55 protein-coding genes, 4 tRNA genes, 3 rRNA genes, 2 pseudogenes, 1 riboswitch and 1 other annotated feature (2 of these 66 only partly in view) are annotated in these 57,671 nt (G+C 41.4%); of the genes and pseudogenes, 20 read left to right on the top strand and 44 right to left on the bottom strand.

From position 1 onward, the window contains the following. The 5 genes from NSQ25_RS03145 to NSQ25_RS03125 form a co-directional block, all read right to left on the bottom strand. Positions 1-633, bottom strand: partial view of a hypothetical protein gene (locus tag NSQ25_RS03145; RefSeq protein ID WP_061110534.1) — the 5' portion only. The gene continues 159 nt to the left of window position 1, outside the view; the window shows 633 of its 792 coding nt (coding positions 1-633); the start codon lies at positions 631-633; its stop codon lies off the left edge, out of view. 204 nt (positions 634-837) lie between these two features. After that, positions 838-1,020 (bottom strand): YezD family protein, encoded by a 183-nt coding sequence (locus tag NSQ25_RS03140; protein WP_101676666.1) that lies wholly within the window; start codon positions 1,018-1,020, stop codon positions 838-840. A gap of 11 nt (positions 1,021-1,031) precedes the next feature. Further along, a complete protein-coding gene (locus tag NSQ25_RS03135; RefSeq protein WP_166644707.1) occupies positions 1,032-1,193 on the bottom strand; it encodes a hypothetical protein in 162 nt (53 codons plus the stop codon). 208 nt (positions 1,194-1,401) lie between these two features. Then, positions 1,402-2,727, bottom strand: a complete 1,326-nt coding sequence (locus tag NSQ25_RS03130; RefSeq protein ID WP_034282847.1) for an NCS2 family permease — start codon at positions 2,725-2,727, stop codon at positions 1,402-1,404. 144 nt (positions 2,728-2,871) lie between these two features. After that, a riboswitch (purine riboswitch) is annotated at positions 2,872-2,973 on the bottom strand. 115 nt (positions 2,974-3,088) lie between these two features. After that, positions 3,089-3,985: a LysR family transcriptional regulator gene (locus tag NSQ25_RS03125; RefSeq protein ID WP_326135361.1), complete on the bottom strand. Its 897-nt coding sequence runs from the start codon at positions 3,983-3,985 to the stop codon at positions 3,089-3,091. Positions 3,986-4,085: 100 nt separating this feature from the next. On the opposite strand from NSQ25_RS03125, the gene NSQ25_RS03120 reads away from it, so the two are divergent. After that, the gene (locus tag NSQ25_RS03120; RefSeq protein ID WP_326136760.1) at positions 4,086-5,273 is read left to right on the top strand and encodes an MFS transporter; all 1,188 of its coding nucleotides are present in this window, start codon (positions 4,086-4,088) and stop codon (positions 5,271-5,273) included. Positions 5,274-5,291: 18 nt separating this feature from the next. Here the strand turns inward: NSQ25_RS03120 and NSQ25_RS03115 are convergent, their stop codons facing one another. Then, on the bottom strand, positions 5,292-6,719 hold the full coding sequence (locus NSQ25_RS03115) for a DUF4179 domain-containing protein (protein WP_326136761.1): 1,428 nt from the start codon (positions 6,717-6,719) through the stop codon (positions 5,292-5,294). After that, positions 6,688-7,233: a sigma-70 family RNA polymerase sigma factor gene (locus NSQ25_RS03110; RefSeq protein WP_144496740.1), complete on the bottom strand. Its 546-nt coding sequence runs from the start codon at positions 7,231-7,233 to the stop codon at positions 6,688-6,690. The genes NSQ25_RS03115 and NSQ25_RS03110 overlap by 32 nt, the downstream gene beginning before the upstream one ends. A 179-nt stretch (positions 7,234-7,412) precedes the next feature. Between NSQ25_RS03110 and NSQ25_RS03105 the strand changes: the two genes are divergently transcribed. Next, the gene (locus NSQ25_RS03105) at positions 7,413-7,598 is read left to right on the top strand and encodes a hypothetical protein (RefSeq protein WP_046314157.1); all 186 of its coding nucleotides are present in this window, start codon (positions 7,413-7,415) and stop codon (positions 7,596-7,598) included. Positions 7,599-7,602: 4 nt separating this feature from the next. After that, positions 7,603-8,169, top strand: coding sequence for a GNAT family N-acetyltransferase (locus NSQ25_RS03100; protein WP_326136762.1), 567 nt, complete (start codon positions 7,603-7,605; stop codon positions 8,167-8,169). Between the two features lie 491 nt (positions 8,170-8,660). Here the strand turns inward: NSQ25_RS03100 and NSQ25_RS03095 are convergent, their stop codons facing one another. Together NSQ25_RS03095 and NSQ25_RS03090 are read right to left on the bottom strand one after the other, a co-directional pair. Continuing rightward, on the bottom strand, positions 8,661-9,905 hold the full coding sequence (locus NSQ25_RS03095) for a hypothetical protein (RefSeq protein ID WP_326136764.1): 1,245 nt from the start codon (positions 9,903-9,905) through the stop codon (positions 8,661-8,663). Positions 9,906-10,853: 948 nt separating this feature from the next. Next, positions 10,854-11,276: pseudogene (locus tag NSQ25_RS03090) on the bottom strand (GMP synthase (glutamine-hydrolyzing)); the annotation flags it as partial. 102 nt (positions 11,277-11,378) lie between these two features. Between NSQ25_RS03090 and NSQ25_RS03085 the strand changes: the two are divergent. The 4 genes from NSQ25_RS03085 (at position 11,379) to NSQ25_RS03070 (ending at position 16,134) form a co-directional block, all read left to right on the top strand. Next, on the top strand, positions 11,379-12,266 hold the full coding sequence (locus tag NSQ25_RS03085; protein ID WP_326136765.1) for an AraC family transcriptional regulator: 888 nt from the start codon (positions 11,379-11,381) through the stop codon (positions 12,264-12,266). 219 nt (positions 12,267-12,485) lie between these two features. Beyond that, positions 12,486-12,749 (top strand) — a binding site (T-box leader). 57 nt (positions 12,750-12,806) lie between these two features. Next, positions 12,807-14,468, top strand: a complete 1,662-nt coding sequence (locus NSQ25_RS03080; protein ID WP_326136767.1) for a 2-isopropylmalate synthase — start codon at positions 12,807-12,809, stop codon at positions 14,466-14,468. Next, complete coding sequence (locus NSQ25_RS03075; RefSeq protein WP_326136768.1) at positions 14,469-15,524, top strand: AraC family transcriptional regulator; 1,056 nt, start codon at positions 14,469-14,471, stop codon at positions 15,522-15,524. A gap of 100 nt (positions 15,525-15,624) precedes the next feature. Next, positions 15,625-16,134: a YbaK/EbsC family protein gene (locus NSQ25_RS03070; RefSeq protein WP_065215072.1), complete on the top strand. Its 510-nt coding sequence runs from the start codon at positions 15,625-15,627 to the stop codon at positions 16,132-16,134. 55 nt (positions 16,135-16,189) lie between these two features. On the opposite strand, the gene guaA is transcribed toward NSQ25_RS03070, so the two are convergent. From guaA to NSQ25_RS03045, 5 genes are all read right to left on the bottom strand, one after another. Next, on the bottom strand, positions 16,190-17,731 hold the full coding sequence (gene guaA, locus NSQ25_RS03065; protein WP_024424487.1) for a glutamine-hydrolyzing GMP synthase: 1,542 nt from the start codon (positions 17,729-17,731) through the stop codon (positions 16,190-16,192). Between the two features lie 188 nt (positions 17,732-17,919). After that, positions 17,920-20,124 (bottom strand): transglutaminase domain-containing protein, encoded by a 2,205-nt coding sequence (locus NSQ25_RS03060; protein WP_326136769.1) that lies wholly within the window; start codon positions 20,122-20,124, stop codon positions 17,920-17,922. A 9-nt stretch (positions 20,125-20,133) separates the two neighbouring features. Beyond that, complete coding sequence (locus tag NSQ25_RS03055) at positions 20,134-21,219, bottom strand: DUF58 domain-containing protein (protein WP_326136770.1); 1,086 nt, start codon at positions 21,217-21,219, stop codon at positions 20,134-20,136. Between the two features lie 101 nt (positions 21,220-21,320). Then, complete coding sequence (locus NSQ25_RS03050) at positions 21,321-22,283, bottom strand: MoxR family ATPase (RefSeq protein ID WP_061110547.1); 963 nt, start codon at positions 22,281-22,283, stop codon at positions 21,321-21,323. Positions 22,284-22,385: 102 nt separating this feature from the next. Next, entirely contained in the window at positions 22,386-23,285 is a 900-nt protein-coding gene (locus tag NSQ25_RS03045; protein WP_034282879.1) for a cation diffusion facilitator family transporter, read from the bottom strand. Between the two features lie 482 nt (positions 23,286-23,767). On the opposite strand from NSQ25_RS03045, the gene gabP reads away from it, so the two are divergent. The 3 genes from gabP (at position 23,768) to NSQ25_RS03030 (ending at position 27,431) form a co-directional block, all read left to right on the top strand. Continuing rightward, positions 23,768-25,156: a GABA permease gene (gabP, locus tag NSQ25_RS03040; protein WP_024424482.1), complete on the top strand. Its 1,389-nt coding sequence runs from the start codon at positions 23,768-23,770 to the stop codon at positions 25,154-25,156. A 97-nt stretch (positions 25,157-25,253) separates the two neighbouring features. Then, positions 25,254-26,786: a multicopper oxidase domain-containing protein gene (locus NSQ25_RS03035; protein ID WP_034282881.1), complete on the top strand. Its 1,533-nt coding sequence runs from the start codon at positions 25,254-25,256 to the stop codon at positions 26,784-26,786. A gap of 273 nt (positions 26,787-27,059) precedes the next feature. Then, positions 27,060-27,431 carry a carboxymuconolactone decarboxylase family protein gene (locus NSQ25_RS03030; protein WP_034282883.1) on the top strand — a complete coding sequence of 124 codons (372 nt, stop codon included), beginning with the start codon at positions 27,060-27,062 and terminating at the stop codon, positions 27,429-27,431. Positions 27,432-27,645: 214 nt separating this feature from the next. Here the strand turns inward: NSQ25_RS03030 and NSQ25_RS03025 are convergent, their stop codons facing one another. Next, positions 27,646-28,695 (bottom strand): hypothetical protein, encoded by a 1,050-nt coding sequence (locus NSQ25_RS03025; RefSeq protein WP_326136771.1) that lies wholly within the window; start codon positions 28,693-28,695, stop codon positions 27,646-27,648. Positions 28,696-28,768: 73 nt separating this feature from the next. After that, positions 28,769-29,137, bottom strand: coding sequence for an RlpA-like double-psi beta-barrel domain-containing protein (locus NSQ25_RS03020; RefSeq protein WP_024424478.1), 369 nt, complete (start codon positions 29,135-29,137; stop codon positions 28,769-28,771). Positions 29,138-29,346: 209 nt separating this feature from the next. Here NSQ25_RS03020 and NSQ25_RS03015 point away from each other — a divergent pair, with 209 nt between their 5' ends. Both NSQ25_RS03015 and NSQ25_RS03010 read left to right on the top strand, forming a co-directional pair. Then, a complete protein-coding gene (locus NSQ25_RS03015) occupies positions 29,347-30,021 on the top strand; it encodes a hypothetical protein (protein ID WP_024424477.1) in 675 nt (224 codons plus the stop codon). Between the two features lie 124 nt (positions 30,022-30,145). Further along, positions 30,146-30,613: a hypothetical protein gene (locus tag NSQ25_RS03010; protein WP_252050198.1), complete on the top strand. Its 468-nt coding sequence runs from the start codon at positions 30,146-30,148 to the stop codon at positions 30,611-30,613. Between the two features lie 46 nt (positions 30,614-30,659). On the opposite strand, the gene NSQ25_RS03005 is transcribed toward NSQ25_RS03010, so the two are convergent. The 7 genes from NSQ25_RS03005 to groES form a co-directional block, all read right to left on the bottom strand. Next, entirely contained in the window at positions 30,660-31,097 is a 438-nt protein-coding gene (locus NSQ25_RS03005) for a hypothetical protein (RefSeq protein ID WP_280806500.1), read from the bottom strand. A 178-nt stretch (positions 31,098-31,275) separates the two neighbouring features. Beyond that, positions 31,276-31,878 (bottom strand): FMN-binding negative transcriptional regulator, encoded by a 603-nt coding sequence (locus NSQ25_RS03000; protein WP_326136772.1) that lies wholly within the window; start codon positions 31,876-31,878, stop codon positions 31,276-31,278. 20 nt (positions 31,879-31,898) lie between these two features. Further along, positions 31,899-32,417 (bottom strand): GNAT family N-acetyltransferase, encoded by a 519-nt coding sequence (locus tag NSQ25_RS02995; protein WP_111927678.1) that lies wholly within the window; start codon positions 32,415-32,417, stop codon positions 31,899-31,901. 20 nt (positions 32,418-32,437) lie between these two features. Next, entirely contained in the window at positions 32,438-32,890 is a 453-nt protein-coding gene (locus NSQ25_RS02990; RefSeq protein WP_041116013.1) for a MarR family transcriptional regulator, read from the bottom strand. A gap of 108 nt (positions 32,891-32,998) precedes the next feature. Further along, entirely contained in the window at positions 32,999-33,130 is a 132-nt protein-coding gene (locus NSQ25_RS02985; RefSeq protein WP_267542898.1) for a hypothetical protein, read from the bottom strand. 138 nt (positions 33,131-33,268) lie between these two features. Continuing rightward, a complete protein-coding gene (gene groL / locus NSQ25_RS02980) occupies positions 33,269-34,903 on the bottom strand; it encodes a chaperonin GroEL (RefSeq protein WP_024424467.1) in 1,635 nt (544 codons plus the stop codon). Positions 34,904-34,956: 53 nt separating this feature from the next. Beyond that, entirely contained in the window at positions 34,957-35,241 is a 285-nt protein-coding gene (groES, locus tag NSQ25_RS02975; protein WP_024426730.1) for a co-chaperone GroES, read from the bottom strand. A gap of 229 nt (positions 35,242-35,470) precedes the next feature. On the opposite strand from groES, the gene NSQ25_RS02970 reads away from it, so the two are divergent. From NSQ25_RS02970 to NSQ25_RS02960, 3 genes are read left to right on the top strand one after another with little or no spacing between them, the layout of a single operon-like run. Next, entirely contained in the window at positions 35,471-36,205 is a 735-nt protein-coding gene (locus NSQ25_RS02970; protein WP_024424466.1) for a CPBP family intramembrane glutamic endopeptidase, read from the top strand. Next, a complete protein-coding gene (locus NSQ25_RS02965; RefSeq protein WP_003213897.1) occupies positions 36,202-36,396 on the top strand; it encodes a YdiK family protein in 195 nt (64 codons plus the stop codon). Before NSQ25_RS02970 ends, NSQ25_RS02965 begins: the two co-directional genes overlap by 4 nt. Positions 36,397-36,452: 56 nt before the next feature. Then, positions 36,453-37,079 carry an NUDIX domain-containing protein gene (locus NSQ25_RS02960; RefSeq protein ID WP_326136774.1) on the top strand — a complete coding sequence of 209 codons (627 nt, stop codon included), beginning with the start codon at positions 36,453-36,455 and terminating at the stop codon, positions 37,077-37,079. Between the two features lie 39 nt (positions 37,080-37,118). Here NSQ25_RS02960 and tatC read toward each other — a convergent pair whose 3' ends face one another. The 4 genes from tatC to moaC are packed head-to-tail and all read right to left on the bottom strand — an operon-like array spanning position 37,119 to position 39,251. Then, the gene (gene tatC / locus NSQ25_RS02955) at positions 37,119-37,877 is read right to left on the bottom strand and encodes a twin-arginine translocase subunit TatC (protein WP_098676753.1); all 759 of its coding nucleotides are present in this window, start codon (positions 37,875-37,877) and stop codon (positions 37,119-37,121) included. Between the two features lie 6 nt (positions 37,878-37,883). After that, entirely contained in the window at positions 37,884-38,063 is a 180-nt protein-coding gene (locus NSQ25_RS02950; RefSeq protein ID WP_008355689.1) for a twin-arginine translocase TatA/TatE family subunit, read from the bottom strand. Between the two features lie 27 nt (positions 38,064-38,090). Then, positions 38,091-38,744 carry a redox-sensing transcriptional repressor Rex gene (locus tag NSQ25_RS02945; RefSeq protein WP_008355687.1) on the bottom strand — a complete coding sequence of 218 codons (654 nt, stop codon included), beginning with the start codon at positions 38,742-38,744 and terminating at the stop codon, positions 38,091-38,093. 15 nt (positions 38,745-38,759) lie between these two features. Then, positions 38,760-39,251, bottom strand: coding sequence for a cyclic pyranopterin monophosphate synthase MoaC (gene moaC / locus NSQ25_RS02940; RefSeq protein WP_041115989.1), 492 nt, complete (start codon positions 39,249-39,251; stop codon positions 38,760-38,762). Between the two features lie 138 nt (positions 39,252-39,389). Between moaC and NSQ25_RS02935 the strand changes: the two genes are divergently transcribed. Then, positions 39,390-41,312 carry an ABC-F family ATP-binding cassette domain-containing protein gene (locus NSQ25_RS02935; protein WP_061110551.1) on the top strand — a complete coding sequence of 641 codons (1,923 nt, stop codon included), beginning with the start codon at positions 39,390-39,392 and terminating at the stop codon, positions 41,310-41,312. A gap of 269 nt (positions 41,313-41,581) precedes the next feature. Here the strand turns inward: NSQ25_RS02935 and tsaD are convergent, their stop codons facing one another. The 12 genes from tsaD to NSQ25_RS02875 all read right to left on the bottom strand — a co-directional run bounded on the left by tsaD (position 41,582) and on the right by NSQ25_RS02875 (position 50,772). Next, a complete protein-coding gene (tsaD, locus tag NSQ25_RS02930; RefSeq protein ID WP_061110552.1) occupies positions 41,582-42,610 on the bottom strand; it encodes a tRNA (adenosine(37)-N6)-threonylcarbamoyltransferase complex transferase subunit TsaD in 1,029 nt (342 codons plus the stop codon). Continuing rightward, the gene (rimI, locus tag NSQ25_RS02925; RefSeq protein WP_024426736.1) at positions 42,603-43,031 is read right to left on the bottom strand and encodes a ribosomal protein S18-alanine N-acetyltransferase; all 429 of its coding nucleotides are present in this window, start codon (positions 43,029-43,031) and stop codon (positions 42,603-42,605) included. Before rimI ends, tsaD begins: the two co-directional genes overlap by 8 nt. A 25-nt stretch (positions 43,032-43,056) precedes the next feature. Continuing rightward, the gene (gene tsaB / locus NSQ25_RS02920; RefSeq protein WP_024426737.1) at positions 43,057-43,746 is read right to left on the bottom strand and encodes a tRNA (adenosine(37)-N6)-threonylcarbamoyltransferase complex dimerization subunit type 1 TsaB; all 690 of its coding nucleotides are present in this window, start codon (positions 43,744-43,746) and stop codon (positions 43,057-43,059) included. Continuing rightward, entirely contained in the window at positions 43,727-44,203 is a 477-nt protein-coding gene (tsaE, locus tag NSQ25_RS02915) for a tRNA (adenosine(37)-N6)-threonylcarbamoyltransferase complex ATPase subunit type 1 TsaE (RefSeq protein ID WP_034283027.1), read from the bottom strand. Before tsaE ends, tsaB begins: the two co-directional genes overlap by 20 nt. 13 nt (positions 44,204-44,216) lie before the next feature. After that, on the bottom strand, positions 44,217-45,191 hold the full coding sequence (thiL, locus tag NSQ25_RS02910) for a thiamine-phosphate kinase (protein ID WP_252050132.1): 975 nt from the start codon (positions 45,189-45,191) through the stop codon (positions 44,217-44,219). Between the two features lie 273 nt (positions 45,192-45,464). After that, positions 45,465-45,541: transfer RNA gene (locus NSQ25_RS02905), tRNA-Asp, on the bottom strand. 4 nt (positions 45,542-45,545) lie between these two features. Beyond that, positions 45,546-45,622 (bottom strand) — tRNA-Met (locus tag NSQ25_RS02900). An 18-nt stretch (positions 45,623-45,640) separates the two neighbouring features. Beyond that, positions 45,641-45,756 (bottom strand): 5S ribosomal RNA (rrf, locus tag NSQ25_RS02895). Positions 45,757-45,817: 61 nt separating this feature from the next. Further along, a 23S ribosomal RNA gene (locus NSQ25_RS02890) occupies positions 45,818-48,748 on the bottom strand. 182 nt (positions 48,749-48,930) lie between these two features. After that, positions 48,931-50,479 (bottom strand): 16S ribosomal RNA (locus NSQ25_RS02885). The 16S, 23S and 5S rRNA genes sit together here with 4 tRNA genes alongside, the layout of an rRNA operon. 131 nt (positions 50,480-50,610) lie before the next feature. Then, a tRNA-Gly gene (locus NSQ25_RS02880) sits at positions 50,611-50,684 on the bottom strand. A gap of 11 nt (positions 50,685-50,695) precedes the next feature. Further along, positions 50,696-50,772 (bottom strand) — tRNA-Arg (locus tag NSQ25_RS02875). A 369-nt stretch (positions 50,773-51,141) separates the two neighbouring features. Between NSQ25_RS02875 and gltP the strand changes: the two genes are divergently transcribed. Then, on the top strand, positions 51,142-52,392 hold the full coding sequence (gene gltP, locus NSQ25_RS02870; RefSeq protein ID WP_024425437.1) for a glutamate-aspartate/proton symporter GltP: 1,251 nt from the start codon (positions 51,142-51,144) through the stop codon (positions 52,390-52,392). A 35-nt stretch (positions 52,393-52,427) separates the two neighbouring features. Here gltP and NSQ25_RS02865 read toward each other — a convergent pair whose 3' ends face one another. Beyond that, positions 52,428-53,447, bottom strand: coding sequence for a S66 peptidase family protein (locus NSQ25_RS02865; RefSeq protein WP_326136014.1), 1,020 nt, complete (start codon positions 53,445-53,447; stop codon positions 52,428-52,430). Between the two features lie 62 nt (positions 53,448-53,509). After that, positions 53,510-54,384 (bottom strand): annotated as a pseudogene (locus NSQ25_RS02860) (DMT family transporter). A gap of 297 nt (positions 54,385-54,681) precedes the next feature. On the opposite strand from NSQ25_RS02860, the gene NSQ25_RS02855 reads away from it, so the two are divergent. Both NSQ25_RS02855 and NSQ25_RS02850 read left to right on the top strand, forming a co-directional pair. Continuing rightward, positions 54,682-55,407 (top strand): AzlC family ABC transporter permease, encoded by a 726-nt coding sequence (locus tag NSQ25_RS02855; protein ID WP_041116816.1) that lies wholly within the window; start codon positions 54,682-54,684, stop codon positions 55,405-55,407. Continuing rightward, positions 55,404-55,730, top strand: coding sequence for an AzlD domain-containing protein (locus NSQ25_RS02850; RefSeq protein ID WP_034284067.1), 327 nt, complete (start codon positions 55,404-55,406; stop codon positions 55,728-55,730). Before NSQ25_RS02855 ends, NSQ25_RS02850 begins: the two co-directional genes overlap by 4 nt. 36 nt (positions 55,731-55,766) lie before the next feature. Here the strand turns inward: NSQ25_RS02850 and NSQ25_RS02845 are convergent, their stop codons facing one another. Both NSQ25_RS02845 and NSQ25_RS02840 read right to left on the bottom strand, forming a co-directional pair. Next, on the bottom strand, positions 55,767-56,429 hold the full coding sequence (locus NSQ25_RS02845) for an O-methyltransferase (protein WP_326136016.1): 663 nt from the start codon (positions 56,427-56,429) through the stop codon (positions 55,767-55,769). A 148-nt stretch (positions 56,430-56,577) separates the two neighbouring features. After that, positions 56,578-56,763: a CsbD family protein gene (locus tag NSQ25_RS02840; RefSeq protein WP_034284069.1), complete on the bottom strand. Its 186-nt coding sequence runs from the start codon at positions 56,761-56,763 to the stop codon at positions 56,578-56,580. Positions 56,764-56,889: 126 nt separating this feature from the next. On the opposite strand from NSQ25_RS02840, the gene NSQ25_RS02835 reads away from it, so the two are divergent. After that, positions 56,890-57,441 carry a GNAT family N-acetyltransferase gene (locus NSQ25_RS02835; RefSeq protein WP_326136017.1) on the top strand — a complete coding sequence of 184 codons (552 nt, stop codon included), beginning with the start codon at positions 56,890-56,892 and terminating at the stop codon, positions 57,439-57,441. Positions 57,442-57,445: 4 nt separating this feature from the next. Here the strand turns inward: NSQ25_RS02835 and NSQ25_RS02830 are convergent, their stop codons facing one another. Next, positions 57,446-57,671, bottom strand: the 3' portion of a protein-coding gene (locus NSQ25_RS02830) for a LysE family transporter (protein ID WP_326136018.1). It continues 362 nt past the right edge of the window; 226 of the gene's 588 nt are visible here — the last part of the coding sequence; its start codon lies off the right edge, out of view; the stop codon is at positions 57,446-57,448.

The raw sequence follows: 57,671 nt of genomic DNA, 5'->3' as shown, positions 1-57,671 counted from the left end.
CACGACCGCAATCAACTGAAGACCGACAAACATCATCACGGATAATATGACGGTCACATATGGAATATTCAGCATGGCAAATACAAGCCAAAGGATGGATAAAACCAAAACCGGCACAAGCGCAGCACCAAACTTCATGATCACTTCTTTCAGTGATATGTTTCCTTTTAGCATGTACTTTCCGAGCAGCCAGACGGTAAGCATCATTAATGTCAACAAAATAAGTGTAAAGACCGCTACCTTCAAAAAGGCGTCGCCAAAAGAATAATGAATGCCAAAGCCTAATAAACGGGTCTTTGACGCCTTTAATTGAACATAGTTGCCTAAAGCAAAAAACACGCTGAATAACACAATCGAGATCCAGGCGTACTTCATACGCAATGTTTCCGCTTGATTGATGGCCCGGCTCGGTGATTTTAACATCGCCAGTCCATATGAGCCGTAACGCTTAAACGCGCCTCCTGCACCTTGCAGTATACGCTGGATAGCTGAACGCCCATCATCCGCTGACTTTGAGGTTCTTCCACGTTTTGCAGCGCTTCGGCTGAGGCGGGATTGCCTTGTTTCTTGATCTATTGATGACTCTTCATTTTTCTTTTCAGATGTCCCCTGATCTTGATCTTTCTCTAACATCTCATATCAACTCCTATCCAATCCTTACAGGCTCAAGTAAATGATCTGTTCGGATGACTCCTCTTAAAATAGCGGAGTCTCTCTATTCAGTCAAGATTCCTCGACGTTCATACGAATAGACGGATAAAAGGCAGCAGAGGTTTTAAATAAGACAAAACAAAAAAGCTGACGGCCTCCATCAGCTTTTTACCATGTTGAAATCCGTCAAGAACGATAGTGACTCCGATTTCCTTGCTGGACCCGGAGATTCTCCTGATGAGCGGGGAACCGAGTCTTTTTGGTCGTATCGACCTGTGTAATATGTCCATTATGAATGGTGATGACCACTGATCCATAGTCAATCCCTTTTAAAGCAGATAAAATGTAATTCAGCTTTTGTTCATCCATCGCTCATCCCCCTATTTTTGTTTTCGCTCTTTTAAATAGAGAACCTCATTTTCCAGCTCATGAATCGTATAATGCATGAGCGCTTCCTGTTTTTCTTCATGCCCCCATAAAAGGAGCTTTTGAATCAGCACCTGCTTTTTTCGTTCAATCACCTGTCTAAGCCAGCGTGACAAAAGACATCTCCTCCCCTTTTAAATGTCTGCAAGAAAAAAAGGCACCCTGAAACCCTCTATTAAAAAAGGAAATCAAAGCGCCTTTGGTGATCCAATCAGCGAATTATGTCTTTTTATCATAAACACATAATTCCTATAAGTCAACTATGTTTTGATTTTTTTAACAAAAAAACAGCAGCTTCTATGAGCTGCTGTTTCGGATGTTCAATTAATGATTTAAGAAAGCAAAATATAGAATAAAGATGACAAACAACCCGTACATAATTGGATGCACTTCTTTCGCTTTCCCTTTAAAGATCATGGTGATTGGGTAGAAAATAAAGCCAACCGCAATCCCTGTTGCAATACTGTATGTCAGTGGCATCATAATCATCGTTAAGAACGCTGGTACCGCAATTTCAAAACGATCCCATGCAATCTTCGCCAGCGGAGCGACCATCAGTGCACCGACAATGATCAAAGCAGGTGCTGTCACATTCGATGTAACGATGGATAAAAGCGGTGAGAAGAACATTGCAAGCAAGAAGAAAATACCTGTGACGACCGCTGCAAAACCAGAACGCGCACCAGCAGCTACACCTGAGCTTGATTCAACATAAGATGTTGTTGTAGATGTACCAAGAACAGAACCTACAACAATAGAAGAAGAATCCGCCAGCAGTGCTCTTCCTGCACGAGGCAGCTCATTATTTTTCATTAAACCAGCCTGCGTTGCCACAGCCACAAGTGTACCAGCTGTATCAAAGAACCCAACGAATAGGAACGTTAAAATCACGACAAGCATTTGAATCGAGAAAATTTCTGGCAAGTGAATCAAGGCTTGACCAAAGGTTGGGGACAAGCTTGGAATACTTCCCACAATTTGAGATGGTACTGGCACAAGACCAAAGATCATCCCAGCAATAGCTGTCACAAGCATTCCAATGAAGACACCTGCATTCACTCGAAGAACCATTAAAATAACCGTCACAACGATACCAAACACCGTTAACAGGACAGGACCACTATGAATGTTCCCAATCGAAACGAGCGTATTATCATTATTGGCGATAATGCCAGAGCCTTGCAGACCGACAAACGTAATGAACAAACCAATACCTGCACCAACTGCCAGCTTCAGCTCAGCCGGAATGGCATTGATGATTTTTTCACGGAAACCTGTTAAAGAAAGAGCAACGAAAATCAATCCTGAAACAAACACACCTGAAAGTGCTGCTTCCCATTTGATGCCCATACCAAGCACAACCGAAAAGGCGAAGAACGCATTCAGACCCATACCGGGTGCTATCGCAATCGGATACCTGGCGATCAATCCCATCAGAATACACCCTGCAGCAGAAGCTAACGCCGTCGCTGTAAAGACTGCTCCCTGATCAATACGTAATTTATCTGGAAAATCCGGTACCGACACTAATGCAAGTGTGATCGGATTGACAAACAGAATATAAGCCATCGACAAAAATGTGGTTAAACCACCGATGATTTCTCTGCGGTAATTCGTACCTAACTCATCAAACTGAAAAAACTGTTTCAAGCCAACTGACTCCCTTCATGTCCTTTTGCTTTAGTCTGTCCCATTCACAAGTCAAATAAAAAACGCCCCAACAGTTTTGGGACGCTTGACTACATATGTGAATTCAGACTGTGACATAAAACAAGAACAATGCATGATTTATATCAAACGAGTGTGAATTGACGTAGTCAAGCCATTTACGGTAGCTTGGTAGAAACTTGCGGGCCATATCCCCGCGATTATACGACTTCTATCTATTTGATTTCTGTGTCTATTGTACCAACTTCATTTTTAAAACACAATACGAAAAGCGAACATTTTTCAAAGAAATGTCCGCTTCATTCGTCTTATTACACGAATTTGGAAAATCACATCTAGTTCTTTATACACCCTTCCCCAAATCCTTCTCTTTTGCAAAAACCGCTTCGGCTACATGGAAAAACTCTTTCACTGCCGGTGAAGCTTGAGAGAGAGACGGACAAGCGAGCGCAACCTCACGATGATGAGAGACATTCAACTGACGTATGTGTACAAGCTGCTGCGTTTTTAAAAATAACTCCGGACCTATCGTGACACCAAGTCCTTCTCCGACCATACGGGCAATGGTCGTACAATCATGTACTTCAAATAAAACAGAAGGCTTCATTTGCGCCTCCGAAAAAATATCCTCTACATGTGATTGATACATGCCAGTCGGCATAATAAATGGTTCATCTGCCAAATCTGTTATATCTACAATGGGCTGCTGTTCATATCGATGATTTGGGTGATAGGCGACCACCATCTCATCTTTGATAAGTGGCAGTAAATCAAAAGCTTCATCCGCATGGCCTTTTACAACAAATCCAACATCAATGATGCCAGAATCCAGCCACTCCAATATTTCTTCATACGTTCCCTCATAGAATTTAAATTCGATTTTTGGATGTTTTTTCTGATAGCTCACAAGCAGTTTAGGCAATAAACAAGCAGAGGCACTGGCAAATGTGCCGATACGAATCAAGCCTGTTTCAATATTTTTCGTTAATGCAATTTCTTGCTGGATCTTCTCGACTCTATTTAACACTTCTCTAATATGCGGGAGAAGGGTCTGACCAATGTCCGTCAGCATAATGCCCTTTTTTCGGTCGCGAATGAATAAAGACACACCCCACTCTGACTCTACATTCGCCACTGCATGACTGACAGCTGACTGTGTCATATTTAATGCTTCAGCTGCTGCTGTAAAACTGCCAAGCTCCACAACTTTTGCAATAATATCAAAACGAACAAAGCTCATGAGTATTTACTCATCTCCTTCATGAAAAACATCAATTTTACTTATGTTAGCACGGAATTTAAACTAAAGACAACGCATCAACATGAAGGAAGGGTTCAAAATGAAAAACACATCTCATCAGCTATTGATTATTCTTTTAGCTGTCGGTTCATTTGTCACAGGCACGTCAGAATTCGTCGTGTCCGGCATTCTAGATATCATTGCTGTTGATTTACACATCTCCATTCCTGCTGCCGGACAGCTCATCACTGTCTATTCTCTTTTTTATGCAGTAGGCGCTCTCTTTTTAGTCATGGCAACGTCGAAGCTGAACCGAAAAAAGGTTTTGTTATCAGCTATTTTTGTGTTTATTTTAGGCAATATGCTCGCCTTTTTCAGCCATCATTTTGTGCTGCTCCTGCTCTCTCGCGTCATCATGGCCATGAGCGGCGGCTTATATATTGTCGTTGCCACGAATTATGCAGCGCAGATCGCCCCGCCAGAAAAAAAGGGAAGTGCAATGGCGACCGTCATCACTGGCTTCACCGTTTCACTCGTACTTGGTGTGCCTATTGGAACATTTCTATCAGGTCATGTGGATTGGCACTATATTTTTCTCATCATTGCACTAGGTACTGCTTGTCTCTTCTTGCTTCTTTATCAATTGCTGCCACGCATAGAGGGACATTCACATCTGCCATTGAAGCAGCAATTACACATTCTTCAAGACCGCAGAGTGATCAGCGGCTTAGCCACGACGGCCTTTTGGATTTTAGGCTACACGATGGTCTTTGCTTATATCTCTCCTTTATTGCGACAGACCGCCGGCTTTTCACTTGAAATGACAAGCATGGCCTTGCTCGTCTTAAGAATTTCTGCTTTTATTGGCTCACGCTTTGGCGGCTTCGCCGTTGATCAATGGGGACCAAACCGAACCATCTCGATCAGCATTATGATCCAGATGTTCGCTCTCTTTGCCTTATTCTTTACGCAATTCTCTACAATTAGCGTCTTGATCACACTCGCCATTTGGGGCATCGCCACATGGACAACAACACCAGCGAAGCAATACTATCTGATCTCCCTTAAACCCCAAGCATCAGAAACCGTGCTGAGCTTTAATACAGCGATTATGAACATCGGCATGATGCTTGGTTCGTCAATGGGCGGCGTGATTATACAGTATACAAATGTAACAAATTTAAGCTGGATTGGTGGATTAGCTAGTTTTGTGGCGTTGATATTGATCAGGTATTCGTTCAACCGTCATCGAATGGTGGAACAACAGACAAAAAGCGAACATGTATAACCATGTTCGCTTTCTTATTTATTGACTAGCTTTTGAAGTTTCTTTTTTGACTGGAATGGTTACCATGATATATTTCTGTGGTACCAAACGGTTCAGATCTGACAAATCAAGGTTAAGCCCATAATCCTTAAGTGATATTGTGTCTAACTTCTTATCAAATTCAAAAGTGGATTGCAAAGAGGCTGTCTTTACATTGGTCACCTTTGCATCGTTCCTCTCTAAGTAATATCCGTTTTCATCATTTGCTTCAGAATCTGACCATGATTTTAACTTTTTAATGTCACCTAATCCTATCCATTCACCTACATTCTCCATAATATCTTCATCTAATTCTTTCTGGTCTACTCCAGTAAATTGATAATTAACTGTTACAGAATGACCCTTTTGCTCTATTTTATTAATTTTGATTCCAATTCCATGATGCTTTGTTTTGTACTGAACAGGCAGCTTTGTCTGAAGAGGAATGATTTTGCTTTCTTCTCGTTCGAAGTCCACAATTGTGTAAAATGTTAATTCAGTCGCCTTTGGATCGATCGGTTGATTCAAAATGGTCAAATGATCTTTTCTAGTTTTTTCAGGAGTCAGTTGTTTTTCTCCTAAATCTGTTCCAAGTTCGAATTGGTAATCATTACCTAAATCATCTTTCATTCTATCTATAATGACTCTATCATCTTTGGCAAAACCATTGTAATCAATGGCATATTGAATAACAGACCCTTTCAATCCTTTTTCTACTTTTACATTCCTTATTTGATAACGTCCTTTTAAAATAGATACGTCTTTTTGTCCAGCTAATATAGTAGTTTTTTGCTTCACTACAGGTAATTCAAATCGCCAATTCCCTACTATATCTCCAATTTTCGAAATGACGAGTGGCGCTTTTTGACCTTGCTTAATTGTCTGTCCATTTGTATAGACTGTCACCTGTCCAGCATAACGACCATCTTTCAATTTTTTTAATTCATGATTGTAGTCACTCGATTGGGTGGTTTCATTTACTGGATCTAGGTTGACTACAAATGGTACTGAATTTTCTTTTGTATTCAAATGATCGACAGTAAACGTATAAACGAGTCGCCCTGCATCATAGTAAACACTGTTTACTTTTACAGTAATTCCTCTTGATTCAGCCCCCTCATTAACATGCTTCACCATATCACTCTGAAAAAGAGCCATTCCTACTTTATCGTGAAACATCATATAAAATTGCCCAATAATCGGGACACGTGCCATCGCTGTATTAAGAGAAGGAAAAAGGAAACCTGATGAAAAGTAAAGGACGATGAGCACGAGGACAGAGTATATTGGCGTTCTCCAGTTCCATTTGAACCAATGTTTTTTCTGTTCCGCTTTTACATCTCCTATTGCTTGACGAATCGCAGAGGTCACTTCCACCGTTGGTACATCAATCTCATCATAAAGCTTTTTCATTTCTTTTCGTTCCATCAACACTCTCCTCCTTCTCCAATGTTTGCTTTAATAACTTTCTTGCTCGATACAAATGAGTTTTAACCGTTCCTTCAGGCACACCCATCTGCTCAGAAATCATCGAAATTGAATAATCTTGAAAATAAAACAACTGAATGACCACCTGGTATTGCTCATCTAACACATCAAGTGCATTTTTTAAATCGAGCTTGTCTTCCAAAAAATCATGACGCTCCACGCTTTCGTGCTGCTGTTCAAACGGAACAACATCTTGCTGTTTTTTCTTCATCGCAAAAATTGTATGAATCAAAATTCTCGTCAGCCAGCTAGAAAAATAAGCCGGTTCTTTCAAACCAGATAGATGCTTAAACGCTTTAAATACCGTCTCTTGAACAGCATCTAACGAATCCTCTTTATTTCTTGTGTAGAGAAAAGCCGTTTTATATAAACGCTCCTGATACATCAGCATTAATTTCTCAAATGCCGGGACATTCCCTTTTTGTGCTTTTTTAATTAGACGCACTTGCTTCATCTCATCCACACCTCCTACACCTGTTAGAGCAAGCTTTCTCTCAAACGGTTTCAACAAATGGAAATTTCTTTTACTTAGCATATGTCGGATAAAAATAGAGAAAGTGAAGAACGAGCCGCAAAGATTTTGTCGAACATTTGATATAATGGAAGAAATATGTACAAAAAGGAGTAAGTCTATTGTTTCTATTTGAAGAACCCGCGTGTGCTAGCTGTCAGAAAAAGATAGAAGGAAACGAAGAAGTGTACGTCAAGCTGATCTATCCAAAGAGAAAAGGAATGACAGAGGTGAAGGCTTGGCTGAGGAATGAAGGGGTTTTTTATTGTAAGGCATGTACAGAACAAAAGACATCTCATGGAGGATAACCAAATGAACAAAATCAACTTTCCACAAACATTTCCAACAATACATACCGAAAGACTGATCTTAAAACAAGCGACGATCGAAGACGCTGAGGATATGCACATCTATTTATCCAATGAAACTGTGTGCCGCTACATGGGAATCGATGCTCATGAAACGATTGAAGACACAAAAGGAGAAATCAAGTGGTATCACGACATCTTCAAAGAACAAACAGGCATCCGCTGGGGCATTTCTCTAAAAGACAACCCAGCCATCATCGGCAGCTGCGGATTTCTCAATTTAGAAAAACAGCACCTCCGCACCGAAATTGGCTATGAATTACACCACGATCATTGGAGAAAAGGCATCATGAGCGAAGCGATTGCTGCGGTGTTACGATATGGATTTCAGGTGATGAACCTGAACCGGATTGAAGCAATCATTGATCCAGCAAATATGTCCTCTGTTCAATTATTGGAGAAGATTAATTTTGTGCGAGAGGGTTTATTGAGGGAGTATGATCTTGGTCAGAATGGGTTTGATGATGTGTTTATATATTCGATTTTGAAGAGGGATTATGAATTAAAATAGAATTCATTAAGTCTTGCACATTCATTTGATCATACTATATAAAGTCGTAACGAACCCATGGAAAACAAATACTTTTTTCATTCAAAATCATAACCCGAATATGCTCCTTCACATTTGTGAGCTAAACCCATATATTGAAAACTTGTCTAGCAAATTGAACATTCAGCACCCTTTCTCCCTCTGAAAGATTCGGAGAAGAAAGGTGTGCTAAACTGCTATTACAACGAAATTTTATATATAAAAAGTTTTTCTATAGATCGAAAAAAAAGGAACAAATGTCTCAGCATGTAACCTATATAAGTAAATACGAGAAATAAAACATATATCAAAAAATACACGTTCATTTCAAATTAACAAATTATAAAATAGTCTTTGTCATCAGTTCAATTAGTGTGATTCAACAGCTTGGAAAAATCTCTAGAGTACAAGAAGAAGGAAGGGCTTAATTCAGAGATTTCGCGAACTTGTAACTTTAAATGATGTATTTTGAACTACTTCCTTAATTCACTAAATACTTTTTTATATGAGGAGAAAATAGAGTATACAATTAAATTTCTTTTCAACCAAGCTATAAACCGGGTTTTTATTGAAAGATCCGGAATATCTAATTTAACCTCGTTATCCTTTATTATTTTTGAAGTTATATCGTTATTTAATAAAAGGTTCTCATAATCTTCTCCGCCAAAATACGAGCATTCAACTAAGTACTGATACTCCATTGGATATTCTTCTTTAATTAATTTTCTATAAATAGTTTTTGCTTTTAGTTTATTTTTCACTATTTTTCTATTAATTAATAATCCACCTATAATATAAGATATTGTAAAAGCAGTTATCCCTAAACTTATCATTGAAGTTAACTGACTCGAAAATTCTTTCAACAAAAAGTGATTAATCACATCTACTAAATCAGGATTATCTAAAATAATGTTTTTTAATGTATCCGAGACATCATTCTCATTTTTTACAGTTTCAATAGTTAATAAATATTTCTCAGATTTGATATAACTAGAAAAATAGAACAATAAAATTGGACTTAAAAGTGCAGCTAAAATTGTTGTAAATGAACTGATTAGTACTGTCTTTCCATTTAATTTTCTTAAAACATGAACTGGAAAAGCATATGTTAACGTAGAATACAATATCATTGTATTAAGTAAGTAAATCGAAAATCCAACGAAATCAGGTAAAAAATTAATTATTGGATGTAGAAAGAAAAAGTAGATGATAGAACTAATTATTGGTATCAAAACATAAGTAGCTGTTGTATATTTATGAACTAAACCAGCTATTATACCCCCATAACCAATAAGAAGGACAAAACTGATGCTGATAATAATAATTAAATTCACAATTTCTGATTTACCTAAAAAATGTTCAAAAAGACTTCTAATTGCAAAGATGTTAACTAATAAAATAAAAAGTGTCCCCACCGCTACATCACGGAATAAATTAAAGATATTCCGCCTTTTCTCTAAATCAATATCTTTATTATCATCTGTAATATAATAATATTTTAATTGTTTTAGCTTTTTCAGTTCAACAAAGAGAGTATTAATGTTACTAGTAATGGTTTTTCTATTAACCCAAATTAGCCACAAACTAATTAATACTACATAAATACTTGCAAACAAATACAATTTTTTAGACAATAGAAAAAGTAGTATACACATATAAATAACAAGAAATAATACATTGATTGAATTTTCAGCTCTATTTTCCCTTTCCTCTCTCATATAAATTCCTCCTACTAATATTAATTAAAATATAAAACTAAAGTTACTTCTACATTTATTTTGTCGGCTACTCTTTTTTAATTTTAAGAAAGAATTTCATTATTGGTTAAAGGATAAAGTAAATACGCAGGCCGCATACTTGTAGTATCATGCCCCAGGTTAATATGCTTTACTTCATTCCACGATACGAGTTGAGATCTTTTCAAACATGCCCCAAAGGATTCTCGCCTATTGAATTCCTCATACCGAATCTTAAGGCAATGTTATTTTAAAAGCATCTTTAATAATATCAATACAGGCGTGACCATCGCCTAAAAGAATAGATGAAACAGATAAGATCTAGCTCCTATACCAAATTTAGATTCACCATTAAATAGTTTTTGAACAGTAGTTATAAGGATAGCTTTAGCATTAATAAATTCATCTGGTAATCCTGAAGAATTCATGGTTACATATTTCAAAGCTAGCAGTCTGCTCACAAGCTTGATTTACTAATTGGTGGTCGTGGCATAAATATAATGCTATCCTTTATCTTCATTAAGTATAGACTTTAGCATTAAAATGCCCATAATGGTTTTACCTTGACCAGTATGTAATTTCATTACAACGTCTTTTTTATTTTTAAAACCTTTATACCATTTGTCTAAAGTTGAATTTGTACAGGTCTTAACGGGCCCTTTTCATAAGACCGATCTAACGTATCAATATTTCGATTGAATTAACTTTTCTTTCTACAGCTTTTGTCAAAATCTTTTTTTAAAATTAACCATATTTTTTACACCTCGAATTATTTTTGATACGTATTATACTTAATAGATTATAGATAATCATATAATATACCCTATATGAAATATATTCCACCATATAAATAATCTTTCAAATTTTATAGATTACCTTAAAGGTATCACTAGTGATATCTAAACAAAAAAGCTTGGAGTAAACTTAATATTAATAGAATTTCCACTCAATCGTAGCAGACGGCTTACTCGTAATATCATACACCACACGGTTAACATGCTTCACTTCATTCACACGAGTTGAGATCTTTTAAAAAACATCCCAAGGGATTCTTTCCCAGTCACTCGTTATCCCATTAATCGAAGTATCAGCACGGATACCGATTGTGTAGTCGTATGTTCTTGCGTCACCCATAACACCTACGCTGCGGATGTCTGGGAGAACCGTGAAGTATTGCCAGATGTCGCGCTCAAGGCCGAAGTTGTCAATTTCTTCGCGTAGAATCGCATCAGATTCACGGACGATTTCTAGTTTTTCTTCTGAAATTTCACCTAGTACACGGATACCTAGTCCTGGATCTGAGTTTGGATGTCTCTAGACGATGTCGTCATGAATACCAATCTCTAAACCTAGGTTAGGAAATTCTCCCTCTGATATTACAACACAGCACAAAAAGTCAAGTTTCCTAAAGATCATTTCCGCTATACTAAACTCGTAAGGCAAGGAGGTGCTCGGTTGTCCTATCAAGAACATGAGAAAACGATTCAAGAAACATTAAATTATATTGAACAGCATCTGAAAGATGATTTACCGCTTCAAACTCTAGCGAAACACGCTGGTTATTCTAGGTTTCACTTTCACCGTATATTCAAAAAAGTGATTAAGAAGTCAGTTGTTGATTATATACGGGAACGTCGAATGACCCAAGCGGCGAAGGATTTAATTCATACGGACCAAAGGGTGATTGACATTGCATTGCAGTATCGTTTTGGTTCACAGGAATCCTTCACTAGAGCCTTTAAGAAGATATATGATATGTCACCCGCACGTTATCGGAGATTACTAAGGAATGTCATTGATAAGGAGGAAACGAATATGGCTGCAAATAAGAACACACCTACTGGCTGGATTATGACGGGAGAAACACCATCTGATTATGAAACAGGTTTGGATGACAGAATTGTACACAGTGGTACTACCTCAGCTTACCTGAAATCAAAGGATGAAAAAGCACGAGGATTCGCGACCTTAATGCAGCAAATTAAGTCTGATCGTTACCGTGGAGAACGTCTTCAATTTTCCGCTTTTGTCAAAAGCGAAGATGTGAAAGGTTCAGCTGGTTTATGGATGAGGATTGACCATTCTTCAGGTGAAGTTCTTGCGTTTGACAACATGATGAACCGTCCCATTACAGGAACAAACGGCTGGAATCATTTTAGTGTAGTATTGGATGTTCCAGTCAAAAGTGAAGTCATTGCGTTTGGCATATTACTACAAGGCTCAGGTCACATTTGGATGGACGAACTCAGTTTTAAAATTGTAGATGAAAGTGTGCCAGTGACAGAACAACATACTGTGGATCATTTAGAGGATGAACCAGTGAATTTAAATTTTGAAGGCTAGCAGACTGAATTTAAGAGGAGGTTCATTGCCATGAAAAAAATTGGTGCGATTTTATTGTTCGCTATGAATTCACTCACCTTTATTTGTGGCCTTGGAATTTTATTTGGTGAAGAGGATTAAAGATAAGCACCCATAGAACAAAAAAAATCAATTAAAAAAGATATCCCTATCACTATCTCTTTTTTATAGACTTGGTATAATAGAAAAAATCAGAAAAATGAGAATGCGATGATAAGGAATAGTACTTGCCGAAATGTTTTCAGAAAGTTGCTGGCTGATGAGAAGCAATAACAAAAAGGCAGGGAACTCACCTTAGAGTAGCCTTAGTGAAATGAAAAGTATTGATGTAGTTAAGGTCGGCACCCCACCGTTATATGGGAAGGATACAGATCAAACAATCTGTATCCGAATAAGGGCATGATAATGTTTGTTTATCATGAAACAGGGGTGGTACCGCGTAAGAAGAAGTCTTTCGTCTCCAAGGTAAATATTGGGGATGAAAGGCTTTTTTTATATTCTATTTTCTAGGAGGATTCGATAATGTTTAATCACAAAAAATACGAAAAGAAATACTTTTTGCCACCGAACCTTACTTATGATTGGGTGAAGAAAGAAACATTAGAAAGTGCTCCGATATGGTGCAGTGTGGACTTGCGGGATGGTAATCAAGCATTACCTATTCCTATGAACTTAGAAGAAAAATTGGAAATGTTTCAGTTATTAGTAGAGATAGGTTTTAAAGAAATTGAGATCGCATTTCCAGCTGCTTCTGATACGGAGTTTAGGCTATTACGGACACTGATTGATCATCATATGATTCCAGACGATGTCACGATTATGGTGATCACACAAGCGAGAGAGCATATTATCCGCCGAACCTTCGAAGCCCTTAAGGGAGTACCGAAAGCGATTGTTCATTTATATAATTCGACTTCAGAAGCGCAGCGCAGACAAGTATTTAAGAAAACAAAAGATGAAATTAAACAAATTGCCATTGATGGAGCTATTTTAGTAAAAGAACTTGCCGAAAAAACAAATAGTGATATTTATTTTCAATATAGTCCAGAAAGCTTTCCAGGAACAGAAGTTGATTATGCGTTAGATATTTGTAATAGTGTTTTAGATATTTGGAAACCGACACCAACTCATAAAGCGATCATCAATATTCCGACAACAGTTGAATATTCAATGCCTCATATCTTTGCAAGTCAGATTGAGTATATACACAAAAATCTGTCTTACCGAGACAGTGTGACATTATCTGTTCATCCTCATAATGACCGCGGCTCTGGGGTGAGTGATGCAGAATTTGGTGTTCTAGCTGGCGCAGAAAGAGTCGAAGGTACATTATTTGGTATCGGTGAACGTACAGGGAACGTAGACTTGATTACCTTGGCGATGAATATGTATTCACAAGGTTATGATCCAAAATTGAATTTCAATAACCTAGAAGCGATTCGTAAAAAATATGAAAAACTAACAAAAATCACTGTTCATGAGCGGCAGCCCTATTCTGGGGAGATGGTTTTCACCGCATTCTCTGGTTCACATCAAGATGCGATATCTAAAGGTATGAAATATAGAAAAGAAAATAAAGTTGATAAATGGGACGTTCCGTATATCCCAGTAGATCCAGTTGACTTGGGGAGGAATTATCAAACGGATGTGATTCGAATCAACAGCCAGTCTGGAAAAGGCGGCATAGGCTATATACTAGAAACAAATTATGGCATTCAACTTCCTTATCAAATGAATGAAGCCATGGGATATGCAGCGAAGAAAGTATCTGATCAGATAAGTAGGGAATTGTCTGTCGAAGAAATATATCATGTTTTTAAAGAACAGTATGTTGATTTTCACCCTCATTTCCAGCTGCTTGATTATCAATTTCATAAAGGAGAGAAGCAGGAAGTTACCTTAACCTTGCTGAGAGATCATCAACAAATTGAAATACAAGGAACTGGCACTGGAAGTTTAGATGCAATCAGTAATGCGTTAAAAGCATATTTTCATCTCGAATATGTTTTGGAAGTCTATGAACAGAATTCTTTAGGCAAGGATTCCCAAGCACAAGCCTGTGCACAGATTGGAATTTCATATCAAGGAAAAATGCATTGGGGTGCTGGAATTGATAAAGATATTATAGAAGCAACAGTGAAGGCCCTGGTGGTTGCAGTAAATAAACTAGAGGTTTGGATGTAGATGGAAAAAGATAAACTTGAAAAACATGAAGTGATGCAATATTTAAGAGAATATAACGAGCAAGAAATCTTTTATCAACAATACCAACAGAAAAAGCATGACAATCAATCATTGCAATTATTTTTGAAGGATTATGATAAATACAATTTAATGCATAAGCAAATATATATAGAAGAGTTTTTACAAAAAGGGCAAAACGAATTTGAAAAGGAAGATACCATGTGGTTAGGTCAGGAGAAAGATATCGAAGTGAGAAAGTATAGCCGTTTTATGCCTCAATTGCCGGCTATCCATGATTTCTTTGAAATGATCTATGTTCTGGAAAATGAGATGTATGTAGAAGTGGAAGACAAAAAAATGACTTTAAAATCAGGAGATATTGCCTTTATTCCACCTGACACCCTACACAAGCCAATTGTAATGGAGAATACAATCGCCATGCAAATCATGATCCGTAAGAGTACTTTTCAAAAAGTGTTTTTTAAAATGTTAAAAGGAAATAATGTCATTTCAGAATTCTTTTTGAATGCATTGTATATAAAAGAAAATAAAAATATTCTTATTTTCCATAGTCACTTGGATAAACATTTGCTAGACTGCTCTCTTCAACTATTTACAGAAAATTATAATCGGTTTCCTAGTTACCAGTTGATTATGAATAATTTGTTTGAGATATTATTATGTCTCTTATTAAGATTCAAACCAAGTCATATGAACGTAAATCAGGTCAAACAATATCGTGATATACGTATTATTCAAATGCTCCAATATATTCAGCAATGTTGTGAGCATATCACCATCCAGGAGATGGCAGAGGAATTTAACCTTTCACAGTCTTACCTGTCAAAATATATAGCTCGTAAGCTTGGCAAATCATTTCGTGAGATTCGACAAGAAATAAGATTGGAAAAAGCCTGCGAAATGCTCACTGGCAGCAATTCACAAGTAGATCATATTGCGGCAGCCGTAGGTTATCAAAATGTAGAGCATTTCATTCGTTTATTTAAGAGAAAGTATCACCTAACACCACATCAATATCGTTTAAATAATAGATAATGACTCTATTGTATTAATACTTGGAGAGATTGTACTTTAAAAGTACAATTTTAAAAACGAGAAAAATTCAAATCAATACAAATAAAAAGGAGAAATCATCATGTCCATCAAACAAGTAAAAGATTATTTTAAACAATATGATATGGATACTCGAATTCAAGAATTTTCAGTATCTAGTGCAACCGTAGACTTGGCTGCTTCTGCATTGGGCTGCGAACCTGAAAGAATCGCAAAAACACTATCCTTTCTAGTAAATGGACAAGCTATTTTAATTGTGACCTCTGGCGATGCAAAAGTTGATAACAAAAAATTCAAGGAATATTTTAAAACAAAAGCTAAAATGCTTTCTCCTCATGAGGTCGTTGACTTGGTCGGTCATGAAATTGGTGGAGTATGTCCTTTTGCTATAAAGAATGGCGTTTCTGTTTATTTAGATATTTCACTCAAACGTTTTGAGACAGTCTATCCAGCCTGCGGGAGCAGTAACAGTGCGATTGAACTCACAATAAAACAATTAGAAAAACACTCCGGTTATTCACAATGGATTGATGTGTGTAAGGGATGGAATGATTCATTAACACATGAAGACGGAAGGGAAAAGTGCAGTTAATAATAAAAAAGAGCTAGAAACCCTTGATACACAAAGGTTTTTAGCTCTTTTACATTTACTCCCACTCAATCGTAGCAGGCGGCTTACTCGTAATATCATACACCACGCGGTTAATATGCTTCACTTCATTCACGATACGAGTTGAGATCTTTTCAAGCACGTCCCAAGGGATTCTTGCCCAGTCACTCGTCATACCGTCAATAGATGTCACAGCACGGATACCGATTGTGTAGTCGTATGTTCTTGCGTCACCCATAACACCTACGCTGCGGATGTCTGGGAGAACCGTGAAGTATTGCCAGATGTCGCGCTCAAGGCCGAAGTTGGCAATTTCTTCGCGTAGAATTGCATCCGATTCACGGACGATTTCTAGTTTTTCTTCAGAAATTTCACCTAGTACACGGATACCTAGTCCTGGACCTGGAAATGGCTGTCTCCAGACGATGTCATCAGGAATGCCAAGCTCTGAACCTAAGGCACGGACTTCATCCTTGAATAGCGTATTGAGTGGCTCAATCAATTCGAACTGCATGTCTTCTGGAAGACCACCTACGTTGTGGTGAGATTTGATTGTTTGTGCCGTTGCTGTTCCGCTCTCAATGATGTCTGTGTAAAGAGTTCCTTGTGCTAAGTAGTCGATTCCTTTTAGCTTGTCCGCTTCGTCATCGAATACATAGATGAATTCGTTACCGATGATTTTACGTTTTTGCTCAGGATCAGACACACCTTTTAGCTTGTTTAAGAAACGATCTTTTGCATCTACTTTAATCACGTTCATGTTGAAACCTTCGCTAAATGTTTTCATAACCCCTTCTGCTTCGCCTTTGCGAAGAAGACCATGGTCAACGAAAATACATGTCAGCTGATCGCCGATGGCTTTGTGGATCAATACTGCCACAACAGATGAATCCACCCCGCCGCTTAGTGCGCACAATACTTGCTTGTCGCCTACTGTTTCACGGATTTTCTGCATTTCGATTTCAATAAAGTTCTCCATTGACCATTTGCCATCACAATCACACACGCCGAAGACAAAGTTTTTCAATAGGTCATTTCCGTACTCAGAGTGACGAACCTCTGGGTGGAATTGAACGCCATAGAAATTCTTCTCAGCTAAGCTCATGGCTGAGTTTGGACAATGTGCACTTGTTGCATCGACTGTAAAGCCTTCTGGTACTTCAACAACGAGGTCACCATGGCTCATCCAAACGACTTGATCAGTTGGAAGGTCTTTGAATAAAGCAGGTGTTCCGTTAATATGGATATCTGCTTTTCCATATTCACGCTGGCTGGCCGCTTCTACTTTCCCGCCTAAATAGTGAGTCATGAGCTGCATGCCGTAGCAAATGCCTAGAACCGGAATGTCTAGATCAAAGATCTTTTCATCACAGCGGAAAGATCCTTCATCATAAACACTGTTTGGTCCACCAGAAAGGATGATTCCTTTAGGTGCCATTTCTTTAATTTCTTCAGCAGTTAAAGTGTGCGGATGAAGCTCACTGTACACACCAAATTCACGAATACGGCGTGTGATCAGCTGATTGTACTGACTGCCGAAATCGAGAACCAAAATCATTTCATTTACTAAATTTGTCATGGTGTCACCTCTATGTCCAATATAGTTTTTTATAAACGCACAGAAAAAATGAGAGGAGAAAACCTGCTCTCAGTGTGAAGATCACGCTTTTGAAGCGCCCAGACTCACATCCGAACGCTTCAATTTCATGTATTTTAGAAGGTTTTAATATTCACCTATTCTAACAACAGGAAGGTACGCGGTCAAGACTATCTCCTGTTTATTAAATTTTCCCATAACTTTGCCGATTGCTGCCAAAGCGCCGACGCATCCTCTCGCCGGTAGAGCGCACGTTCATAAAGCTGTGTCAGCTCTGACATATGATGATCTCCATCCTTCTCATCAATCAACGAAGCGAATTCTCTTAGCGTCATACCTGGCTTTTTCTCGATTCCTCTGCGCCCTAGCTGCTTTAATAGAGCTGCATACGCATAGAAGAATGCTTCATCCTCTGGCAGACGTTTCACCTTTCTTACAATAAAGAATGGCAGCCATCTTGTTCTAAATCGATAAAGCATCCAGCTGATGAATCCAAGCAGGACAATAGCTCCTGCCGCATAACCTATAACCCAACCAACATGCACCATATTTGGCTTTGCCTGCGCTGTTTGTTCCTTTGGTTGTGCCGGCTGCTCTGTCTCCTGCTGCTTCGGCTGGTCTTGCTGCTGATCTTCACTTGCATCAGAACTAGACTGATCTTTTTCTTCCTTTTGATCATCCGTTTGATCGCTTGAAACAGCTTCATTCGTAAATGTCTCTGGGTTTGTAAAGCCTTTTGTCGGCTCAAAGGTGACCCAGCCTCTGTTTGGAAAATAAACCTCTACCCATGAATGCGCATTGTTATTGGTCACTTCATATACATTGTTTCCATCCATCTGTGTTTCATATAATTGGCCAGACGTATACCCTTTCACCCATCTCGCCGGAATCCCGATCGATCGAAGCATCACAATCATAGAGGTTGAAAAATTATCACAATAGCCGATCATCGTATCAAATAAAAATTGGTCTACATAATCTTCATTACGACCAGGCACTGCGACATTTTGCGTTTCATATGAAAACTTCGCAGATCCTAAATAATCCTCGATTGCTTTGGCTTTATCATACATATTGTCCTTCGTTTCCGTTAAGCTGTTTGCCAAAGTTTTCACACGTTCTGGAAGTGAGGATGGAAGCTGCAAGTATTCACGGCCAACCTGCTGATTCACCTGCTTCTTTGTCGGTACTTTGATTCTCTGTAAATCCTCCAGGATAAATGTAGGGGATAAAAAGCTGACTTGATAGTTCCCTAAATTTTTAGGTGGGTTTTGCATAGACGGGACAATTTTCTCCGTTTTGCCCATGATTTGCAGCGGAATATTTTCCATTGGCGTCAGCGTAATCGTACCAATCGGATAGACGGCATGATTAAATCGATAGTTCGATTCCATATCGACTCTCGTTTCATGTACCTCTGTTTTCACTCGCTCAGTAAACCACCGATTCGGCACAGTGTCGTCCTTTAACCGAGTAGACTTCGTATCATTTGAAGCATCCTCCCAGCCCTTTCCTGTGTAAATACTTTTTGTTTCTACACGAAAGTAAGACGGCTCCTTTCCGCTCCATTTAAAGACAGGTGTGCGGTCCTCACTAAATGGTCCGCCAAGCGCCGAATCATCTGCACTATATCCCACTTTATTCTGCCCGGCTGTCCCATCTTGATTCGTAACCGCCTTAAAAAACGGGACAGGATCAGGCCATTTCGGATCAGACTTTGGCAAAGAAGCGCCGAGTGACGCTGATAGAAGGACAAGCACCAGCATGGGCAAAAACCACTTTAGACGTGCTTTCTGTGACACCCGAACGCCCTCAGCCGAACGCAGTCGATCAAAATACAGCAATCCAAGCAAACAAAAGCCAAATACCATAATACGAACGATCGCAAAGGTCGCATCATATGGCGTAAACGTATCAAGAATCGTGACATATACAATCGTCATTAGTAAAAAGAAAAAGATACGCTGCTGATAGACCACCCAATAATGAAGCAAATAGACAAGCAGCCACAGCAAAATATAAAACAACAATGTGCGGAAAGACGGATACATGTCACTCCACATGCCCATGCTCATTAACGTGATATTATCCTTGATATCAGCAAACAAAGCAGCCGGATAACCTGGCGCTGATTGATAAAAGATCAAATATAAGGCGAGCAAAATCAGTCCAGCACAAATAGGAAACGTCACATACCACTTCAGACGAAAGAACGTAAACAAACACGTAAGCCCGATAAAAATGATGAAATAAGACGTATGGCTCGTCTCTGTAAAATCTTGAAGTGGACGAAGCCACTCCCATAGCAGCAGAAAAGCTACAGCATAATAGATGAACAATTCAAAACGGCTTTGCCGCAGATGCGTATGCAGCATAAATGTTTGTCACCTCACAGTTCTATCGTGCAGCCGGTCTTCAAATAAAAGGGTGATGCGTATTCCAGAGGCCTTGAGCCGGTCTACAAGCTGTTTTTCATTTGTCGTCAAATGGTCAACGGCTTTCTTCACTAAAAGCACGGTGATGTTCTTTCTGTTTCGATTTCCAAAAAGACTTGCCGCAAGCTCCTCCTGCAGCTGACCCGTGACGACATATTTTCCTGAGTGCTGGTACTCACTCGCTGCTAACGGTTTATATTCTAGTGCGCGGGAAGACTGCTGCTGCACCCTTGTTAAATAATAAATCATGTCCTGTAAATGAAGTTCTCCTTGATCGACTCGAAAGGCAGCCTGATCTCCTAGAGGGACAAGACCTGACGGCACGCCTTTTTTCACAGCCATTTGAAGAACAGATGCTGTAATAGAGACGACTGTTTCAAAAACAGCTTGATCAGTAAAATCAGCAAACACGACAAGGTCCTTTGCTTGATTCTGTTCAAATTCCTTCGTCATCAGCTGGCCTCTTCTGGCCGTTGTCTTCCAGTCCACCCAAGCAAAACGGTCTCCTTGCTGATATTCCCGTACGCCTGTTGTTACATGGGCCGGTTCATTTAACCACGAGTGAACCGCTTTGCCTCCATTTTCACTCACTGATTCAGCAGGCTCCACCGGGATATCCAGCACTTTGGGGTAGACAAGCAGCTTTTTCTCTAACGGAATGATGATTTCTTTCTCAACAAACCCAAACATATCACCCGTTTTAATTCGAACTGCTGTCAAATGATGCTCTCCCCGTATGACATCATTCAATTGATAGGAAAATCGCCAAGTTTTCCGAAACCAAGGGAAAAGCATTTGCTTCATTTCAATCTGTTCCTTTAAGTGAAAGGTGTCTGGCGGAGCATCCTCTATCATGACGTAAACGTACGGAAATGGATGTGTCCGCTTGATTTCAAGGTCAACGGACAGCACATCTCCCGCCTTCAAGCGGGTTTGCTGTATTGTCCTCTTGGCTGTCGCGCGAAGCGGAACAAGTGCAAACAGCAATGCATACAAAGCATATGGTAAAAATGCATAAAAAAGGAACCAACTCACAAACCCTCCCTGAAACATGGCATAACAAAAGGCTGCCGCAGTGAGAATGATGAGCATCATTACCCTTAACCATAATGAAATTGCTACACGATGACGTGACTTCATTGAGTCATCGACTTTTGAACTGGCACGCCAATTTGCTCAAGCATTTGTCGCAGCAGTGTCTCCGCCTTCTTCCCTTCATATGTCGCTTCTGATGTCAAAATCATACGATGCGGTAATGTATAAGGCGCCAAATACTGTACATCATCAGGAATCACATAATCGCGCTGATTCAAAAGCGCATACGCCTGTGCCGCTTTCATCAAGGCGATCGATCCCCTTGGACTCACACCTAGATAAATAGATGGATGTTTACGCGTCGCTTGAGCAATTTCAACAATATATTCTTTAATGGATGCATCCACATGAATGGTCTGAACAGCCTGCTGCAACGCATGGATATGATCCTTTGTCATGACAGCTTGGAGCGTATCAATCGGGGATTCTTTCTCCTGCAAGTTGAGCACCTCCAGCTCCTCAAGCATGGTCGGATATCCCATCTGCAGCTTGAATAAAAACCGGTCCATTTGCGCTTCTGGCAGCGGATAAGTCCCTTCATATTCCACTGGATTTTGCGTCGCCATGACGAAAAAAGGATCCGCAAGTAGCATCGTTTCTCCGTCCACTGTGACACTGCCTTCCTCCATCGCTTCAAGCAATGCTGATTGTGTTTTAGGAGAGGTCCGGTTGATCTCATCAGCCAAAATAATCTGCCCCATGATCGGCCCTTGCCTAAATTCAAATTCATTTGTCTTTTTATTGTAAATCGACACGCCTGTTACGTCTGAAGGCAAAAGGTCAGGAGTGAATTGGATTCTCTTAAACTCACAGCCAATGGATTTTGCCAAAGCACGAACCATCATCGTCTTCCCTACACCAGGCACATCCTCTAGCAGCACATGCCCCTTCGCCAAAATCGCAACAAGGCTTAATATCGCAATATCTTTTTTCCCAACCATGACTTTATTGATGTTATCTACGATTTTTTGTAAATCTGAATGCATCGGTTCATCAAATGCCATCCTGATCCTCCTATCACGTTTCTGTCAAATTTCATATAGTCTAACTTTACCATACAACGCGCATTTGCATATAACATCAGCACATATAAAAAAGAAGCCTTCTCACGATGGAAAAGACTTCTTCTCTTCTTTCGGCTCACTTGCTGGCTCCATATGAACATGAGAGTGTAAAATATCATGCTCCTGCTTCATTCTACGTTCAATTTCATCTGCAATATCATGGCTTTCTGCTATGTTCAAGTTAGGCTCGACCTCAACCACTACATCCACATGGACTGTACTTCCAAGATAACGCGCTTTTATATCCTTTAAATCGCCTACTCCTGGTGTTGCTTCAATGGTCTCTTTATATTTAGACATATCTTTTATATGAAAACCGTCTGTTAACGAATGAGAGGCATCTCTGAAAATCTCCCACGCAGTTTTACAAATAATTAAGCCAATGACAAACGCTGCAAGCGTATCAATCCATGCCAGCTGAAATTGAGAAGCCATAATTCCTACAAATGTTCCAATACTTACATACGCATCTGATTTATTATCAGCAGCTGCCGCATGAAGAGCCTGGCTATTGATCCGTTTGGACAGATTGCGATTATAGATATACACACCGTACATCACAACAGCACTTCCTGCTGCTGTCCAAGCCGCGATCATATCCGGCGTTTGATGCTCAGATGAGAAGAGCGACTTGCCTGCACTCAGCAAAACCTGAAGCCCAACAAGCATCATGATAAAGGAAGCCACAAGAGACGCAATATTTTCCGCTCTAAAATGACCATACGGATGATCTTCATCAGGCGGCTTTTGAGAAATACGCAGCCCGATCAACACAGCAAGGGATGCAATAATATCCGTCGTGTTATTCAATCCATCTGCTGAAAGAGCCTCTGAATGAAACACATACCCAATAATGAGTTTGACCGCAGATAAGATCACATAGGCAATGATGCTGACCCAAGCACCTGTTTCACCTTGTCTTAATTCGTTATAGCGCTCCATGCTGAACCGCGCCTCCTCACACATCACTTTTCTATTATTTATCTTACAAAGCAAAGCCCGTGTGGGTCTACAGCAACATGATTCGCTTATGTCAGCAAAATAGGATAAATAGAAATGTGTTGTCCTAAGCAAACTTATTTTTACAAGGTCAAATGACCTCAAGACCTACTCCTATCAACCTTTTTCCATTTCTCTTCGAAATAGACATATCGTCAAATCACTCTTCTTGGATAAATTATCAGAATAATTTTATTTTAGGACACAACTTCCCTCCTTCCTTTTTTATGCTATTTTAAAAATAAACAGAGGGAAAAGAGGGAACATAATCTCTCAAATCCTTTCTACTTTTTAACATCATGTTAAGAGGTTTGAAATGTCAGTTTGATAACCTGTCCAATGCTGAATGACAATTCAGTATGATAAAATTTAAAATATTCTAAAAACAAATTCTCTATTCATGAGAAATGTTTGGAGGTAAAGAAATGTCCAACATGACAAACGGTCTTCAAAAAAACCTTAAAACAAGACATATTTCGATGATCTCCATTGCTGGGGTCATTGGGGCAGGGCTATTTGTTGGTAGCGGCGCTGTCATTCATTCTGCAGGGCCTGGATCCATTCTTTCCTATTCTTTTGCCGGACTTCTGGTGATCTTTATTATGAGAATGCTTGGAGAAATGGCATGTGCCTATCCGACAAGCGGTTCTTTCTCACAATATGCGAGCGATGCCATCGGTCCATGGGCCGGGTTTACAATCGGCTGGCTTTACTGGTTCTTCTGGGTGATCGTCATCGCCATCGAAGCCATTGCCGGTGCTGCCATTATTCAATATTGGTATGGAGATGCACCTGTTTGGCTCACAAGTCTTATCCTCACAATCCTCTTAACATTAACAAATATCTTTTCTGTTAAATCTTTTGGCGAATTTGAATATTGGTTTTCATTAATTAAAGTCGTCAGCATCATTCTCTTTCTACTCATTGGTTTTGCATTTATCTTTGGTTTTGGCGGTCATCATACTTCAGGTCTTGCCAATCTAACAGGCAACGGCGGTTTTCTTCCAAATGGATTCAGCTCTGTGTTACTCGGAATTGTCGTCGTCATCTTTTCCTTCATGGGAACGGAAATTGTGGCCATAGCGGCCGGTGAATCAGCAGACCCAGTCAAATCTGTGACGACAGCCACCCGCTCTGTTGTATGGCGTATTATCGTATTCTATGTCGGATCAATTGCTGTCGTTGTCACCTTGCTTCCTTGGAATTCCGCAAGTATTTTAACAAGCCCGTTCGTTGCGGTATTAGAATACATTGGTGTTCCATCAGCCGCTCAAGTCATGAACGTCATTGTCTTAACAGCTGTTTTATCTTGTTTAAACTCCGGGTTGTACACAACGTCCAGAATGCTTTATTCATTAGCAGAAAGAGGCGAAGCGCCGAAACGTTTTATGAAAATCAGCAAACGTGGTGTTCCTGTAGCGGCTACAGTCGCAGGTACCTTCTTTTCCTACATTGCCGTCATGATGAACTACTTTTATCCTGAAACCATCTTTTTGTTCTTAGTCAACGCATCTGGTGCCATTGCCCTTCTTGTTTACTTGGTCATTGCCGTTTCACAATTAAGAATGCGACGCAAAATCGAAAAAGAAAATCCAGAACAGCTCAAAATCAAAATGTGGCTGTTCCCATACCTCACGTACTTTACCATTTTGGTCATTTGCGCCATCTTGGCATCGATGCTGTTTATCGAATCCATGCGGCCGCAGCTCATTTTGACGAGTATCATTACCTTTGGTGTACTAGCTGCTTATTTTATCTTTAAACCGAATAAAAAAGTGCCTGCAAATGCGGCGCTTGAAAATAAACACCCGTAATTCTCCCGCTGAAAAGCGGGTTTTTTTATTTTATTCACCTATTTGGATGTCCGCACTTATACTGTATCAAATTGAATTTAAGTGAGGATTAGTCAACATGAACCTAGAAAAATTTGTTGACGAGCTTCCAATTCCAGAAGTCGCGAAGCCCGTCAAAAAGAACCCAAGACAAACGTATTATGAAATTGCTATGGAGGAGGTATTCTTAAAAGTTCATAGAGACCTGCCACCCACCAAGCTATGGACCTATAATGGCAGCTTGCCTGGTCCAACCATTAAAGCCAATCGAAATGAAAAGGTCAAAGTGAAATGGATGAACAAATTGCCATTGAAACATTTTCTGCCTGTCGATCACACCATCCACTCCGGTCATCACGATGAACCAGAGGTGAAAACAGTCGTTCATCTGCATGGCGGCGTCACACCAGCAAGCAGTGACGGCTACCCAGAGGCCTGGTTTTCACGGGACTTTGAAGCAACCGGTCCTTTTTTTGAAAGAGAGACTTACGTCTATCCAAATCATCAGCAAGCCTGCACATTGTGGTATCACGATCATGCAATGGCACTGACACGACTAAATGTGTACGCCGGTTTAGCTGGGTTTTATTTGATCTCAGATGCATTTGAAAAGTCTTTAGAGCTGCCGAAAGATGACTATGACATTCCTTTGATGATTATGGACCGTACGTTTCAGGAGGATGGCTCACTGTTTTATCCTAGCAGACCAAACGACACGCCAGAGGACAGTGACATTCCAGACCCATCCATCGTGCCCTTTTTTTGTGGAGAAACGATCTTAGTCAATGGAAAAGTATGGCCATATTTAGAAGTAGAGCCGCGAAAATACCGTTTTCGTATTTTAAATGCGTCCAATACTAGAACTTACGAGCTGCATCTAGATAACGACGCTACAATCTTGCAAATCGGTTCCGATGGGGGCTTTTTGCCAAGACCCGTTCGCCATCAATCCTTTAGCATCGCGCCTGCTGAACGTTTCGATGTCATCATCGACTTTTCAGCTTACGAAAACAAAACGATCACTCTCAAAAATACAGCCGGCTGCGGACAGGATGTGAATCCTGAAACAGATGCGAACATTATGCAATTCAAAGTCACACGTCCACTAAAAGGGAGAGTACCTAAAACATTACGTCCGATTTTCAAACCGCTGCCACCGCTTCGGCCAAGTCGAGCTGATAGAGAGCGTACACTCACACTTACCGGCACGCAGGATAAATACGGCCGCCCTATCCTATTGCTCGATAACCAATTTTGGAATGACCCTGTCACAGAAAATCCTCGTCTTGGCAGTCTAGAGGTTTGGTCTATCGTCAATCCAACCAGAGGGACACACCCTATTCATTTGCATCTTGTTCAATTTAGGGTTTTAGACAGAAGGCCATTTGATACAGAAGTCTATCAATCGACAGGAGAAATCGTGTATACAGGACCAAACGAAGCGCCTCCTTTACATGAACAAGGCTACAAGGACACCATTCAGGCGCATGCAGGTGAAGTCATTCGGATCGTTGCTCGATTTGTTCCATACAGCGGCCGATATGTGTGGCATTGTCATATTTTAGAACATGAAGATTATGACATGATGAGGCCGATGGATATCATTCAGTAAAAATGAAACCACTCTTCCACTGAATGCGTAGAACTTATGAAACTGCTGATTACAAAGGGGCTAACGGACATCCATTCATTAGCCCTTTTATGATCCATTTCAAAATGGAAAAATAAATCGCAAGAATCATTCCTTTGAAGAGCGTTCCATACTTAAAAAGTTGACGCAGCAAACCGATAATACTACTATATACCCATTACATCTATCAAAAGGCACATAAGCCATAATGAACGAACAAATGGAAAATTGCGATAAAAAACGGAGGAGTTCAATTTGAATGAAGAAAAAGAGACTTGCCAGGTCAAACAAGAAACAGCGGCAGGTAACAGAGAGAAGCTTTCAATTCATGAGAACGAGAGCATTCGCTCAAACATTGAACAACTAACCATTGAACTCAGTGAACAAAAAGAATTCAATCACTTCATATTAGATGAAAAACAAAAGGCCATCAGCACATTATCTTCCCTCATCACAAAAGGCGATTGTGAAGAAGACTTAAAGACTCATTTTGAACAAGCATTACATATTGGACTTTCTGTCATAGAGATTATGGAGATTATTAAACACTGTACAAAGGTTGCTGGATTCCCTCACTCCATTAATGCCCTGTTTATCTTTCAGAACTTATTAGATGAAAACAAATAAAACAGAGAAAACGAGATGTCATCAGTCCTCTCGTTTTTTTATGTTCACTCATACTACTCTTTTTCTTTTCTTCTGTCACATAAGTAAAATATGAAAATAGCCCTCGTATCCCTGCTTAATAACTGATTTTCCTTCTATAAATCCACCATTTCTCCAGCATTTCAAGTGACAAAATAAAAAAACGTCCAGTTATATAAATAACTGAACGTTTCCTTTATCGATTGACAGTGAAATTGTTAACGATTCCGCCATCCTTCTCCCAAGCGGCTTCCACTGTTTTCTTCTTCATATTGTATTCAAAAATCGTTCTTACCTTCGCCTTTCGTCCGGTGTCATCCTTTAATTCTTTTGCGTTTTTTGCAACACCTAAGAAATAAACAGACGACCCGTCCGTAGAAAATTGCGGCTGTGCAGCACTTAAAATATGAACATCCTGGCTGTTTTTAACGAGTGTCGTCGTTTTTCCTGTTTCTACATCAAGCATCTTAATCGAGGATATTTCTTTTTCTTTACGAACCTTTACTTCTGTATAAATCAATTTCTTATGATCTGGAGAAAATGAAATATCATTGATCGTTTGTGAGATACGTGCAATGCGTTTCCCCTTCTCACCTGTTTGAAGGGTGATCTTCATGGTCGTTGGTTCAGGATCTATTCCCTTTTCATTCGCTTCATCGGTTTTTTGATAATCTTCTTTTAAAGAATAATGCTGAATCGCCAAATCATTTGAAGTCGGATCATATGCAAAAGAACTCACCGTATCATCCTTGCTTTTTTCTGGATACAGCCCCTTCATTTTGTGTGTGTTCAAATCAAAAGACGCGACAAAAAATTGCTCTCCAGAATCCTTGTTATACCTTAGAAATAACTTCTTTCCGTCACCAGACAGCCTCATACTGTCGATGGAATCATCACTCGTAAACAGTGTTTTTTCTTCTTCAGATTTCACATTTAATTCCCGAATACTCACCTTTTGCGTGTCTTCATCCGTATACGTGTAATATAAAACTTGTTTCGTAGAATCATAAGCAATCGAAGGATATGCTGTCAGTTTCTCCGTATGAAGCGCCCGATCATGCAAGTAATAAGTATTGTTTAAATTTTGATCTGTAAATGAAACGAGCAATTCGTCTTTTGCATCTTGATTTGTTTTGACTTTCCCTGCATGTTTCGCCTCTTGCCCAGGCTTCATCATGAAGAAAAGAACTGCCGCAATCACTGCGACGCCAATAACTGTGATGATCCACCATGTTGATTTTTTCATTGCCTTTCAGACCCTCTCTACAAGAAAAGAAGCCAGAAAATGAACTTTTCCCGCTTCTTTGCATGCCTATGTATTAATAAGTGTAATGCCCTTTTACGACACCTTTACTTGTTTTATACCCAAGTGCTTTGAATGCTTTTGGACTTACGTCTAATACAGCATTTGGCATTCTGCCTACATCATATTTATATACTGTAATCACTTTATGTGGTTTCGCTTTTGTTGTCACTCTTAGTTTTGTACCTTTTTTCGGTACGTCAAAGCCCATTTTAGTTGCTGCATCCCAATGACCGAGTTTTTTTCCATCTGCGCCTTTTTTGCCGACACCATTGTACCAAGTAATATTGCCGCTTACTTTTTTTGCACTTGCTCCATGTGAGAAACTGAATGCTAAAAATAAACTAGCTACTGTTACGATTGTCGTGATAAGCTTTTTATTCATTAAGGAATCCTCCGTTTTTGGTTTCTGCACTCATTATACATGAAGATGAACCCAGTTATTTTACAGACACATTACAATTCAAATACAAGTTGACCACTTTATGACCGATAAAGTTCATAAATACTACCATAAACAGCCAGAACATTGTAAGCAGCCCCCCTCTTTCATTTTATATAATAAAAGAGAATCAAATTTAAGGAGGAATTTTCATGAAAAAGTGTTTCACCGTTTTGATTGTAAGTTTGGCCTTCGTTTTGATGTTTTCAAGTCTTCCTGCCTCAGCGGCTAGTCCTCGTCACGGCGCCATTGTGACGCAAACAGATGAAGCCAAATGGTCAGGTATCTCTGCTGATATTGTCCTGCCGAAAACAGCCACCATTAAAAATGGCTATGCGGACTGGTATCTCGGTCTCGGCTCTGCTGTTGTAGAGAGCGGTATTTCAAAAACGTCTTCTGGCTATAAGGTTTTTCTGGGCAGCGGCTCACAAGGCGGCAGTAAATACTGGAACAGCGAATACGATACAAGTATTAAAGATGGCGCACGGGTCAACTTAAAGCTCATCAACAATGGTGATGGGACGGTGTCACTATATGTCAATGGGAAATTGCGCTATAAGCAGCCTGTTTACAACCCTAGCCGTCTGAAAAACCTTGATGTTGTCAAAATGGTACATGGCGTACAGGATAATGGAACAAACAGCTATTCACAAGCAAGCTTTTCGAATGTACAGCTTCGTGCAAATACATCAGGAAGTGTCTATAAAAATTGGGACGGGTCAATCAAATCGTCACTTTTACGTAAAAATTTAGAATCCGGTGCCGCAGCTCCTAAATTCACCGTCATTTCTTCTATCCCATTAAGTACAAGCCTTTCAGCACAATAAGAAAAAAGCACCCTCCATTGGGTGCTTTTTATTGTTCACAGCTTATCAACACTTCTCTTTTAATCAAAACAAGGATTCGTGGTAACATAAACATACAACATTCGACGAAAAAAGGAGAACGAACGTGAAAAAAAGTCTACTTGTTTTCATGAGTCTAGTTGCAAGTCTCTCCATTCTAGCAGCTTGCTCAAATACGACAAAAGAACAAAAACCAGAATCTAAAGCTCTTCCAACGATTAATGAACGCATTCAAAAGGAAACGAAAGAAGTGATGGAGCAGTCTAAGCTCATCAAAGACACTGACATCACCGTTGATCAAAAGAAAAAAATCATTTCTTTAAACGTAACGGCTTCCTCTGATACCAATAGTGATTACGCTGAAGTCATCGGTTTAAACTTTGCAAAAACGCTGGCCATTGGAGCATCAACTGAAAAAGAAAACAATCTGCATAAACCGGAAAATGACAGCCTCGGCGCCCTCTATTCCTTTTATGACCTAAACATCACCGTGAAACAAGAAAACGGCAAGGTGCTGGCAAAGGGAAAGAAAACAACCAATGAAACAAGAATCACCTGGGAAAGAGCCCAATAACTGCTTGATGGATTTTCTTATAAATAAAAGCTTGTAGAGAATCACTCTACAAGCTTTTTTTAATGTTCATCTCGGTTAAATCGTCTCTCATAACATTGACCAGTGCGTGAATATCTGAGTGAGCCCTTGATGCTAATCGTTCCAGTAAATCCTCTAAACACTCATACAAATGATGATCTCTCATTATATACTCCTCATATAACGGAATGACAAAGAAATAGAGCAAATCAGCGAATTCAAGTGCAGCGTCATCTTCATCCTCATCGTCTAACGCCTCTCTGACACTTTGAATCAACCAATTCAAATCTTCTTTCTTTTCAATCGGAACATACATCAGTTGATGAATATAATCCGTATCCTTTGCTTGTAAAATCCGCTCCGCTGTTTCTTTTGATAGCGCACCAATCTCTGTAGAAGAAATATTCACAACCGCTAATTCGTCCTCTGATCTTACTTGATTCATTTGCAGCAAGTTTTGGTCCATCTCGACTCACTCCCCATTCTCAGATACCTTTATTATAAGGAATTGATCTGATCTTTAATGGAAATAGTGGATTTTTTTATGTAATTTTAAAGAAAATGTGACATTATAAGCCAAGATATCTCATATCTCTGAAAACAAAAAAACACTCTTGATCATAAGAGTGCTTTTCTCATACTTCCTATAATCTTTCTTTCATCGCCTCAGCCATTTCCACTTCACCCTCTGCTTCGAGCTGTTCAATGATGCGGATATAATCCCTTTCGTGGCGATTTTGGCTTAATTTGAAAGCAGCCTGAACTTCATCAATGATGATCTTAAAGCCTACAATGCCTTTCATTTGCTTCTCTAACAGTTCCTCAGACAACGTATCCCATAACACCGGCTGTTCTCTGCGAGTTTCGTATGTCTCCAGCATTGTGGTTAATTCCTTAACCAGTTCCGATTTTTCAAGCAGTTCCGCCTTTCCATAAACATGAACAGCCTGGTAATTCCATGTTGGTACTGCTTCTTTTTCATACCATGAAGAGGATATGTAGGCATGCGGCCCTTGAAAGATGACGAGCGTCTTCTCGCTCTCTTCAAACGTTTTCCACTGAGGATTCCCAATCGCCATATGCCCTGAGATCACATACGAATCGTCAACTTGATGAAAACTCACCGGAATATGTGTCGCAATGGGCTTTCTATTCGATGTCGTCACAACTGTTGCAAATGAATGAGATTGAATAAATGATTTGATTTTCTCCATATCTTTCACTCGAAAAAATGATGGGATATGCATGTACCCTTCCTCCTTTTTGATCAGCTCAAAGTTTTGGTCATAATGAAATCCATTTGCTCTTCGTCCCCCATGAGAAAGGCGTGCACCCCTGTTTGAACAAACCCATGCTTTTGATAGAAAGCGATGGCCGCTCTATTGTGCTCCCACACCCCAAGCCAAACATCCCGTTTATGATGATTTTTCGCAATTTCAATGGCTTGATCGATTAAATATTTGCCTAATCCTTGCTTTTGAAAGGACTGCTTGATATAAATTCTTTCAATCTCTAACGCGTCACTCCCCATCTCTTCTGATTGGGCATCATTCATATTGATCTTCAAATAACCAGCTACTTCCCCATTCACTTGAACAAAATAAAACTGTGAAGAAGGGTGCTGTAATTCCTTTAACAGCTGGTTTAGGTGAAAAGCTGTCTTCACGTAAGCTTCGATATGTTCCACTTTGTTTTGATCCAAAAAGGTTTCTTTAAACGTATTGATCCCTATTTTCTGTAGCTCCTTTACATGTTGTACATTGCACCGAATGAAATTGACGGTCATAAAGTCGCCCTCCTTATTAATTAGTAGCTTCTCTTTATCCCTTTTTTCACATCTTCCCAGTCTTTTTCTATATTCTTTCGCACCCTTAGAAGATACTCATAAATCTGTTCCGCTTCTTCCTCAGAAAACCCACTGAGCGCCACTTGATTCGAATAATCATGTTCTCGTTTGATCATTGGGTAGACCGTTTCCCCTTTTTCAGTTGGAAACAGCTTTTTGATTTTTTTATTCACACGATCCTCTTTTTTCTCAATAAACCCATGCAGTTCTAGCTTTTTGATAGCCCGAGCCGCCGTAGTTCGATCCACCTTAATCATTTCCGCCAGCTTTTCCTGAATGATACCAGGCTCCTCACAAATACGCACAAGATACAAATACTGCCCCTTCGTTAAATCGTACTCTTTAAATTCAATATTACTTATGGAATCAAGCGCGCGAGCAATCACGCCGATCTCCCGCAAAATCTCTTTCATGTACCTCGACTCCTTTTGTTGCATTTACAACAAACAACTAAAATTAGTATAACCAATTAATGTTGTATTTGCAATAAAAAACCCACCCTCCAATTGGAAGTGGGTTTTTTATTTATCACGCTTCTTTGATCCAAACACTCCAAACACAACGGCCAGTGCAACAATAATCGCTACCCATGTAGTGAAGCCCATATGATCACCGCTTTCCTTTTTAAAATACCGTATCGGGTAAAAACCCATGAAATCACTTGCTCTTATTTTAACGGTTGAAAAGCAGTAAAGGTTTCAATTCAGCAGCCCTGATACTTTTTATTGCATGTGATCAAATTCATGAAGACATAACAAAAACCCCTATATTTCAAGGGGTTTTCGAGGGTGTTACATCATTCCGCCCATTCCACCCATGCCGCCCATATCTGGCATTCCGCCGCCTGAGCCGCCTTCTTCTGGTTTGTCAGCAACGACTGCTTCAGTTGTTAGAAGCATTGCTGCTACAGAAGCTGCGTTTTGAAGTGCAGAGCGAGTTACTTTTGTTGGGTCAACGATTCCTTTTTCGATCATGTTTACCCATTCGTTTGTTGCTGCGTTGAAGCCTACGCCAATTTCTTCGTTTTTCAAGCGCTCAACGATAACGGATCCTTCAAGACCTGCGTTGTGAGCGATTTGACGAATTGGCTCTTCAAGAGAACGTAGAACGATGTTTACACCTGTTTGAACGTCACCATCGGCTTCGATTGAAGCGACTTTGTTGTATACATTCACAAGTGCTGTACCACCACCGGATACGATACCTTCTTCAACTGCTGCGCGAGTTGAGTTCAGTGCATCCTCGATGCGTAGTTTACGCTCTTTTAGTTCTGTTTCAGTTGCAGCACCAACTTTGATGACAGCGACGCCGCCAGCTAGTTTTGCAAGACGTTCTTGTAATTTTTCTTTATCGAATTCAGAAGTTGTTTCTTCTACTTGTGCACGGATTTGGTTCACACGTGCTGCGATTTGAGCAGAATCTCCTGAACCTTCAACGATTGTTGTGTTTTCTTTTGTCACAACAACTTTAGACGCGCGGCCAAGCTGACCGATTTCAGTTGATTTCAGGTCAAGTCCTAGATCTTCTGTGATTAATTCTCCGCCAGTTAGAACAGAGATGTCTTCAAGCATTGCTTTACGACGATCACCGAATCCAGGTGCTTTTACTGCTACTGCGTTGAATGTACCACGAAGTTTGTTCACAACAAGAGTTGCAAGTGCTTCGCCTTCTACATCTTCAGCAATAAGCAATAATGGTTTTCCTTGTTGTACAACTTGCTCAAGTACAGGAAGGATTTCTTGAATGTTTGTGATCTTTTTATCTGTGATTAAGATGTAAGGATTTTCAAGAACTGCTTCCATCTTATCAGAATCAGTCACCATGTATGGTGAAGCATATCCGCGGTCAAATTGCATACCTTCAACCACTTCTAGCTCAGTTGTGAATCCTTTAGATTCTTCAATTGTGATAACTCCGTCGTTACCTACGCGTTCCATTGCTTCTGCGATTAGGCTTCCAACTTCTTCATCTGCTGCAGAAATAGCCGCAACTTGAGCAATTGATTCTTTGCCTTCGATTGGTTTAGAAATCTCGTGCAAGCCTTCAAGTGCTACTTTCACTGCTTCTTCGATCCCTTTACGCACGCCAACAGGGTTTGCACCAGCTGTTACGTTTTTCAGACCTTCACGGATCATCGCTTGAGCTAGAACTGTTGCAGTCGTAGTACCGTCACCAGCTACGTCGTTTGTTTTGCTTGCAACTTCAGCCACAAGTTTTGCACCCATGTTTTCAAATGCATCTTCTAATTCGATTTCTTTTGCAATCGTTACACCATCATTTGTGATAAGTGGAGAACCGAATTTTTTCTCAAGAACCACGTTACGTCCTTTAGGTCCTAAAGTTACTTTTACAGCATCTGCAAGTGCATCTACACCGCGTAACATCGCGCGACGTGCTTCTTCACTGAACTTAATATCTTTTGCCATAATAACGAAACCTCCTCAGTCTTTTTAAAAATTTATCTCAATTTTTTATGTGATTAGCCAATAACAGCTAAAATGTCGCTCTCACGAAGGATTAAATATTCTTTGCCTTCATATTTCACTTCAGTGCCTGCATATTTTGAGAAGATAATGCGGTCGCCTGTGCTTACTTCTAACGCAACGCGCTCACCACTTTCAAGTACACGCCCTGAACCTGCTGCAACAATTTTACCTTCTTGCGGTTTTTCTTTTGCAGAATCCGGTAAAACAATACCGCTAGCGGTTTTTTCCTCAGATTCAACGAGTTCAATGATTACGCGATCGCCTAATGGCTTTAACATAAGAAACAACCTCCTCAATTTTTATATGTAGTCTTTTTTAGCACTCATCACCAGCGAGTGCTAACACATTTATTATAATAAAGAATGTCTTCTGCAATTTCAAGTAAAAACCTTTAAAAATTTTTACGCTTTCACGATCTTTTTTGATCTCAGATTCTTTCCTTTTCATCGAAAAAGGAGACTTGTGTTACAATAAATCTAGTTCTTTTAGTAAAGGGGTTTTCGTTACTTGAAAAAACAATATTGGTACATCATCTTAACGTATATATTGGTGCAGGTTTCTGCGTTTCCTTATGTGCTCATTATGAAGTGGCTGGGATTCATTCAATCACCGATGACTCAAACAGAGCTTTCAAAATTATCAGGAACGTGGACAATCATCAGTTTTTGTATCGGATTGATCATTATTCTGCTCATCCTTCGAACCGTCCCAAAAGCTTCACTGCGAAATGAAGCGCCAGTTTCAATCGGTTCTGCTATCGCATGGATCATTGGCGGTTTCTTTCTTTCCCTCTTTGCACAATCAATTGCGGGGGCGATTGAACAATATGCATTCGGCATTGGCCGTGAGTCAGAAAATACGCAAACCATTTTATCCATTATGGATGCCGTTCCTTGGCTTGTGATCGTCATCGCCCTGATTGGTCCAATCTTAGAGGAAATCATTTTCCGTAAAATCATCTTTGGTGTGATTTATGAAAAAACGAATTTTTTCATTGGAGCACTTGCCAGTTCAGTGGTTTTTGCTGCTGTACACTATGATTTTCCCCATATCTTGCTCTATACCGCAATGGGCTTTACCTTTGCCTTTTTATATGCGAAAACAAAACGAATCATTGTTCCAATCGGCGCTCACATGCTGATGAATTCACTTGTCGTTCTTGTGCAGATTGAGCCAGTGAAAAAAATGATTGAAGAACAATCTCAAACCATGCAAATGATTATTGGAGGCTTTTTCTCATGAGAAACCCAGTCGTATGGGGCATCATTTATTTTGCCGTAGGTGTCGCTTTCACCTATATGGCCATTCAAAACCCAGGTGACATGTGGTCATTTTACAGCATTTTGCTGATGGTGTTTGCGGCCTATAATATCAATATCGCGCTTAAAATGTTTGCCTTCTCTGTCAAACTCAAAAAACAGCAGCAAAAATAAATGAAAAACCATTTTCCGCGTTTGGAAAATGGTTTTTTTATGGAGGACGTATCTTCATGGAACATGAAAAACTTCGTATATTCAATGATCAGCATGAAACGATTGGAGCTGCCGCTCGTTCAGATGTCCACGCCCAAGGCCTTTGGCATGAAACATTTCATTTCTGGCTTCTCAAAAAGGAGCATGGCACCGTGTATCTCTATTTTCAGCTAAGAAGTCCCGCAAAAAAGGACTTTCCATCTCTTTTTGATATCACAGCAGCGGGTCACCTTCTTGCAGATGAACAGCCTTCTGATGGCTTGAGAGAGGTAGAAGAAGAGCTTGGTCTTTCTATCCCTTTTGAGGACCTCACCTTTGCAGGTGTCATACAGGATGAAATCCATATGCCTTCGTTCATTGACCGTGAGTTCTGCCATGTGTCCATTTATATGAATCAAGAAGAGCACATGGACGTTCATCTACAAAAAGAAGAAGTCGCTGGTCTGTACAGAGCAAAGCTGCTTGATGCACAGCAGCTTTTAACAGGAACATGCGAAAGAATTCGAATCGAGGGCTTTAAAGTTGATGCAAACGGAAAACGATATGAGGAAAGCATCGAAGTAGGGGTTCATAATTTTGTCCCGCATGAGCCCGCCTACTATGAGCACCTCTTTCACGCGATCAATCAATTTCTTTCACAATAGAAAAAGCATCGTGATCCCTCATTGGATCACGATGCTTTTTTATGAAACATAATGTTTTTCTTTCTCCTCTGTTTGCTGCATTTTGCGGTAGGTCACTCTTGAAATGATAATGCTCACTTCGTATAAAACGAGCATTGGCAAGGTGACCATGAGGTGAGAAACAAGCTCTGGCGGTGTAATGAGTGCGGCAATGACAAGGAGGACAAAATAGGCATACTTCCGTATTTTTGATAAAAACATCGGTGTGATGATGCCAAGTCTTGTGAGAAACATCAACACGACGGGCATCTGAAACAAAAAGCCAAATGGAAGTGTTAACTGCATCAGAAATGTAAAATACTCATGAATCCCAATGACTTGCTCTACATTTAAATCATTCGACATTCGCATCATAAAGTCGACGACAAACGGAAACAAAATAAAATAAGAGAAAGCCACACCGCTCAAAAATAAAAGCAGTGCAATCGGAATGTAAGCAAGTGTCACCTTTCTTTCTTTTTCATATAAGCCAGGACTCACAAACGCCCACAGCTGATATAAAATAACGGGACACGTCAAAACCAAAGCAATGACAAATGCGAACTGCATAAACACGTACAGTGGATCTGTAAGCTTAAATGCGTTCAGCGTGAGTGTTGCCGCTTCATCGGTATTTTGTAAATACACAATGACCGGCTTAGCGAGAAAAAAACCAGCCACCATAAAGGCGACAAAAAACATCGCAATGATCACTAAGCGTTTTCGCAGTTCCACAATATGCTCCATAAGCGGCATATCTTTGACATTCATGAAGCTCATCCTATTCTACTGATCTTCTTTTTTCTTTTTTTCTTCCTGATCATCAGCTAAGCCTTTTGTGGCATTTTTGAATTCACGTAATGTATCTCCTGCTGCTCTTCCTAATTCAGGAAGCTTTTTCGGCCCAAAAATAATGAGCGCTACAATCGCAATCAGAATCAAACTCCCAGGACCGATCGGACCCATTTGCTCCACCCCCTTTACCCCTTTTCGTCAGTCCTCCTGCGTAACAGAGTAATGCTTTAAGAAATACACAAGAGACTGAAGTTCAACCGCCAAATCTATATGATGAATTCGAATGTGTTCCGGCACATTCAATCGAGCCGGCGTAAAGTTAAGGATTCCTTTGATGCCAAGGGCAATCAAACGATCTGTAATGGATTGAGCTGCTACGGCAGGTACTGTCAAAATCGCCACAGGTATATCTCCTACCTCTTGAACATGCTCTTCAAGCTTATCCAAATCATAGACAGGCACGCCGCCTATCTCACTTCCTATTTTACTCTCATTGACGTCAAAAGCCATTGAAATTTTTGTATTATTATTTTTTATGAAATTATAGTGTAAAAAAGCAGTCCCTAAATTCCCGACACCGATGAGCATGACATTGGTCATTTCATCTTGGTCAAGGGTCTTTCTGAAGAAGGTCAAGAGATAATCGACATTATAGCCATACCCTTTCTTCCCAAGTGCACCAAAGTACGAAAAATCTCGGCGAATGGTGGCAGAATCCACTTTGACTGCATCACTAAGCTCTGCCGATGACACCCTTTGTTTTCCTGATGCATGCAGATTTTTTAAAAAACGGTAATATAGCGGCAAACGTTTGGCTGTCGCTTGTGGAATTTTTGACTGATCTATATTCATATAAGGTCCTCCAACTTAAATATCAGATGCTCTGTGAAAATCACCATTTTTCCCGCCTGTCTTTTCAATTAGATAGGTAGGACCGATGATCATGCCTTTATCAATCGCTTTACACATGTCGTAAACGGTCAGTGCACATACTGAAGCAGAAGTGAGCGCTTCCATCTCCACACCCGTACTTCCTTTTGTTTTTACCTGTACTTGTATGTTCAGGATGTGCGCATTTCCGTCTTCCTCCCAATTAAAGGAGATATCCACGCCTTTTAGTGCAAGCGGATGACACATTGGAATGATGGTAGATGTTTGCTTTGCTGCCATGATACCAGCAACCTGTGCAACCGACAGCACATCCCCTTTTCCAATTTCACGCTGCTCTATTTTATGAAACACTTCTTTTATCATACGAACACTTGAAACAGCAACGGCGGTTCTCACTGTAGACGATTTGTCACTAATGTCGACCATCTTTGCTCTTCCCTGTTCGTTAAAGTGGCTAAATTGACTCATCTTTCAACGCTCCCTCACTCAAATGATACACTATTTTTTCCTATCTGTCTTTCATTTGAATATGGCGATTGTATGTAACATTTGCCGGTTTACTGCTGATAAGCTACACTTAACATATTATAGCAGAGGTGAAGTTACATGATGATTCTACAAGTGAATCAGCTGTCCAAATCGTTTGGCGCTGATACCGTTTTAACGAATATAAAATTGGAAGTCAAAGCAAGGGATCGCATTGCCATTGTAGGTCGTAACGGCGCAGGCAAATCCACGCTTTTGAAAATCATTGCCGGTCAAATGTCTTACGAGCAAGGTGAGATCATCAAACCAAAAGACCTATCGATCGGCTATTTAGCACAGCATACCGATGTGACGTCTACACGTACGTTAAAAGACGAATTATTATCGGTTTTTGATCATTTAAAAGAGATGGAACAAGAGATGAGAACCATTGAGGAGAAAATGGCTTCCTCCACAGGTTCTGAGCTGGATGCCCTTATGAAAACCTATGACAGGCTTCAGCAGGAATTTAAAGATCAAGGCGGCTATCAATATGAAGCAGATGTCCGCTCCATTCTTCATGGACTCGGCTTTAGTCATTTTGAAGATGAGACAACCGTCCAATCCTTAAGCGGCGGCCAGAAAACCCGTCTAGCGCTTGGAAAGCTCTTATTAATGAAACCAGAACTCTTAATTTTGGATGAGCCGACCAACCATTTAGATATTGATACCTTATCATGGCTGGAGCAGTATTTGCAAAATTATACAGGTGCCATTCTCATCGTGTCCCATGACCGCTATTTCTTAGACAAAGTCGTAAACCACGTCTATGAAGTCTCAAGAACTTCGATGAAAAAGTTTGCAGGAAACTATAGTAAGTATCTTGAGCTGAAAGCAGAGCAGCTAGAGCGTGATATGAAACTCTACGAAAAGCAGCAAGAAGAGATCTCAAAGCTTCAGGATTTCGTGGATCGCAACCTGGCAAGAGCCTCGACCACAAAGCGCGCTCAAAGCAGACGCAAGCAGCTCGAACGGATGGATCGTTTAGATAAGCCTTTAGGAGACGAAAAATCCGCAAACTTTCATTTTGATATTACGAGACAAAGCGGCAATGATGTGCTGAAGGTGCATGATCTCGATATTCGTTATGATGAAAAAACACCGCTCCTATCCTCTCTTTCTTTTCAGATTAAACGAGAGGATAGTGTGGCACTCATTGGTCCTAACGGGATCGGGAAATCAACCCTTTTAAAAACGTTAACAAACACATTAACACCAGTAAAAGGCGAGATCACTTTTGGATCTCATGTCACGATCGGCTACTATGACCAAGAGCAAGCCAAACTGACATCCTCGAAAAAAGTGCTCAATGAGCTTTGGGATGATTATCCTCATATGAATGAAAAAGAAATTCGGACATGTTTAGGAAACTTCCTATTTTCCGGTGATGACGTTTTAAAGCCTGTCCATGCATTAAGCGGTGGAGAAAAAGCACGCCTTGCACTAGCAAAGCTGATGCTCCAAAAAGCCAACTTTCTTATTCTCGATGAGCCTACAAACCATCTGGACTTAGATAGTAAGGAAATTTTAGAGAATGCACTAATTGATTATCCAGGAACCATCTTATTTGTCTCGCATGATCGTTATTTTATCAATCGTCTCGCCACGAAAGTATTTGAGCTTTCGCCTACAGAAACAAGAGAATATCTCGGTGATTATGATTACTATCTTGAAAAGAAAAATGAACAACTAGAGCTGGAGGCACTTCAAGAAAATGAACCGCTTAAAATACAAGCTGCACAGCAAGCAGAAAAGGCAAAGCTTTCTTATGCGGAAGAAAAAGAGCTGAAAAAGAAAGAAAGACAAAAGCAGCGCAGAATCGAAGAAATTGAAGAACGCATTGCTGTCATTGAAGAAAAGCTCAGTGAAAATGAAAAACTTCTATGTGATCCTGAAATTTTTCAAGATCACGAGAAGGTCCAAGACATTCAAACAGAAAATGATACGCTCAATCAAGAGCTGGAATCACTTTTTGTGGAGTGGGAAGAGCTGTCAGAAGCTTAAAGAGTGCCCTAAGGGTACTCTTTTTTCTTTCAATGAAAATTTATTATCCACAACGATACCCACAATAACTTCTTGATTATTCTTAAACACTTTGGACTTATCCACTTTATCCACAGAGTTTTAATCACATATCCACAAAAAAGATCATTTTTATACACACTCTCTTCATTTTAAAACAAAATTTTCTAACAATTGTGGATATATAACGTTTGCATGTGAATAAATCGCTTTCATAGAAAATAAAAAACCCCTGTAATCCACAGGAGTTTTCATTCATATGAGACTAGTGATAACCCTGGCTGGCCATTCATCGTCATATCGCCTCTGATTCCTTTTTCAAATGCAACGGTTCCAGCAGCAGCGATCATGGCTGCATTGTCTGTACAAAGAGATAATGGCGGAATAATGACCTTCACGTCTGGCAGCTTCGTAAATGCTGAGGTTAAAGCTTCTCTTAGTCCTTTATTAGCAGCGACTCCTCCAGCTAGAACAACTTGCTTCACACCATAGGCTTCTGCTGCTTTCAATGTTTTCCCAACAAGCACCTCAATGACGCTTGCTTGAAAACTTGCGGCCAAATTCTCTGGGGCAATCGTTTCACCCTTTTGTGACGCATTGTGTAAGGTGTTGATCACAGCTGATTTTAAACCACTGAAGCTAAAGTGATAGGACCCTTCTTCAAGCCATGCACGAGGAAGCTTAATTGTCGGCTCCCCTTCATGCGCTAACCGATCAATGTGAGGTCCTCCTGGATACGGGAGACCCATCGTCCGGGCCACTTTATCGTACGCTTCTCCAGCTGCATCATCTAATGTTTCTCCGATGACCTCAAAAGATCCGTGCTTCTTCATTAAAACAAGCTCAGTATGTCCGCCAGAGACAACAAGAGCTAAACACGGAAACTCCAATTCATCAACAAGCTGGTTTGCATAAATATGCCCTGCAATATGATGAACACCTACAAGAGGAATTTGATGGGCAAAGCTCAGTGCCTTTGCTGCATTGACACCAATCAGCAGAGCACCGACGAGGCCAGGTCCTTCTGTGACAGCAATCGCATCTAAATCCTTAAAGCTCATACCCGCCTGTGCCATTACTTCTTCTAATACGATAGTGATCTGCTCCACATGATGCCTTGAAGCAATTTCGGGTACAACACCGCCAAATCGTTTATGACTGTCTATTTGCGAGGCCACCACATTCGCCACGATTTCCTTTCCATTTTTGACAATGGACGCAGCTGTTTCATCGCAGCTTGTTTCTATACCTAATATAAATCGATCTGTTTGTTCACTCATTTATATTCACCCACATGACTAATGCATCTTCTCCATTATCCGTATAATAATTCTTTCGAATAGAAGCTGGTCTGAAACCGAGTTTTTCATAGAGGGATTGTGCTGGTGTATTCGAAACCCGTACCTCTAAAGAAAGATGATCTGTCTTTTTTTCTTTGCAAAATTCCATGACATATCGAAGCAATGCTTCCCCGTAGCCTTTTCCTCTATGCTCAGGGAGAATCGCAATGTTCGTAATTTGTGCATCGTCCATGACAATCCAGACCCCGCAATACCCAACAGGCTTCTTATCTTCTTCAATGAGGAAATAATGACTGTATTGGTTATGGAGAATCTCATACACAAACGATTCCTTTTTCCAGGGTGCTGTAAACGAATGCACTTCAATCGTATACACCTCTGGAATGTCTGCTACTGTCATTTGTCGAATCTCTGCTAGGTTAAGATTATTTTTGTCCTTCAAGCCATTTCACTTCCGCTTCTGCCAAACGAATATAGTTAGGAACAAGCTGATGGACATCTTCAGCAGGACGATCTGCGCCTAAAAATGCAAGCACTGCAGGTCTTGGGTTATGAAATGTCCCCTCTGCCAGCACAGCCGTTTCTCCTAAAATGGAGCGAATGCTCTCTTCATGAAGGTGTACATCTTGTCCAAGAAATAGAACAGGCTTTCCTGTCTGCTTCAGTTCATGAAGCCAATCCGTGAGCAGGATATTTTGATCTGGTTCTACCTCTTTGATCTTACCCTTTTCAAACATATATAGTCCGGTATAAACTTGGCCTCTTCTCGCATCAAATAGAGGTGAGATATATCCATCAAAATATTGGCCATTTGCCGCAAGTGTTTCTAAACTCGAAACAGCTGATATCGGGATAGACAGCGTCCACGCAAGTGTTTTTGCGATGGTAACACCGATTCTGACGCCAGTGTAAGAACCAGGTCCTTTTGCTACAACGATTTTGCTTAGTTCGCTTGGTGATACACCACATTCTTTCATCAATGCTTCAACAGTAGGCATCGCTCGGACGGAATGGTTCTTTTTTAAATACGTAATGCTCTCGCCAATCACAGTGAAATCTCTTACAAGAGCAATTCCTAGTGTATGGTTTGATGTATCAATGGCCAGTATGGTCAAATTCTTTCATCTCCTTACAAAGGGTCTCATAACGCTCCCCTTTTGCATCAAACGTGAGATGCCGTTCTTCTTCACGTTCTGTTCTCAGCATTTCTATTTTTAAATAGGAAGAAGGCAATTGAGGCTCAATAAGATGTGCCCATTCAACCAAGCATATACCTTCACCCTCAAAATATTCTTCGAGTCCGATCTCTTCATCTGCATCTTCCATGCGATACACGTCCATATGATAAAGTGGCAGTCTGCCATCGGTATATTCTTTAATAATTGTAAAGGTGGGGCTGTTGACGATACGGGTAATTCCTAAGCCTTCCGCAAAACCTTTTGAAAAAGTGGTTTTGCCTGCACCTAAATCTCCTTCTAATGTCAATACATCGCCTGGCATCACAAGTTTGGCCAAAGCAGCGGCAATTCGTTTCGTCTCATCCGCACCTTTTGTCGTCCATGTTAATTTCACCGGTGATGTCACCTCATTTCTTAAAATGATTATATCCTTTTTTCATTAACATTGTTTGTTGATCATTGTCTTTTAACATAACACTGGCTGCTTGATCATCTTTGACTTGTCCAATACGTGTGATCTGAATGCCTTCTTTTTGACATTGCGATTCAAAGCTTTCCCAATCAGATTCTGGTATCGTACCAGTCAAAACAAAATCTTCTCCCCCAAACAAAACCCATTCAAGCCAGTCTTTGCGGAGCACCTGTAGATCTGGATGAATTGGAAGCTTATCAGCTTCTATCTCGATCATCACACAGCTCGCTTCGGCTATTTCATTCAACTCACTCGCTAGTCCATCACTCACATCATTCAAGGTCACACGCGGGAAACTTGAACAAATGTGTCCAGCAGCAATATGAGGCTGAGGCATTTTATGACGCTTAAGAAAAAAATCAGTATCGACCGCCTTAGAAGAGGCTGCTTTGTTTAAGATTGATAACCCAGCAGCTGATGAACCGAGTTCACCTGTGACAAAGACAACGTCTCCAGTCTGCGCACTGTGACGATAACAAGCTTTTCCCTTTGAAACCTCACCAATCACCGTCACGGTAATGACAAAGTCACTGCGGGTGGCCACTGTATCTCCACCAATCAAATCCATATGATAAGAGTCAGCCAACGCTTTCATTCCCTCGTAAAGTTCCGTGACGATTGTCTCATCACCATGAGGCGGGATCGCAATTGAAACAAGATAATACTTTGGGGTCCCTCCCATTGCAGCGATATCACTGACATTGACTGCCACTGCCTTAAAGCCAACTTCAAATGGTGTGGAAAAGTCAAAACGAAAATGAACATGCTCCACCATTGTATCAACACAAACGACCTCTTCACAATGTGAATGAGGTTGATAAACACTTGCATCATCACCGATGCCCATGATCAAAGAGCGCTGATATGTATCTTTTGGTGTGATTCGGCGAATAAGATCAAATTCATCCATAAAAAGACAGCCCCTTCTTGCAATCAATTGGTTAAGTAGACATGAGGTCAAACACAGTTAGTATTAGTGTAGCGAATATAAGTCTCAGTTCCAACTAAAAATGATATAAAGAAAGCCTGGTGTGAAAAAACCAGGCTGAGTTGAGGGAATCTATCTATTCTTTCTTATAGTGTAGCCAAACACAAATCATTTCATTGCAACTTGGGCACTTGTAGAAAGAAAAAGACATAAAAAAAAACGAAACTATACGTTTTCGTTTACAAGTCATAAAAATGGCGGTCCGGACGGGACTCGAACCCGCGACCTCCTGCGTGACAGGCAGGCATTCTAACCAACTGAACTACCGGACCATTTTGGTTGCGGGGGCAGGATTTGAACCTGCGACCTTCGGGTTATGAGCCCGACGAGCTACCGAACTGCTCCACCCCGCGATGATATAAAGATAACAAGCTTGGCGGCGTCCTACTCTCACAGGGGGAAACCCCCAACTACCATCGGCGCTGAAGAGCTTAACTTCCGTGTTCGGTATGGGAACGGGTGTGACCTCTTCGCTATCGCCACCAAACCTGATGGAGAGAATGTTCTCTCAAAACTAGATAACAATGTTCATGCTTCACATTAGAATATAGGTTAAGTCCTCGATCTATTAGTATCTGTCAGCTCCACGTGTCACCACGCTTCCACCTCAGACCTATCAACCTGATCATCTTTCAGGGATCTTACTTCCTTGCGGAATGGGAAATCTCATCTTGAGGGGGGCTTCATGCTTAGATGCTTTCAGCACTTATCCCGTCCGCACATAGCTACCCAGCGATGCCCTTGGCAGAACAACTGGTACACCAGCGGTGCGTCCATCCCGGTCCTCTCGTACTAAGGACAGCTCCTCTCAAATTTCCTGCGCCCGCGACGGATAGGGACCGAACTGTCTCACGACGTTCTGAACCCAGCTCGCGTACCGCTTTAATGGGCGAACAGCCCAACCCTTGGGACCGACTACAGCCCCAGGATGCGATGAGCCGACATCGAGGTGCCAAACCTCCCCGTCGATGTGGACTCTTGGGGGAGATAAGCCTGTTATCCCCGGGGTAGCTTTTATCCGTTGAGCGATGGCCCTTCCATGCGGAACCACCGGATCACTAAGCCCGACTTTCGTCCCTGCTCGACTTGTAGGTCTCGCAGTCAAGCTCCCTTGTGCCTTTACACTCTGCGAATGATTTCCAACCATTCTGAGGGAACCTTTGGGCGCCTCCGTTACATTTTAGGAGGCGACCGCCCCAGTCAAACTGCCCACCTGACACTGTCTCCCTGCCCGATAAGGGCAGCGGGTTAGAAGGTCAATACAGCCAGGGTAGTATCCCACCGATGCCTCCACCGAAGCTAGCGCTCCGGTTTCCAAGGCTCCTACCTATCCTGTACAAGCTGTACCAACATTCAATATCAGGCTGCAGTAAAGCTCCACGGGGTCTTTCCGTCCTGTCGCGGGTAACCTGCATCTTCACAGGTACTATAATTTCACCGAGTCTCTCGTTGAGACAGTGCCCAGATCGTTGCGCCTTTCGTGCGGGTCGGAACTTACCCGACAAGGAATTTCGCTACCTTAGGACCGTTATAGTTACGGCCGCCGTTTACTGGGGCTTCAATTCGCACCTTCGCTTACGCTAAGCGCTCCTCTTAACCTTCCAGCACCGGGCAGGCGTCAGCCCCTATACTTCGCCTTACGGCTTCGCAGAGACCTGTGTTTTTGCTAAACAGTCGCCTGGGCCTATTCACTGCGGCTTCTCGGGGCTTTAACACCCTAAGAAGCACCCCTTCTCCCGAAGTTACGGGGTCATTTTGCCGAGTTCCTTAACGAGAGTTCTCTCGATCACCTTAGGATTCTCTCCTCGCCTACCTGTGTCGGTTTGCGGTACGGGCACCTCTCACCTCGCTAGAGGCTTTTCTTGGCAGTGTGGAATCAGGAACTTCGCTACTAAATTTCGCTCGCCATCACAGCTCAGCCTTTACGGGAAACGGATTTGCCTATTTCCCAGCCTAACTGCTTGGACGCGGATATCCAATACCGCGCTTACCCTATCCTCCTGCGTCCCCCCATTGCTCAAATGGTGAGGAGGTGGTACAGGAATATCAACCTGTTGTCCATCGCCTACGCCTTTCGGCCTCGGCTTAGGTCCCGACTAACCCTGAGCGGACGAGCCTTCCTCAGGAAACCTTAGGCATTCGGTGGACGGGATTCTCACCCGTCTTTCGCTACTCATACCGGCATTCTCACTTCTAAGCGCTCCACCAGTCCTTCCGGTCTGGCTTCACAGCCCTTAGAACGCTCTCCTACCACTGTTCGTAAGAACAGTCCGCAGCTTCGGTGATACGTTTAGCCCCGGTACATTTTCGGCGCAGAGTCACTCGACCAGTGAGCTATTACGCACTCTTTAAATGGTGGCTGCTTCTAAGCCAACATCCTGGTTGTCTAAGCAACTCCACATCCTTTTCCACTTAACGTATACTTTGGGACCTTAGCTGGCGGTCTGGGCTGTTTCCCTTTCGACTACGGATCTTATCACTCGCAGTCTGACTCCCAAGGATAAGTCATCGGCATTCGGAGTTTGACTGAATTCGGTAACCCGGTAGGGGCCCCTAGTCCAATCAGTGCTCTACCTCCGAGACTCTTACCTTGAGGCTAGCCCTAAAGCTATTTCGGAGAGAACCAGCTATCTCCAGGTTCGATTGGCATTTCACCCCTACCCACACCTCATCCCCGCACTTTTCAACGTGCGTGGGTTCGGGCCTCCATTCAGTGTTACCTGAACTTCACCCTGGACATGGGTAGATCACCTGGTTTCGGGTCTACGACCACGTACTCATGCGCCCTATTCAGACTCGCTTTCGCTGCGGCTCCGCATCTTCTGCTTAACCTTGCACGGGATCGTAACTCGCCGGTTCATTCTACAAAAGGCACGCCATCACCCGTTAACGGGCTCTGACTACTTGTAGGCACACGGTTTCAGGATCTATTTCACTCCCCTTCCGGGGTGCTTTTCACCTTTCCCTCACGGTACTGGTTCACTATCGGTCACTAGGGAGTATTTAGCCTTGGGAGATGGTCCTCCCGGATTCCGACGGAATTTCACGTGTTCCGCCGTACTCAGGATCCACTCTGGAGAGAACAATATTTCAGTTACAGGGCTGTTACCTTCTTTGGCGGGCCTTTCCAGACCTCTTCGCTTATATCATTCCTTTGTAACTCCGTATAGAGTGTCCTACAACCCCAAGAGGCAAGCCTCTTGGTTTGGGCTGTTCCCGTTTCGCTCGCCGCTACTCAGGGAATCGCATTTGCTTTCTCTTCCTCCGGGTACTTAGATGTTTCAGTTCCCCGGGTATGCCTTCTCATACTCTATGTATTCAAGTATGGATACTACTCCATTACGAGCAGTGGGTTTCCCCATTCGGAAATCTCCGGATCAAAGCTTGCTTACAGCTCCCCGAAGCATATCGGTGTTCGTCCCGTCCTTCATCGGCTCCTAGTGCCAAGGCATCCACCGTGCGCCCTTTCTAACTTAACCATTTCTTACTTTAGAAAGAATCACTATGTGTGATGAACTTTGCATTGCATTCAATGTGAATGTATTACTTATTGTTATCTAGTTTTCAAAGAACAATCCTGTCTCGCTAGAGACATGTTTTGAAGGAATGATCCTTCAAAACTAAACAAGACGAAAACGTACGCTGCTCCATATATCCTTAGAAAGGAGGTGATCCAGCCGCACCTTCCGATACGGCTACCTTGTTACGACTTCACCCCAATCATCTGCCCCACCTTCGGCGGCTGGCTCCATAAAGGTTACCTCACCGACTTCGGGTGTTGCAAACTCTCGTGGTGTGACGGGCGGTGTGTACAAGGCCCGGGAACGTATTCACCGCGGCATGCTGATCCGCGATTACTAGCGATTCCAGCTTCACGCAGTCGAGTTGCAGACTGCGATCCGAACTGAGAACAGATTTATGGGATTGGCTAAACCTTGCGGTCTTGCAGCCCTTTGTTCTGTCCATTGTAGCACGTGTGTAGCCCAGGTCATAAGGGGCATGATGATTTGACGTCATCCCCACCTTCCTCCGGTTTGTCACCGGCAGTCACCTTAGAGTGCCCAACTGAATGCTGGCAACTAAGATCAAGGGTTGCGCTCGTTGCGGGACTTAACCCAACATCTCACGACACGAGCTGACGACAACCATGCACCACCTGTCACTCTGTCCCCGAAGGGAAAGCCCTATCTCTAGGGTTGTCAGAGGATGTCAAGACCTGGTAAGGTTCTTCGCGTTGCTTCGAATTAAACCACATGCTCCACCGCTTGTGCGGGCCCCCGTCAATTCCTTTGAGTTTCAGTCTTGCGACCGTACTCCCCAGGCGGAGTGCTTAATGCGTTAGCTGCAGCACTAAGGGGCGGAAACCCCCTAACACTTAGCACTCATCGTTTACGGCGTGGACTACCAGGGTATCTAATCCTGTTCGCTCCCCACGCTTTCGCTCCTCAGCGTCAGTTACAGACCAGAGAGTCGCCTTCGCCACTGGTGTTCCTCCACATCTCTACGCATTTCACCGCTACACGTGGAATTCCACTCTCCTCTTCTGCACTCAAGTTTCCCAGTTTCCAATGACCCTCCCCGGTTGAGCCGGGGGCTTTCACATCAGACTTAAGAAACCGCCTGCGAGCCCTTTACGCCCAATAATTCCGGACAACGCTTGCCACCTACGTATTACCGCGGCTGCTGGCACGTAGTTAGCCGTGGCTTTCTGGTTAGGTACCGTCAAGGTGCGAGCAGTTACTCTCGCACTTGTTCTTCCCTAACAACAGAGCTTTACGATCCGAAAACCTTCATCACTCACGCGGCGTTGCTCCGTCAGACTTTCGTCCATTGCGGAAGATTCCCTACTGCTGCCTCCCGTAGGAGTCTGGGCCGTGTCTCAGTCCCAGTGTGGCCGATCACCCTCTCAGGTCGGCTACGCATCGTCGCCTTGGTGAGCCATTACCCCACCAACTAGCTAATGCGCCGCGGGTCCATCTGTAAGTGACAGCCGAAACCGTCTTTCATCCTTGAACCATGCGGTTCAAGGAACTATCCGGTATTAGCTCCGGTTTCCCGGAGTTATCCCAGTCTTACAGGCAGGTTACCCACGTGTTACTCACCCGTCCGCCGCTAACATCCGGGAGCAAGCTCCCTTCTGTCCGCTCGACTTGCATGTATTAGGCACGCCGCCAGCGTTCGTCCTGAGCCAGGATCAAACTCTCCGAAAAAGTACAAAACCGAAGTTTTGCTTTTCGCCAGTTTGACTGACTACCTATGAAATTTCATAGGATTTTTTTATAAAAACTCGAATTAACAGGTACGTTTTGTCTTGTTTAGTTTTCAAAGATCATGTTCAAAGTGGAGCGGGTGATGAGAATCGAACTCACGACATCAGCTTGGAAGGCTGAGGTTTTACCACTAAACTACACCCGCGTGGTTTGTATTGGCGCGCCCGAGAGGAGTCGAACCCCTAACCTTTTGATCCGTAGTCAAACGCTCTATCCAATTGAGCTACGGGCGCTTAATCAGGCGACTTAATTATCTTAACATATCGTTTTTATTAAGTCAACATCTTTTTGAAATTTGTTTGCCGCATGTGTGTGAACGTCTGTGTTTCAAATACGTCATCAGCGACGAATAAAAATATACCATGAATCATATAAAAGGGTCAATACATTTTTCTAAAAAAGTTTCATGTTTTTTAAAATTGATTTTTTCTTAGATCAATAGACATGTAATAGCCCTATTTTCTTCTCTTTCTTCATAATTCCAATGATTCTTAAATAAAATCTTTCTAAATACAAAGGAGGACAAAACATGGCCACATAGAATTTTTATTTATTGGAAAATTCTTAATATTTTTCCAAGCATTTAAAGGAGGTAAGAGATGATGAAAAAGTTTATCGCTTTTCAAATCATGATCGCTTTGGTGATAGGAGCTCTTATCGGCCATTTCTTCCCTGACTTCGGAATGGCCCTCAGGCCAATTGGAGATGGATTCATCAGGCTGATTAAAATGATCGTTGTTCCAATCGTGTTCTCTACCATTGTTATTGGTGCAGCCGGCAGCGGCGGCATGAAGAAAATGGGCAGCCTTGGATTAAAGACGATCATTTGGTTTGAGGTCATCACAACCATTGTTCTTGGGATCGGGCTATTATTGGCAAATGGGCTAAAGCCTGGCGTTGGCCTCGATTTCTCTAAATTAGCTAAGAAAGATATTGGGGAATTAGATGGTTATACGGAGAAGGTCGTTGACTTTAAACAAATGGTATTAGATATCATTCCAACCAATATCGTCGATGTTATGGCTCAGAATGATTTACTTGCTGTCATTTTCTTCGCCATCTTATTTGGTGTAGCGGCAAGCGGAATCGGTAAAGCCTCTGCTCCTGTTCTCACCTTCTTTGAATCAGTGGCACAAATTATGTTTAAGCTCACACAGATGGTGATGGTGACAGCACCTATTGGGGTTCTTGCATTAATGGCTGCTTCTGTCGGCCAATATGGCATTGTTTTATTAATCCCAATGATGAAGCTTGTCGGAACAGTATTTTTAGGATTATTCATTATTCTCTTTGCTTTATTCCCTCTGGTCGCACTGATCTTCCGTTTTAACTACTTCGAAGTATTAAAAATGATTTGGGATTTGTTCCTTGTTGCCTTCTCTACTACGAGTACTGAAACTGTCCTTCCTCAATTGATGGAACGAATGGAGAAATACGGGTGTCCAAAAAGAATCGTTTCCTTTGTGATTCCATCTGGTCTTTCTCTCAATTGTGACGGATCAAGTTTATATTTATCGGTTGCCTGCGTATTTCTTGCACAAGCGTTTGGTGTCGACATGAGTCTGTCACAGCAGCTTTTAATGATGCTTGTTCTTGTGTTAACGAGTAAAGGTATTGCAGCTGTGCCATCCGGTTCACTCGTTGTTCTTTTGGCAACCGCTCATGCTGTCGGTCTTCCCGCAGAAGGCGTTGCCATCATAGCCGGTGTTGACCGAATTATGGATATGGCACGAACAGGCGTGAATGTTCCAGGGCATGCCGTTGCATGTATTGTTGTATCTAAATGGGAAAAAGTATTCCGTGAGTCGGCGTGGGAAGTTCCAAAAGCAGGTGAAGAAACAAAAGGGATGTAATGTGATATGAAGGAAAGGGTTCGCCCTTTCCTTTTTTATGCTAAAAATGTTTGCTTTAGTACGGCTTTTCCTTGAGGATGCAGCTGTACTTCTGCATATGCCCCATTAATCAGCGTCATTTGCGGCGGGACATGCCCACAATCTATGTCGTAAAAAATGGGGATTTGTAATTCCTTTTGTAATTCTTCATATACATCCTGATACTGATACCCTTCAACAGGCACATCTACTGCACTTCTCCCAAACATCATACCTGAACAGTGATCAAACCACCCTGCTAGTTTTAATTGAACAAGTGATCTCTTCACGCTTGCAGCATTTAATTCACAGTTTTCGAAATACCAGAGAATTGGTTCATCTTTTATGAATATTTTCTGAAAAGTTTTGACGTCCCCATAAGGTGTCCCTGCTAAATGACGTATGACATCAATGCAGCCACCCAGCAGTCTTCCCTTTAACATCTTTTCTTGTTGATCAACCGTATGCCATGCAGTAGATTCTGTTAAATGAAAGACATGTTTAATCGGATCGTCACGCTTCCATTCCTTTTGATACATAGATGAAGAAAACTGGCTTATGGCCATTTCCCCTTTTGTTGAAAGCACCTCTTCCCACATGACAGTCGTTTGATCAAGCTCTTCTCCCTGAAGATCTACTAGGTTCGGCCCATGCGCTGTAGCAATGCCTGTTTTTAATGTCAACGCCAGCAGGAGTGCACTCGTATCTGAGTAACCAAGAATCCACTTTTTCTTCATCGATGAGAAATCGAGGTGCTCTAACACTTCCATAAGCAGCTGTCCTCCCCATGGCGGGATGATGTGGTCAATCTCCTCACATGTCATCATGTACTGAAGTTCGTTTGCTCGTTCTATCGCAGGGGCAGATTTTGCCTTTTCCTGATGCCAGACCGTCTCTCCACATATAACATCATAGCCTCTATTTTTCATTCGTTCACATGAAAGCTGAAACATGTCATGCAAAGATGGATGTACACCTGAGGAAGGTGCTGTAACGCCAATTGTTTGTCCTTTTTGCAAATACGGAAATTGTATCATTGTGCTTCCCTACCCTCTCTCATTTATAAAGAAGATGCCCCTGTTAGAAGGGACATCTTCTTTTATTCCTTTTGACGCAGTACAGTATAGACTCCTGCAAAGATACACAGAATCCCAATGAATGAGCGTATCCCCATCTCTTCACCTAAAAGCAGCCAGCCAAGAGCTGTCCCTACGATCGGTTGAAAGAAGAAGAACAGACCGCCGCTCGAGGCATCCATCAATTGAAGCCCTCTATTCCACAAAAAGAATGCTAGAGCTGTTGAGATGATGCCTAGATAGAGAATACCGCCCCAAATCTCTGGCTTGGCCATCTGCTCCACATCTAGATGAGGTAAACGAAATAAAGCAGGTGGTGTTAAGACAATGAATGCAATTATGATCGCATATGTGGTCGTCACGACTTGAGGGTTTTTTTTGGAACTCGTTTCAGCAAAACAGACATCAGCGCCCAAGTTAAAGCAGCGAAAACTAAAGAAAGACCGCCAACAAATTCATCTGTCTGTACTGCAACTGGTCCAATCATGAGCCATACACCTGCTGTCGCAAGCAGGATGGATGCGCACTTTCGAACAGTCATGGGTTCTTTTAATAGAAAGAACGCAAACAGCACCATAAAAGCAGGGGTCGCAGATGTAATCACAGCCCCCATTTGTGCCGACGTATACATGGTGCCGATTTCTTGGGTCACAATTGATAGGAAATTTCCGATCAATCCGATCATGACAATAAGCGGGATATCTTTTTTATCTAATCGAAAGGAATAGCCCAAGCGCCAAATGGTGCACACCAGCACGATTCCTGCTACAGCATATCTCATCCATACAAGCTCAAGCGGCGGAACCACCGCTACTGTTACTTTGACAACAACGTACATGCCGCCCCAAATACTTGCAGCGATTGCTAGGTAAAGGGCGCCTATATATTTTTCCTTCATCTTTTCCCCTCCGTTACTGGATATATTGATTGCCATATCCACAAACGGAGATCACTCTCCGTTATGGACGGAGGGCGTTTGGTACATCATGTTCAAATAAAGGCTTCCATAGCATTGTCGTCACCTCATTTGTTTTTATTTTCAGACTACTTTATAACAAATTCTGGTTGACTTCAATCCTTTTTTGTCACCATTTTTCTTCATATAATAGAAGATAAACGGGTATTGACATGCTGAATTCGTTTTCATATAGTAAGTAAAACTATTGGTGGCCACGGAGAAAAGGAGTAGAGGACGTTGGATATTGAAGCGAGGAAACATATTCCCAGCACGGAACATGAACCGTTTCTTGAGGGAATAAAAGATTGTGTGCCAACCCTGCTCGGTTATATGAGTATTGGGTTTGCCTTCGGAATTGTTGGGATTAGCGCACAGTTAAGTATATGGGACATTGCGCTTTTATCGATTTTTATTTACGCAGGTGCTTCACAGTTTATTATCTGTGCACTGCTTGTGACAGGGAGTCCCCTTTCTGCTATTATTTTCACCACATTTATTGTGAATCTGCGTCATTTATTGCTCAGCCTGACGCTTGCTCCTCATTTTACACGCTACTCTGTGAAACAAAATATTGGGTTCGGTCTTTTGCTGACTGATGAATCCTTCGGTGTAGCGATGAATAAATTAGCGCAGCAAGGAAAGCTGAATAACAGGTGGATGCACGGACTGAACATAACAGCGTATTTATGCTGGATTGCAGCCTGCATACTTGGCGGCATTTTTGGACACTGGATTTCAAATCCTGAAGCGCTTGGTCTTGATTTTGCTTTATCAGCGATGTTTGCCGCACTGCTAGTCCTTTCGTTACAGACAGTACCCAAAAATAAGTTAACTCATCGCCTGTCGCTTGTGTTGTATATGGTCGTTGCCATGTTTGTTCTGCTTCATTTTGTTCCATCACATGTGGCTGTTCTCATAGCTACTGTACTTGTCGCAACCATTGGGGTGGTGACAGATAAATGATCAGCAGCTTTATGTTATGGCTCATTGTTGGTTGTATGATCGTCACCGTCATTCCGAGAGTCGTACCCTTTATATTTGTACGGAGTATTCAGCTGCCTGAAGTGGTGCTGAAATGGTTATCGTTTATTCCTATTTGTATCTTTGCAGCTTTGATTGCAGAGCATCTCTTCATCCATACAACAACAGGCACAGGCGTCACTATCCACTGGATGTATCTGGCTGTCTTGACTCCTACTGTACTCATTGCTGTTTGGACAAAAAGCTTGTCACTTACTGTTCTTGTCGGCGTCATGCTGATGGGCACTGCTAGATGGTTTTTCTAAAAGAAAAAGCTTAACCACATGTGGTTAAGCTTTGTTTCATTTGACGATTCCGTATACAAATCCATCATAACCTTTTTCCCCAACAGTTTGAATCGCTGTTGCCTCTATTCTCGGCTCTTGTTTGAGTAAATCGAAAAATTCACGAGTTCCTTGTACTCGTTCATCCTCATCAGAGTTATGAAGGACTGCACCATTTCTGACGACATTGTCTGCAATAATGACTGTTCCCTTTTTCGAGAAATCTAACGCCCACTTCAGATATTTCGGATTGTTCGGTTTATCTGCATCAATGAAAATGAAATCGAATGGAAGCGCAGCCTTCTCTTTTAACTGAGATAACGTATCTAATGCCTCTCCTTCCAAAATGCTCACCCGTTCTGATAAGCCCGCTCTGCTGATGTTTTGCTGTGCGATCTGTACATGATGGCTGACAACCTCTAACGTGATGAGTTCCCCATCATCTTCAAGAGCACGAGCCAGCCAAATAGTACTGTATCCACCGAGTGTCCCGATTTCTAAAATGCGCTTTGCATTCTTCATTTTTGCTAATAAATAAAGCATTTTCCCTTGGGCTGGTGACACATCAATTTCTGGCAGACCCGCTTGCTTATTATGAGTAAGGGTTTGCTCCAATACATCATCTTTAGGGATCAGCTTGTCTGTGATATACTCGTCGACTTTCTCCCACACGTGCTCCATTTCATCCATCTCCCTTGATTATGTCTTCTCTCTCAAGTCTACATGATGATCGTGAGAGCGTATAATCAATTCTTTTCACATATCTATTCATTTTTTTGATGAAAGACATGTGATGAGGAATACATGAAGCAACCTACTAGTTTCGGTTCTACTCGTTCAGCTTATTTTTGACATCCCCTTTTTTATCTTGAAGCTTTCCTTTTGCTTGATCCTTTTTCCCTTCTGCTTTCAAGTTTTGATGATCGGCTGCTTCACCAAGCTTTTCTTTGACTTGACCTTTGACTTGATTTGTTTTTCCTTTCGCTTTATCCATATGTCCTTTTTCTTTACTCATTTGTTCCACCTCCACGTTTGATACTATTCATTTAGCCTTTTTGAAAGATACAAAACATCTGAGTGTGCGATGTACACGTTTCAGGTATGATAGACATACTGGAAAGAAGGGTGGGTGTTCTCATTAATGATCATCTCTAAAAAGATATTCACAGTTCGTGGGTTGACCTATCATATTCGGTCCGCTTCAGCGGCTGATGCCAAGCAGTTATCAGCTCTCAGACTGAAAATCGATGGTGAAACAGAATATTTAGACCGTGAACCAGGCGAAGCCTTTCTTGATGAAAAAGCATTTGAGGCTTTGATTCAAGAGGATACTAAACAAAGCCGGCATTTATTTTTGGTCGCTGCTATTGAAGGAAAAATTGTCGGTTTTTCAAGATGCGAGGGCCATTTACTCAAGCGATCTGCTCACAAAGTGACATTTGGCGTCGCCATCCAGAAAGATGCTTGGGGCTATCACATCGGGAAAGAGCTTTTAGCCGCTTCGATCGACTGGGCAGATCAGCAGGGTATTCAGAAGATGTCACTTCAAGTGCTGGAAACGAACAAAAAAGCCATTCGGTTATATGAGAACCACGGCTTTTTGATTGAAGGCGTATTAAAAAACGATAAACGGCTGAGTGACGGATTATATTATGATACTGTTGTGTTGGGCAGACAGCGGCCAAGCTCCTGACTACTTACATCACATAGCCCCATATCATTGAAATCGCACTGTATATCAGAAGCAGCCCCATCACATACTGGAGCGGTTTTTCGTAAGCAGTCAAAAAACGCTTATACAAAGAGCCAAATAAGCTCCAGCTGAATGTACCGAGAAAGCCAATGAGTGCGAGAATCAGCGTCCATATGACATACTGCATATTAGATTGTCCATATGGCAAAACAAATGTTGAAATCACAGTC

Origin of the sequence: Bacillus sp. FSL R5-0512, from assembly GCF_038593295.1 — a bacterium.
GTDB classification, from domain to species: Bacteria; Bacillota; Bacilli; order Bacillales; family Bacillaceae; genus Bacillus; species Bacillus safensis.
The sequence above is the reverse complement of the archived record's forward strand: the minus strand, read 5'-3'. Positions and strand labels throughout refer to the sequence as shown.

Excerpts from the sequence above, each read along its gene's own strand:
- rimI (WP_024426736.1), bottom strand. The coding sequence starts at position 43,031 with ATGACAGTAGCAGACATTCCAGAGGTGTATACGATTGAAGTGCATTCG.
- thiL (WP_252050132.1), bottom strand. The coding sequence starts at position 45,191 with ATGGATGAATTTGATCTTATTCGCCGAATCACACCAAAAGATACATAT.
- NSQ25_RS02865 (WP_326136014.1), bottom strand. The coding sequence starts at position 53,447 with ATGATACAATTTCCGTATTTGCAAAAAGGACAAACAATTGGCGTTACA.
- NSQ25_RS03060 (WP_326136769.1), bottom strand. The coding sequence starts at position 20,124 with ATGCTGCATACGCATCTGCGGCAAAGCCGTTTTGAATTGTTCATCTAT.
- moaC (WP_041115989.1), bottom strand. The coding sequence starts at position 39,251 with ATGAGTCAATTTAGCCACTTTAACGAACAGGGAAGAGCAAAGATGGTC.
- NSQ25_RS02835 (WP_326136017.1), top strand. The coding sequence starts at position 56,890 with ATGATCATCTCTAAAAAGATATTCACAGTTCGTGGGTTGACCTATCAT.
- NSQ25_RS03070 (WP_065215072.1), top strand. The coding sequence starts at position 15,625 with ATGTCCATCAAACAAGTAAAAGATTATTTTAAACAATATGATATGGAT.
- NSQ25_RS03110 (WP_144496740.1), bottom strand. The coding sequence starts at position 7,233 with ATGAAGCAAGTGCGTCTAATTAAAAAAGCACAAAAAGGGAATGTCCCG.
- NSQ25_RS03080 (WP_326136767.1), top strand. The coding sequence starts at position 12,807 with ATGTTTAATCACAAAAAATACGAAAAGAAATACTTTTTGCCACCGAAC.
- NSQ25_RS02965 (WP_003213897.1), top strand. The coding sequence starts at position 36,202 with ATGAGAAACCCAGTCGTATGGGGCATCATTTATTTTGCCGTAGGTGTC.
- NSQ25_RS03100 (WP_326136762.1), top strand. The coding sequence starts at position 7,603 with ATGAACAAAATCAACTTTCCACAAACATTTCCAACAATACATACCGAA.
- tatC (WP_098676753.1), bottom strand. The coding sequence starts at position 37,877 with ATGAGCTTCATGAATGTCAAAGATATGCCGCTTATGGAGCATATTGTG.
- NSQ25_RS02960 (WP_326136774.1), top strand. The coding sequence starts at position 36,453 with ATGGAACATGAAAAACTTCGTATATTCAATGATCAGCATGAAACGATT.
- guaA (WP_024424487.1), bottom strand. The coding sequence starts at position 17,731 with ATGACAAATTTAGTAAATGAAATGATTTTGGTTCTCGATTTCGGCAGT.
- NSQ25_RS03020 (WP_024424478.1), bottom strand. The coding sequence starts at position 29,137 with ATGAATAAAAAGCTTATCACGACAATCGTAACAGTAGCTAGTTTATTT.
- NSQ25_RS02845 (WP_326136016.1), bottom strand. The coding sequence starts at position 56,429 with ATGGAGCACGTGTGGGAGAAAGTCGACGAGTATATCACAGACAAGCTG.
- NSQ25_RS02945 (WP_008355687.1), bottom strand. The coding sequence starts at position 38,744 with ATGAATATAGATCAGTCAAAAATTCCACAAGCGACAGCCAAACGTTTG.
- NSQ25_RS02985 (WP_267542898.1), bottom strand. The coding sequence starts at position 33,130 with ATGGGTTTTTACCCGATACGGTATTTTAAAAAGGAAAGCGGTGATCAT.
- NSQ25_RS03140 (WP_101676666.1), bottom strand. The coding sequence starts at position 1,020 with ATGGATGAACAAAAGCTGAATTACATTTTATCTGCTTTAAAAGGGATT.
- groL (WP_024424467.1), bottom strand. The coding sequence starts at position 34,903 with ATGGCAAAAGATATTAAGTTCAGTGAAGAAGCACGTCGCGCGATGTTA.
- gabP (WP_024424482.1), top strand. The coding sequence starts at position 23,768 with ATGTCCAACATGACAAACGGTCTTCAAAAAAACCTTAAAACAAGACAT.
- NSQ25_RS03125 (WP_326135361.1), bottom strand. The coding sequence starts at position 3,985 with ATGAGCTTTGTTCGTTTTGATATTATTGCAAAAGTTGTGGAGCTTGGC.
- NSQ25_RS03035 (WP_034282881.1), top strand. The coding sequence starts at position 25,254 with ATGAACCTAGAAAAATTTGTTGACGAGCTTCCAATTCCAGAAGTCGCG.
- gltP (WP_024425437.1), top strand. The coding sequence starts at position 51,142 with ATGAAAAAGTTTATCGCTTTTCAAATCATGATCGCTTTGGTGATAGGA.
- NSQ25_RS02935 (WP_061110551.1), top strand. The coding sequence starts at position 39,390 with ATGATGATTCTACAAGTGAATCAGCTGTCCAAATCGTTTGGCGCTGAT.
- NSQ25_RS03050 (WP_061110547.1), bottom strand. The coding sequence starts at position 22,283 with ATGGCATTTGATGAACCGATGCATTCAGATTTACAAAAAATCGTAGAT.
- NSQ25_RS03120 (WP_326136760.1), top strand. The coding sequence starts at position 4,086 with ATGAAAAACACATCTCATCAGCTATTGATTATTCTTTTAGCTGTCGGT.
- NSQ25_RS03025 (WP_326136771.1), bottom strand. The coding sequence starts at position 28,695 with ATGAAAAAATCAACATGGTGGATCATCACAGTTATTGGCGTCGCAGTG.
- NSQ25_RS03115 (WP_326136761.1), bottom strand. The coding sequence starts at position 6,719 with ATGGAACGAAAAGAAATGAAAAAGCTTTATGATGAGATTGATGTACCA.
- NSQ25_RS02950 (WP_008355689.1), bottom strand. The coding sequence starts at position 38,063 with ATGGGTCCGATCGGTCCTGGGAGTTTGATTCTGATTGCGATTGTAGCG.
- NSQ25_RS02850 (WP_034284067.1), top strand. The coding sequence starts at position 55,404 with ATGATCAGCAGCTTTATGTTATGGCTCATTGTTGGTTGTATGATCGTC.
- NSQ25_RS02840 (WP_034284069.1), bottom strand. The coding sequence starts at position 56,763 with ATGAGTAAAGAAAAAGGACATATGGATAAAGCGAAAGGAAAAACAAAT.
- NSQ25_RS03095 (WP_326136764.1), bottom strand. The coding sequence starts at position 9,905 with ATGAGAGAGGAAAGGGAAAATAGAGCTGAAAATTCAATCAATGTATTA.
- NSQ25_RS02995 (WP_111927678.1), bottom strand. The coding sequence starts at position 32,417 with ATGACCGTCAATTTCATTCGGTGCAATGTACAACATGTAAAGGAGCTA.
- NSQ25_RS03015 (WP_024424477.1), top strand. The coding sequence starts at position 29,347 with ATGAAAAAGTGTTTCACCGTTTTGATTGTAAGTTTGGCCTTCGTTTTG.
- NSQ25_RS03045 (WP_034282879.1), bottom strand. The coding sequence starts at position 23,285 with ATGGAGCGCTATAACGAATTAAGACAAGGTGAAACAGGTGCTTGGGTC.
- groES (WP_024426730.1), bottom strand. The coding sequence starts at position 35,241 with ATGTTAAAGCCATTAGGCGATCGCGTAATCATTGAACTCGTTGAATCT.
- NSQ25_RS03000 (WP_326136772.1), bottom strand. The coding sequence starts at position 31,878 with ATGCATATCCCATCATTTTTTCGAGTGAAAGATATGGAGAAAATCAAA.
- NSQ25_RS03075 (WP_326136768.1), top strand. The coding sequence starts at position 14,469 with ATGGAAAAAGATAAACTTGAAAAACATGAAGTGATGCAATATTTAAGA.
- tsaD (WP_061110552.1), bottom strand. The coding sequence starts at position 42,610 with ATGAGTGAACAAACAGATCGATTTATATTAGGTATAGAAACAAGCTGC.
- NSQ25_RS02990 (WP_041116013.1), bottom strand. The coding sequence starts at position 32,890 with ATGAAAGAGATTTTGCGGGAGATCGGCGTGATTGCTCGCGCGCTTGAT.
- NSQ25_RS03005 (WP_280806500.1), bottom strand. The coding sequence starts at position 31,097 with ATGGACCAAAACTTGCTGCAAATGAATCAAGTAAGATCAGAGGACGAA.